The organism is Pseudomonas sp. GW823-FHT02C02 (assembly GCF_058797635.1).
The window spans coordinates 56,717-99,443 of record NZ_JBXAJV010000025.1; the positions used below are offsets into that span (position 1 = coordinate 56,717).

General features: G+C 55.6%; 45 protein-coding genes (1 of these 45 only partly in view). 22 read left to right on the forward strand and 23 right to left on the reverse strand.

Annotated elements, in window-relative coordinates; all coding sequences use genetic code 11:
- A protein-coding gene (gene alaC / locus AC1ROI_RS31250; protein ID WP_102594217.1) for an alanine transaminase crosses the window boundary here: on the reverse strand, positions 1-575 show its 5' end (the start). The gene continues 643 nt to the left of window position 1, outside the view; 575 of the gene's 1,218 nt are visible here — the first part of the coding sequence; it begins with the start codon at positions 573-575; its stop codon lies beyond the left edge, outside the window.
- Positions 576-713: 138 nt separating this feature from the next.
- On the opposite strand from alaC, the gene AC1ROI_RS31255 reads away from it, so the two are divergent.
- From AC1ROI_RS31255 to AC1ROI_RS31265, 3 genes are all read left to right on the forward strand, one after another.
- Positions 714-1,376, forward strand: coding sequence for a LysE family translocator (locus AC1ROI_RS31255; protein WP_077748680.1), 663 nt, complete (start codon positions 714-716; stop codon positions 1,374-1,376).
- Positions 1,377-1,445: 69 nt separating this feature from the next.
- Complete coding sequence (locus AC1ROI_RS31260; protein ID WP_010457321.1) at positions 1,446-1,934, forward strand: GyrI-like domain-containing protein; 489 nt, start codon at positions 1,446-1,448, stop codon at positions 1,932-1,934.
- A 313-nt stretch (positions 1,935-2,247) separates the two neighbouring features.
- A complete protein-coding gene (locus AC1ROI_RS31265; RefSeq protein WP_010457320.1) occupies positions 2,248-2,736 on the forward strand; it encodes a GNAT family N-acetyltransferase in 489 nt (162 codons plus the stop codon).
- Positions 2,737-2,869: 133 nt separating this feature from the next.
- Here the strand turns inward: AC1ROI_RS31265 and AC1ROI_RS31270 are convergent, their stop codons facing one another.
- On the reverse strand, positions 2,870-3,475 hold the full coding sequence (locus tag AC1ROI_RS31270) for a pyridoxamine 5'-phosphate oxidase family protein (RefSeq protein ID WP_102594216.1): 606 nt from the start codon (positions 3,473-3,475) through the stop codon (positions 2,870-2,872).
- Positions 3,476-3,482: 7 nt separating this feature from the next.
- Entirely contained in the window at positions 3,483-3,968 is a 486-nt protein-coding gene (locus AC1ROI_RS31275; RefSeq protein WP_102594215.1) for a GNAT family N-acetyltransferase, read from the reverse strand.
- Between the two features lie 140 nt (positions 3,969-4,108).
- On the opposite strand from AC1ROI_RS31275, the gene AC1ROI_RS31280 reads away from it, so the two are divergent.
- The 4 genes from AC1ROI_RS31280 to AC1ROI_RS31295 all read left to right on the forward strand — a co-directional run bounded on the left by AC1ROI_RS31280 (position 4,109) and on the right by AC1ROI_RS31295 (position 6,714).
- Entirely contained in the window at positions 4,109-4,534 is a 426-nt protein-coding gene (locus AC1ROI_RS31280) for a YybH family protein (protein WP_083375907.1), read from the forward strand.
- A gap of 81 nt (positions 4,535-4,615) precedes the next feature.
- The gene (locus tag AC1ROI_RS31285; protein ID WP_102594214.1) at positions 4,616-4,960 is read left to right on the forward strand and encodes a YciI family protein; all 345 of its coding nucleotides are present in this window, start codon (positions 4,616-4,618) and stop codon (positions 4,958-4,960) included.
- Positions 4,961-4,987: 27 nt separating this feature from the next.
- Positions 4,988-5,479, forward strand: a complete 492-nt coding sequence (locus tag AC1ROI_RS31290; protein WP_010457306.1) for an SRPBCC family protein — start codon at positions 4,988-4,990, stop codon at positions 5,477-5,479.
- A complete protein-coding gene (locus tag AC1ROI_RS31295; protein WP_102594213.1) occupies positions 5,479-6,714 on the forward strand; it encodes an RNA polymerase sigma factor in 1,236 nt (411 codons plus the stop codon). The genes AC1ROI_RS31290 and AC1ROI_RS31295 overlap by 1 nt, the downstream gene beginning before the upstream one ends.
- Positions 6,715-6,833: 119 nt before the next feature.
- Here AC1ROI_RS31295 and AC1ROI_RS31300 read toward each other — a convergent pair whose 3' ends face one another.
- Entirely contained in the window at positions 6,834-7,688 is an 855-nt protein-coding gene (locus AC1ROI_RS31300) for a LysR family transcriptional regulator (RefSeq protein ID WP_102594212.1), read from the reverse strand.
- Positions 7,689-7,778: 90 nt separating this feature from the next.
- Here AC1ROI_RS31300 and AC1ROI_RS31305 point away from each other — a divergent pair, with 90 nt between their 5' ends.
- Positions 7,779-8,213: a multidrug/biocide efflux PACE transporter gene (locus tag AC1ROI_RS31305; protein ID WP_102594228.1), complete on the forward strand. Its 435-nt coding sequence runs from the start codon at positions 7,779-7,781 to the stop codon at positions 8,211-8,213.
- 156 nt (positions 8,214-8,369) lie between these two features.
- On the opposite strand, the gene AC1ROI_RS31310 is transcribed toward AC1ROI_RS31305, so the two are convergent.
- Complete coding sequence (locus AC1ROI_RS31310) at positions 8,370-9,128, reverse strand: SDR family NAD(P)-dependent oxidoreductase (protein ID WP_102594211.1); 759 nt, start codon at positions 9,126-9,128, stop codon at positions 8,370-8,372.
- 121 nt (positions 9,129-9,249) lie between these two features.
- Between AC1ROI_RS31310 and AC1ROI_RS31315 the strand changes: the two genes are divergently transcribed.
- Positions 9,250-10,146 carry a LysR family transcriptional regulator gene (locus AC1ROI_RS31315; protein ID WP_102594210.1) on the forward strand — a complete coding sequence of 299 codons (897 nt, stop codon included), beginning with the start codon at positions 9,250-9,252 and terminating at the stop codon, positions 10,144-10,146.
- A 129-nt stretch (positions 10,147-10,275) separates the two neighbouring features.
- On the opposite strand, the gene AC1ROI_RS31320 is transcribed toward AC1ROI_RS31315, so the two are convergent.
- Complete coding sequence (locus tag AC1ROI_RS31320) at positions 10,276-11,892, reverse strand: inorganic phosphate transporter (protein ID WP_102594209.1); 1,617 nt, start codon at positions 11,890-11,892, stop codon at positions 10,276-10,278.
- A 213-nt stretch (positions 11,893-12,105) separates the two neighbouring features.
- Complete coding sequence (locus AC1ROI_RS31325; protein WP_010457297.1) at positions 12,106-13,128, reverse strand: transporter; 1,023 nt, start codon at positions 13,126-13,128, stop codon at positions 12,106-12,108.
- Positions 13,129-13,403: 275 nt separating this feature from the next.
- Here AC1ROI_RS31325 and AC1ROI_RS31330 point away from each other — a divergent pair, with 275 nt between their 5' ends.
- From AC1ROI_RS31330 to AC1ROI_RS31340, 3 genes are all read left to right on the forward strand, one after another.
- Entirely contained in the window at positions 13,404-14,240 is an 837-nt protein-coding gene (locus AC1ROI_RS31330; RefSeq protein WP_371857864.1) for a Tim44 domain-containing protein, read from the forward strand.
- 176 nt (positions 14,241-14,416) lie between these two features.
- Complete coding sequence (locus AC1ROI_RS31335) at positions 14,417-15,025, forward strand: methyl-accepting chemotaxis protein (RefSeq protein WP_371857865.1); 609 nt, start codon at positions 14,417-14,419, stop codon at positions 15,023-15,025.
- A 208-nt stretch (positions 15,026-15,233) separates the two neighbouring features.
- On the forward strand, positions 15,234-15,563 hold the full coding sequence (locus AC1ROI_RS31340; protein ID WP_083375911.1) for a hypothetical protein: 330 nt from the start codon (positions 15,234-15,236) through the stop codon (positions 15,561-15,563).
- On the opposite strand, the gene AC1ROI_RS31345 is transcribed toward AC1ROI_RS31340, so the two are convergent.
- The 3 genes from AC1ROI_RS31345 to AC1ROI_RS31355 all read right to left on the reverse strand — a co-directional run bounded on the left by AC1ROI_RS31345 (position 15,560) and on the right by AC1ROI_RS31355 (position 18,479).
- The gene (locus AC1ROI_RS31345) at positions 15,560-16,753 is read right to left on the reverse strand and encodes a GAF domain-containing sensor histidine kinase (RefSeq protein WP_102594208.1); all 1,194 of its coding nucleotides are present in this window, start codon (positions 16,751-16,753) and stop codon (positions 15,560-15,562) included. The two genes, AC1ROI_RS31340 and AC1ROI_RS31345, sit on opposite strands and share 4 nt — an antisense overlap.
- A 137-nt stretch (positions 16,754-16,890) precedes the next feature.
- Positions 16,891-17,196, reverse strand: coding sequence for a PepSY domain-containing protein (locus tag AC1ROI_RS31350; RefSeq protein ID WP_010457288.1), 306 nt, complete (start codon positions 17,194-17,196; stop codon positions 16,891-16,893).
- Between the two features lie 155 nt (positions 17,197-17,351).
- Positions 17,352-18,479 (reverse strand): glycerophosphodiester phosphodiesterase, encoded by a 1,128-nt coding sequence (locus AC1ROI_RS31355; protein WP_010457286.1) that lies wholly within the window; start codon positions 18,477-18,479, stop codon positions 17,352-17,354.
- A 235-nt stretch (positions 18,480-18,714) separates the two neighbouring features.
- On the opposite strand from AC1ROI_RS31355, the gene AC1ROI_RS31360 reads away from it, so the two are divergent.
- Positions 18,715-19,041, forward strand: a complete 327-nt coding sequence (locus AC1ROI_RS31360) for a DUF2025 family protein (RefSeq protein WP_010457284.1) — start codon at positions 18,715-18,717, stop codon at positions 19,039-19,041.
- A 113-nt stretch (positions 19,042-19,154) separates the two neighbouring features.
- On the opposite strand, the gene AC1ROI_RS31365 is transcribed toward AC1ROI_RS31360, so the two are convergent.
- Positions 19,155-19,484: an antibiotic biosynthesis monooxygenase family protein gene (locus AC1ROI_RS31365; RefSeq protein ID WP_102594207.1), complete on the reverse strand. Its 330-nt coding sequence runs from the start codon at positions 19,482-19,484 to the stop codon at positions 19,155-19,157.
- Complete coding sequence (locus AC1ROI_RS31370; protein WP_102594206.1) at positions 19,481-20,188, reverse strand: CTP synthase C-terminal region-related (seleno)protein; 708 nt, start codon at positions 20,186-20,188, stop codon at positions 19,481-19,483. Before AC1ROI_RS31370 ends, AC1ROI_RS31365 begins: the two co-directional genes overlap by 4 nt.
- Before the next feature lie 15 nt (positions 20,189-20,203).
- Between AC1ROI_RS31370 and AC1ROI_RS31375 the strand changes: the two genes are divergently transcribed.
- Entirely contained in the window at positions 20,204-21,145 is a 942-nt protein-coding gene (locus tag AC1ROI_RS31375) for a LysR family transcriptional regulator (RefSeq protein WP_081853992.1), read from the forward strand.
- A gap of 7 nt (positions 21,146-21,152) precedes the next feature.
- On the opposite strand, the gene AC1ROI_RS31380 is transcribed toward AC1ROI_RS31375, so the two are convergent.
- On the reverse strand, positions 21,153-21,689 hold the full coding sequence (locus AC1ROI_RS31380) for a DUF1003 domain-containing protein (protein ID WP_102594205.1): 537 nt from the start codon (positions 21,687-21,689) through the stop codon (positions 21,153-21,155).
- A gap of 139 nt (positions 21,690-21,828) precedes the next feature.
- Positions 21,829-22,437, reverse strand: coding sequence for a TetR/AcrR family transcriptional regulator (locus AC1ROI_RS31385; protein WP_010457275.1), 609 nt, complete (start codon positions 22,435-22,437; stop codon positions 21,829-21,831).
- Positions 22,438-22,650: 213 nt separating this feature from the next.
- On the opposite strand from AC1ROI_RS31385, the gene AC1ROI_RS31390 reads away from it, so the two are divergent.
- Together AC1ROI_RS31390 and AC1ROI_RS31395 are read left to right on the forward strand one after the other, a co-directional pair.
- Positions 22,651-23,727 (forward strand): MBL fold metallo-hydrolase, encoded by a 1,077-nt coding sequence (locus AC1ROI_RS31390; protein WP_083375918.1) that lies wholly within the window; start codon positions 22,651-22,653, stop codon positions 23,725-23,727.
- A 113-nt stretch (positions 23,728-23,840) separates the two neighbouring features.
- Positions 23,841-25,370 carry an amidase family protein gene (locus AC1ROI_RS31395; protein WP_102594204.1) on the forward strand — a complete coding sequence of 510 codons (1,530 nt, stop codon included), beginning with the start codon at positions 23,841-23,843 and terminating at the stop codon, positions 25,368-25,370.
- Between the two features lie 101 nt (positions 25,371-25,471).
- Here the strand turns inward: AC1ROI_RS31395 and AC1ROI_RS31400 are convergent, their stop codons facing one another.
- From AC1ROI_RS31400 to AC1ROI_RS31410, 3 genes are all read right to left on the reverse strand, one after another.
- A complete protein-coding gene (locus tag AC1ROI_RS31400; protein WP_010457272.1) occupies positions 25,472-25,744 on the reverse strand; it encodes a helix-turn-helix domain-containing protein in 273 nt (90 codons plus the stop codon).
- 11 nt (positions 25,745-25,755) lie between these two features.
- Positions 25,756-26,073 carry a helix-turn-helix domain-containing protein gene (locus AC1ROI_RS31405; RefSeq protein WP_010457271.1) on the reverse strand — a complete coding sequence of 106 codons (318 nt, stop codon included), beginning with the start codon at positions 26,071-26,073 and terminating at the stop codon, positions 25,756-25,758.
- A gap of 93 nt (positions 26,074-26,166) precedes the next feature.
- Entirely contained in the window at positions 26,167-26,934 is a 768-nt protein-coding gene (locus AC1ROI_RS31410) for an AraC family transcriptional regulator (RefSeq protein WP_102594203.1), read from the reverse strand.
- 112 nt (positions 26,935-27,046) lie between these two features.
- On the opposite strand from AC1ROI_RS31410, the gene AC1ROI_RS31415 reads away from it, so the two are divergent.
- Positions 27,047-27,862 carry a sulfite exporter TauE/SafE family protein gene (locus tag AC1ROI_RS31415; RefSeq protein ID WP_102594202.1) on the forward strand — a complete coding sequence of 272 codons (816 nt, stop codon included), beginning with the start codon at positions 27,047-27,049 and terminating at the stop codon, positions 27,860-27,862.
- A 6-nt stretch (positions 27,863-27,868) separates the two neighbouring features.
- On the opposite strand, the gene AC1ROI_RS31420 is transcribed toward AC1ROI_RS31415, so the two are convergent.
- From AC1ROI_RS31420 to AC1ROI_RS31430, 3 genes are all read right to left on the reverse strand, one after another.
- Positions 27,869-28,858, reverse strand: a complete 990-nt coding sequence (locus tag AC1ROI_RS31420; protein WP_102594201.1) for a hypothetical protein — start codon at positions 28,856-28,858, stop codon at positions 27,869-27,871.
- Between the two features lie 293 nt (positions 28,859-29,151).
- On the reverse strand, positions 29,152-29,661 hold the full coding sequence (locus tag AC1ROI_RS31425; RefSeq protein ID WP_102594200.1) for a BRO-N domain-containing protein: 510 nt from the start codon (positions 29,659-29,661) through the stop codon (positions 29,152-29,154).
- Between the two features lie 362 nt (positions 29,662-30,023).
- Complete coding sequence (locus AC1ROI_RS31430) at positions 30,024-30,437, reverse strand: very short patch repair endonuclease (protein WP_102594199.1); 414 nt, start codon at positions 30,435-30,437, stop codon at positions 30,024-30,026.
- 27 nt (positions 30,438-30,464) lie between these two features.
- Between AC1ROI_RS31430 and AC1ROI_RS31435 the strand changes: the two genes are divergently transcribed.
- The 5 genes from AC1ROI_RS31435 (at position 30,465) to AC1ROI_RS31455 (ending at position 39,582) form a co-directional block, all read left to right on the forward strand.
- Positions 30,465-32,045 carry a DNA cytosine methyltransferase gene (locus tag AC1ROI_RS31435; protein ID WP_102594198.1) on the forward strand — a complete coding sequence of 527 codons (1,581 nt, stop codon included), beginning with the start codon at positions 30,465-30,467 and terminating at the stop codon, positions 32,043-32,045.
- Between the two features lie 315 nt (positions 32,046-32,360).
- Complete coding sequence (locus AC1ROI_RS31440) at positions 32,361-33,827, forward strand: ATP-binding protein (RefSeq protein WP_102594197.1); 1,467 nt, start codon at positions 32,361-32,363, stop codon at positions 33,825-33,827.
- Entirely contained in the window at positions 33,824-36,553 is a 2,730-nt protein-coding gene (locus tag AC1ROI_RS31445) for a Z1 domain-containing protein (protein ID WP_102594196.1), read from the forward strand. Before AC1ROI_RS31440 ends, AC1ROI_RS31445 begins: the two co-directional genes overlap by 4 nt.
- Positions 36,543-37,478: a PD-(D/E)XK motif protein gene (locus AC1ROI_RS31450; protein ID WP_158243826.1), complete on the forward strand. Its 936-nt coding sequence runs from the start codon at positions 36,543-36,545 to the stop codon at positions 37,476-37,478. Before AC1ROI_RS31445 ends, AC1ROI_RS31450 begins: the two co-directional genes overlap by 11 nt.
- 19 nt (positions 37,479-37,497) lie before the next feature.
- Complete coding sequence (locus tag AC1ROI_RS31455; RefSeq protein ID WP_102594194.1) at positions 37,498-39,582, forward strand: AIPR family protein; 2,085 nt, start codon at positions 37,498-37,500, stop codon at positions 39,580-39,582.
- A gap of 131 nt (positions 39,583-39,713) precedes the next feature.
- On the opposite strand, the gene AC1ROI_RS31460 is transcribed toward AC1ROI_RS31455, so the two are convergent.
- The 3 genes from AC1ROI_RS31460 to AC1ROI_RS31470 form a co-directional block, all read right to left on the reverse strand.
- Complete coding sequence (locus AC1ROI_RS31460; RefSeq protein ID WP_017340233.1) at positions 39,714-40,964, reverse strand: ribonucleotide-diphosphate reductase subunit beta; 1,251 nt, start codon at positions 40,962-40,964, stop codon at positions 39,714-39,716.
- A 517-nt stretch (positions 40,965-41,481) separates the two neighbouring features.
- Positions 41,482-41,766, reverse strand: coding sequence for a hypothetical protein (locus AC1ROI_RS31465; protein ID WP_077748655.1), 285 nt, complete (start codon positions 41,764-41,766; stop codon positions 41,482-41,484).
- Between the two features lie 188 nt (positions 41,767-41,954).
- Positions 41,955-42,218 carry a DUF2790 domain-containing protein gene (locus AC1ROI_RS31470; RefSeq protein ID WP_010457261.1) on the reverse strand — a complete coding sequence of 88 codons (264 nt, stop codon included), beginning with the start codon at positions 42,216-42,218 and terminating at the stop codon, positions 41,955-41,957.
- Positions 42,219-42,727 lie beyond the last annotated feature (509 nt).

Here is a 42,727-nt window from a genome sequence, read left to right on the forward strand (position 1 = left end):
AAATCCAGTTCCACGCATTGGGCGGTGGGGTTCGACGGGAAGCCGAGAATCATCATTTTCGGTTTCGGGATCGAGCCGCGAATCGCGCTTTCCAGTTCAGCGAAGAAGTCCACGCCCGGGATCAGCGGCACCGAACGCACCTGGGCGCCGGCAATCACGGCACCGTAGATGTGAATCGGATAGCTGGGGTTCGGCACCAGCACGGTGTCGCCCTGGTCGAGGGTGGCCAGCATCAGATGCGCCAGGCCTTCCTTGGAGCCGATGGTGACAATGGCTTCGGTTTCCGGGTCGATATCGACCTCGTAGCGATCCTTGTACCAATTGGAAATGGCCCGGCGCAGACGCGGGATACCCTTGGACGTCGAGTAGCCGTGGGTGTCTTCGCGCTGGGCGACGGTGACCAGTTTTTCGACGATGTGTGGCGGAGTAGGGCCATCAGGGTTGCCCATGCTGAAGTCGATGATGTCTTCGCCACGACGACGGGCGGCCATCTTCAGCTCGGCAGTGATGTTGAATACGTAAGGGGGGAGTCGATCTATGCGCGCAAAGCGGCGCGGCGAACCTGGGTTAGCCATTGTTGCCTCGGTAACGTGAGCGCCCGGAACCGTCCGAGCGACGCTGGCCACTGCGGTGGCCTGTGGCGGAATGTAAGGGCTGTTGTGGCACACTGTCCAGCGACTCTGTAAACAAATTTGTCCGAAGGAACCCGGTTGATGGAATTTACCAGCGGCTTTCTGCTGAGCCTTTCGCTGTGCCTGGATATCGGCGTGGCCAACATCGCGATGATCACCCTGGCCATGCAGCGCGGCTATTTTCAAGGCTTTGCCCTGGGCTTGGGCACTTGCGTCGGTGACCTGATTTACGCGGTGCTGGCGTTGGCGGGCATGACCGTTTTGCTGCAATACGAAACCGTGCGTTGGGTGCTGTGGATCGGCGGTTCAGCATTGCTGGTGTATTTCGCGGCGAAGATGATCTATTCGGCGATTCACCATGAAGCGGTGTTGGCGCAGTCCGCCGAGGTGGGGCAGAACTCTCACCGCAAGGAGTTTTTCCGCGGGATTTTCCTGGCCATGTCGTCACCCAGCGCCATTCTCTGGTTTGCGGCCGTGGGCGGTACGCTCATCGCGCGCTCCGGTGGCGGTGATGCCGTCAGTTCGGCGCTGTTTCTCGGCGGTTTTCTGTGCGCCGGAGTGTTCTGGTGCGTCGCGTTGTGCTTCGCCGCGAGCCACGGCGGCAAGTTGCTGGGCGACAAACTGCTGCGTTACTCCTACATGGCATCAGCGGCGATCTTCTGCTATTTCGCGGTGTACGTGATTCTATCGGGCTATAACGAGTTTGTTGGTGCGGGCGCCGTCGAGCAGTTGCACGCCCTGTAATTAGGCGAATCGGGTTTGGCTTCTATACTCCCAGCCGAACCCATTTTTTTTGCAGCAAGGAGTTGAGTCATGGATGAGCAAACAGGCGTGAAACCGGCCGAGCCACGCTTCGAACATGGGCATTTTCTGCTCATTGCAGGGCTGGGTGGTCGATTTACCCAGCAGACCACACAAGGCATTCCCGAACTCTGGGAAAAATTCATTCCCGAGATGGGCAAGATACCCGGCCAAAAAGGTGAAGTGACCTACGGTATTTGCTGCAATCCCGATGGCAAAGGCGGGTTTGAGTACATCGCCGGCGTCGAAATCGCCAAACTCGACGACCTGCCCGAGAAGTACCGCTGGGTCGAGGTTCTACCCCAGCATTACGCGGTGTTCGAGCACAAAGGCACACTGGACCAGTTGCCCGCGACCTTTCAGTACATCTGGAAAACCTGGCTGCCGCAGTCCGGCCATCAGGCGGCGGACGCGCCAGAGTTCGAACGCTACAGCGAAGACTTCAACCCGAAGCTCAACACCGGCGTGCTGGAAATCTGGCTGCCGCTAAAAGACAAATGACCGCATCAAGAGGCGGACCCACCTCCGCCTCTTGATCGTTACTTGCTCCGCTTCATCCGTCGCGACCGCATCACGTCAATCGACAACGTCACAAAGCCAAACGTGCTGATGCCCAACAGCAAGAGAAGTCCGATCTGAACGCTGCTCATGGTGTGTTCCCCCTATCGATGATCAGAGACAGGCAACACCAATAATCCGATCCGATCGGCAATGAAAGCGCCTATACGAAGGCTTTACGACATCAGCAGTGATCGATATGAACACCTTATTAATTTATGATCCCCAGCCTTTCCCACGCTGAATCCGAGCTGCCATGAACACCGTCATCCGCCACGTCACTCCCGCCGACCTGGACCGCTGCTTCGCCATCGAAACCGTTGCCTACGAAGGCGACGAAGCCGCTACCCGGGAAAAAATCGCCACGCGCATTGCCACCTGGCCCGACGGTTTCATCGTCGCCGAAGTGGACGGCGTTGTAGCCGGTTTCATCAATTCCGGTGCGGCGTTTCAGGTGGAAATGTCAGACGAAGCGTTCAAGGAGCTGATTGGCCACGACCCGGCCGGGCCGCACGTCGTGATCATGTCGGTGGTGGTGCACCCGGATTTTCAGGGGCAGGGGCTGGCGAAGCGTTTGATGGGCGAATTCATCGAGCGCATGCGGGCGATGGGCAAGACCCACATCCATCTGATGTGCAAGGAACGGCATATTCCGCTGTACGCCGGATTCGGCTTTGCCTACATCAAGCCGTCGGCCTCCGACCACGGCGGAATGGCGTGGCATGAGATGGTTCTGGCGCTGTAACCAAGGTATATCAAGCACCGAAGATCCCCTGTGGGAGTGAGCCTGCTCGCGATGACGGCATAACATTCAACAGAAGTGTCGACTGTCAGACCGCCATCGCGAGCAGGCTCGCCCACATTGGTTAGGGGGCGTGTCAGTAAAGACTGTCCCGCACCCGCGCCGGTGCTTCCCGGTCATACGTTTCGGCATCGAACTGCCCGTCATTCAAGCGCTTGTGAAAAGCCCCCGCCGTTGGCAGTGCCGAGCGCTCCAGATGCTTCTCGGGGTTCCACAAATCCGAACGCACAATCGCTTTCGAGCAATGGAAGTACGCCGCGTCCACGGTCACCAGCATCACTGTGCGCGCTGGTTTGCCGTTCACCGCAAAGCTCTCCAGCAACGTCGGTTCCGCGCTGATCTGCGCCGTGCCGTTGACCCGTAACGTCTCGCCGATGCCGGGGATGATGAACAGCAGCGACACCCGCGAATCGAGCACCACATTGCGCAGCGTGTCGATGCGGTTGTTGCCCGGACGGTCCGGGATCGCCAGGGTCTTCGGGTCGATGATCCGCACGAATCCCGGCGTGTCGCCACGAGGCGAACCGTCCAGGCCATCAGGCCCGGCCGAGCTGATGATGACCAGCGGCGAGGCACGGACCATGGCCTGATAGTCCTCGTTCAGAAAGGCAATCTGTTTGCGCACGGCGCGGTCGCGGGGTTGGCCGTAGATTGCTTCCAGTGCTTCGATGCTGTCGAGCATAACCACCTCAGAAAATCAGGCTCATGCGCCGTTCATAACCGATCCGGCCCTTGTACGCCTCGCCGCTGTCGACCCAGCCAAATTTTGCATAGAGCGCAATGGCGGCCTCATTGTCCGCGTCCACCGACAATTCCAGCGCTTTGATTTCCGGAAACGCCAGCCGGGCGACGTCGGGCAAAGCTTGCAGGCAAGCCTTCCCATAACCTTTGCCTTGAGCGCGTTGATCGACTTGCAACGCATGCAAGGTCGCGCTGTGTTCATCGGCCCAGGCCGGCAACACGGGCGGGCGTTTGAGCAGCAGGAAGGCCACGGGAACCTCCTCGGCCAGTAGCGCAAATCCCTTGACGCCGGGGCCGGGTTTGGACAGCAAGGTGTGCAATGCACCGTGGATGTCGCCGGAGAATTTAATCTGCTCTTTATGCACTTCGATGGCCTCGATCTGCTGGCGCTGGCGCGCGTTCAGGCTTTCGTAAGGCACGAGTCGGATTGTCACTGGAGTGTCCTTTTTCCAACAAAATAGGCGTTGGATTCTAACGAGTTTGCATTCATGGATTATTTTTATTTCGACTGTCGATTTGGCGGTGCGCCAGACGACTAAGGGTGTCTTCACAACAAAAACCACGGAGAACCACCATGAACGCAACCCAAGAAATCCAGGCCCTGATCGACACCTATCGTGAGGCGGTCATCGCCAAGGACGTCAAAAAACTCATGACGCTGTATGCCGACGACATCGTCTCCTACGACGCGGTCAAGGCCTTGCAGTTTCGCGGCAAGGCGGCTTACCGCGCGCATTGGGAAGAGTGCATGGAAATGTGCCAGGGCGCGCACACGTTCGACTTCGCCCACTTGAACATCGTCGCGGACGAGCACATCGCCTTCGCTCACTGGCTGGCCCATTGCGGCGGCACCAACGAACAAGGTGAAACCCAGGCCTGCTGGATGCGTGTGACCGCCTGCTATCGGCGCGATGCCGGGCAATGGCGCATCGTCCATGAACACTGGTCGGCCCCGTTCGACATGACCAGCGGCACGGCGCTGTTCAACCTTGAACCCTGATCACCGGGCTGTTTATCGGGAAGCAGCGCCAAAACGCCAATCAGCAGCCATAGTTGATCAGTTCGATCCGGGAGAGCCCACATGAAGTACCTATGCCTGGTCTACAGCAACGAACAGGAGTTGCACTCGCTGCCCGACAGTCCCCATGACGCCGAGTGCATGGCCTACGCCGAGGCGATCCAGGGCAGCGGCCGGATGATCGCGGCCGAGGCGCTGGAATCGGTGCAGACCGCGACCACCGTGCGCATGCGCAACGGCAAGATGTCGATCACCGATGGCCCGTTCGCCGAAACCAAGGAGCAGTTGGCCGGCTTCTACCTGATCGATGCCAAAGACCTCAATGAAGCGATCCAGGTCGCCGGCGACATCCCGGCGGCCCGGGTCGGCAGCGTCGAGGTGCGGCCCGTTCGCCAATTGAATCCCTGAATAACAAGCACAAGACAGGAGATCCCCATGAGTCCGCAACCCTATAAACATCAGCCTGCCGAATTCGAGCTGTCCATCAGTCGTCTGATCGACGCGCCGCGCCGCAAGCTCTTCCGCGCCTGGACCGAGCCGGCCTTGCTCACTCAATGGTGGGGACCGCATGGCATGACCACGCCGGAGTGCGAAATGGATCTGTGGGTCGGCGGCCAGTTTCGCACCCTGATGCGCGCACCGGACGGGACTGAGTATCCGACCATGGGAGTCTTCCTGGAAATCGTCGCGCCTGAACGCCTGGTGTTCACCGACGCGTTCACTCCCGGGTGGATTCCTTCGGGCAAACCCTTCATGTCGGCCGAAGTGACCCTCGAAGACAAGGACGGCAAAACCCTCTACACCGCCCGGGCCATGCACTGGTCCGAAGAAGATCGTCAGGCCCACGAGGCCATGGGGTTTTACGATGGCTGGGGACAAAGCCTCGATCGCTTGGTGATGCTGGTGACTGAAGGCATGCCGGACTGATGATTGACGCTTCGGTCACGGCGCGGGTCGAGCAGGTCTACCGCGAAGACTCGCGGCGGATTCTGGCGACGCTGATCCGCTTGCTTGGCGATTTCGACCTCGCCGAAGAGGCCCTGCACGAGGCATTTTTCGTCGCGGTCGAGCGTTGGCAGCGTGACGGCGTGCCGGATAACCCGCGCACGTGGCTGGTGTCCACCGGGCGCTTCAAGGCCATTGATGTGTTGCGTCGGCGGGCACGTTTTGCCGCGTCCCGGCCGATGTTGATTGCTCAACTGGAGGAGCTGGAACAGGCCGACTGGAGTGATGAGGACGTGGAAGACGATCGTTTGCGGTTGATCTTCACCTGTTGTCACCCGGCCCTCGCGTCGGATGCCCAGGTGCCGTTGACCCTGCGCGAAGTGTGCGACCTGACCACGGAGGAAATTGCCCGCGCCTTTCTCTCGGCACCGGCGACCATCGCCCAGCGCATCGTGCGCGCCAAAGCGAAAATCCGTGACGCGAAAATCCCTTATCAAGTGCCGACACTGGCGGAACTGCCCGAGCGTCTCGACAGTGTGCTGAGGGTGATTTACCTGGTGTTCAACGAAGGCTACTCGGCGTCTGTCGGCGCCGAACTGACCCGCGAAGACCTGACCCGCGAAGCGATCCGGCTCGGGCGGCTGTTGATGGAGTTGCTGCCGGAATCGGAAGTGATAGGGCTGCTGGCGTTGATGCTGTTGCATGAATCACGACGCCCGGCCCGCACGTCGGCGAGCGGTGAACTGATCGTGCTGGATGAACAGGACCGCTCGTTGTGGGATGCCGGGATGATTGCCGAAGGTTGCGCGCTGGTGGAGGCGGCGCTGACCACCGGACGGTTCGGGCCTTATTGCCTGCAAGCGGCGATTGCGGCGGTGCACGCCGAAGCGCCCACGGCGGGGGAGACGGACTGGCAGCAGATTGTGGGTTTGTATGACGTGCTGCTGGCGGCGGTGCCTTCACCGGTGATTGAGTTGAACCGTGCAGCGGCGATCTCCAGGCGAGACGGACCGTTGGCGGGGCTGGTGTTGGTGGACGGGATTCTGGGTCGGGGTGATCTGCTGGATTACCACTTGGCGCATTCGGCGCGGGCGGAGTTTTGTCGGCAGTTGGGGAGGCGTGAAGAGGCGCGGGCGGCGTATGAACGGGCGCTGGAATTGACGCAGCAGGTGCCGGAGCGGCGGTTTATCGAGGCGCGGATCAAGGCGCTGAGGTGATGTGAACTGACGGGCCCCATCGCGAGCAGGCTCGCTCCTACGGGGGGCGTACACAGATTTTGTGATCACCGCGATCCACTGTGGGAGCGAGCCTGCTCGCGATAAGGTCCGCAGGACCTTCATTCCAGCAGCTTGCCGAGCAACCAGCTCCCTGCCGGCCCCGGCGGATGCAGTCGCGACCACAAGGCATCGACAAACACCGGTTTCGGCCAGCCCCGCACGTCCAGCTCCTGCAATGTCCCCGGGCCAAACCGCTCCACCAACCATCGCGGCAACGGTGCCCAGCCAAACCCGCCCTGGGCCATTTCCAGCAGCATCAGGTAACTCGGCGCCGACCAGACACGTCCCTTCGCACGGCTTTCATACGGATTGACGATCGTCGCCAGACGCAACTCCCGATGCTTTTGCAACACGTCTTGATCGACGAGGCCCAGCGCTGCCAATGGATGCTCGCGGGACACGAACAGGGCAATTTCCGTGCGTTCATCCACGGTCGAGCTGACCAGGTCCGGCGGGTAACTGTCCTGCTTTTCGGCAAAGGCCACATGCGCCCGGCCGCTTTGCACCAAGGCCACCAGGTCATCGCATTCCGCGATCAGGCATTCGAGTTCAAGGTCCGGATAACGCTGATCGAACGCGCTCAACGCCGCTTCGAAACGGTCGGACTGATAAGTGTCGGAAATCGCCACCGTCAACTTCGGCTCGACCCCTTGGGACAGCAGACTGGCGGTCATTGCCAGGCGGCTGGTGGCGGCCAGGATCTCCTCGGCCCGCTGCAGCATCACGTGCCCGGCCGGGGTCAGGCTCGGCTTGCGGCTGCTGCGGTCGAACAGGAGCAGGTTCAGATCGATTTCAAGGCTGGCAACCGCTGCACTGATGGTCGACTGGCTGCGGCCGAGTTTGCGTGCTGCCGCAGAAAACGAACCTTGCGTCGCCGCCTGGACAAACGCTTGCAACACTTCCTGAGAAGCCATGAACTATCGCCTTTGTCGATGGTTATTGGTTAGGAAGTATCGACGTAGGGCTGGATGATGGCAACCACAGTCACTCAGAGATTCCTGATCATGAGCGTCAACAAATCCATCACTGAACGTATTTTCCAGGCCATCGCTTTCGAAGTGCTGGCCATCCTGATCTGTACGCCGCTCCTGGCGTGGATCATGGACAAACCGATGCTCGAGATGGGCATCGTCACGTTGGTCATCGCCGCCCTGGCGCTGGCCTGGAACGTGGTCTTCAACGGGCTGTTCGACCGTTTGCTCAAACGCTACGGCATCGTGCACAACGCCTGGGTAAGGGTTGTCCATGCGCTGTTGTTCGAAGGCGGGCTGGTGGCGATGGGGGTGCCGCTGATTGCGTGGTGGCTGAACGTCAGCCTGTGGCAGGCGTTCCTGCTGGATATCGGCGTGTTGCTGTTTTTCCTGCCATACACCTATGTGTATCACTGGGCGTATGACGTGGTGCGTGAGCGCATGTTGGTGGTGTCTACTGCTCGCTAATCCAGAGTGAACCGTTTTTGTGGCGAGGGAGCTTGTCGGATCGCAGCACCGTCCCGCTTGAGTGCGAAGCGCTCGCAAAATCTTCGACAGTTACCGAGATTTTGGGGCTGCTTCGCAACCCAGCGGGAGCGAGCTCCCTCGCCACAGGTTCAGGGGTTACAGGAACATCCCACCGGACGCTTCAACGCGCTGGCCGTTGATCCACTGGCTGCCCGGCGCCAGCAGTAAAGCAATCGCAGCGCCGATGTCATCCGGCTGACCCACCCGACCCAACGCGGTATTGCCGGCAATGTAGCTGTTCACGTCGCTGTTATCGCGCACGGTGCCACCGCCGAAATCGGTTTCGATGGCGCCCGGTGCCAGGGTGTTCACGGAAATGCCGCGGGCACCGAGTTCCTTGGCCTGATAGCGGGTCAGCACTTCCATCGCGCCTTTCATCGCTGCGTAAGCACCGTAACCCGGCAAACTGAAACGGGTCAGACCGCTGGATACGTTGAGGATGCGCCCACCGTCCGCCATCAGCGGCAGCAGGTTCTGGGTGAGGAAGAACGGCCCTTTCAGGTGGATGTTCATCAGCAGATCGAACTGGGCGACGGTGGTGTCGACGAAGTTCGCGGTCAGGCCAATGCCGGCGTTGTTGAGCAAGAAGTCGAAGTGCTGGCGATCAAAACGGCTGTGCAACACATCGGCGACCTGGGTGGCGAAGGCTTCGAAGCGTTCGCTTTGGCTCACATCGAGTTGCAGCATCACCGCCTGAGCGCCGAGGCTTTCGATGTCGGCGACCAGTTCTTGCGCCTCATCGGCCTTGCTGTTGTAGGTGCCGATTATGTCGACGCCTTGGGCGGCCAGATGCAGGGCTGCGTTTTTGCCGAGGCCGCGGCTGGCGCCAGTGATCAGTGCGATTTTACGGTTCATGGGACTTCCTCAAAGGTGGTGAGTGACGGTGTGGAGGAAGTTTATTTATCCGCCCTGAAGTGATAAACAGGATGAAATCGGAATCACTGGTCGGTTAATCCGAACAATACAGGGGCGGCTCATGAACAAGCTGGAACTGCTGCGCACCTTCGTTCGCGTCAGCGAAATGTCGAGTTTTACTCTGGCGGGGGAGAGCCTGGGTCTGCCTCGGTCCACGGTGTCCGATCACGTTCAAGCGCTGGAAACGCTGCTGGGGACACGCTTGCTTCAACGCACTACGCGCCGGGTCCAGGCGACTCAGGACGGGCTGGTGCTGTACGAACGCAGCAAGGATTTGTTGTCGCACATGGACGACATCGAGGGCCTGTTTCGCCAGGACCCGGCCTCGTTGGTCGGGCGGATTCGCATCGACATGCCGAACTTTCTGGCTCGCCAGGTGGTGATGCCGCAACTGCCGGAATTCATGGCGCGCCACCCCCACCTGGAACTGGAAATCAGCACCACTGACCGGCGAGTCGATCTGCTTCGGGAGGGTTTTGATTGCGTGTTGCGCGTGGGGTCGCAGCCGGACCAGTCGGTGGTCGCTCGTCGCGTGTGTGATTTCGCCATGGTCAACTGCGCGAGCCCGGCGTACTTGGCGCGCTACGGGATTCCCGAAACACTCGAAGACCTGGCGCAGCACCGGATGGTGCATTACGTCGGCGTATTGGGTTCGCGGTCGGACGGGTTTCTGTACGAGGTGGAAGGCAAGCCCCGGCAACTGCCGATGGCGGGCAGCGTGACGGTCAACAGCACCGATGCTTATGAGCTGGCGTGCGTGGGGGGATTCGGACTGATTCAGGCGCCGGTCAAGGGCATGCAATCGCACTTGAACAGTGGTGATCTGGTGGCGGTGCTGCCGCAGTTCAGCGCACCCTCGATGGAGGTCTCGCTGCTCTACGCCCGGCAACGGCATTTGCCGCTGCGGGTGAGGGCGTTCATGGACTGGCTGGCCAATGTCATCCAGTCCACAACCTAACCGCCCTTGTAGGAGCGAGGCTTGCCCGCGAAGAACGATAACGCGGTCTGACCGAATGACCGGGTTATCGCTCTTCGTGGGCAAGTCGGATTGCCGCACCACTCGCGCCTGCAGGGTTATGTGTTGGGGCTAGAAGAGTTGGGTGAACAGCCAATACAGGCTGCCTGACAGCACAATCGCCGCCGGCAAGGTCAGCACCCACGCCATCAGCAGATTGCGGATGGTCTTCATCTGCAAGCCACCGCCGTTGGCGACCATGCTCCCGGCCACGCCCGAGGACAACACGTGAGTGGTCGACACCGGCAAGCCGAACATGTCCGCTGCGCCGATGGTCAGCATGGCCACGGTTTCCGCCGAGGCGCCTTGCGCGTAGGTCAGGTGGGTCTTGCCGATCTTTTCGCCGACCGTCACCACGATGCGCTTCCAGCCGACCATGGTGCCCAGCCCGAGCGCAATCGCCACCGCGATCTTCACCCACAGCGGAATAAAGCGCGTCGAGTTGTCGATCTGTTGCTTGAACAGTTGCAGCTTGCCGGTGGTGTCGGCGTCGAAGTGGCCGACTTTGTTCTTGTCCATCAGGCGAATGGTTTCGCTGGTCAGGTACATGTCGTTACGCACGTTGCCCACGGCTTCGGCCGGTACTTTGGACAGCGAGCCATAACCCTTGACCTCTGCGCCGATACTGCCCGTAAGGGCGGCGAGGGCCGGGATCAGTTGCGGTGTGGCTTCCTTGCTGCGCACGTATTCAGAGAGGATCGGGCGCGGATCGGCGGGGGCCGGCATCGGCACGCTTTTGACCAGCGCTTGCTGGGTGACTTCGGCGACGGCGGCGAACTGCAGCGCCTGATCGGCCGGCATGGTGCGGTTCAGCGCATAGGCCATCGGCAGCGTGCCGACCAGAATCAGCATGATCAGGCCCATACCTTTTTGGCCGTCGTTGGAACCGTGGGCGAACGAGACCCCGGTGCAGGTCACAATCAACATGCCGCGAATCCACCACGGCGGTGGCGTGTTGCCGACGGGCGCCTTGTACAGCGCGCGATTCTTCACGAACGCACGCAAGGCCAGCAACAACAGCGCGGCAAAACCGAAGCCGACCAGCGGCGACAACAGTAACGCATAGCCGATCTTGGTCGCTTGAGCCCAGTCCACGCCGCTGGTGCCGTCGTGGCCGTGCATCAGGGCATTGGCCACACCGACGCCGATGATCGAACCGATCAAGGTGTGCGACGACGAGGCCGGCAAGCCCAGCCACCACGTGCCGAGGTTCCACAGGATCGCCGCGATCAACAGGGCGAAGATCATCGCGAAACCGGCGGAGGACCCGACTTGCAGAATCAGTTCCACGGGCAACAGGGCGATGATGCCGAACGCCACCGCGCCACTCGACAGCAGCACCCCGAGGAAGTTGAAGAACCCGGACCAGGCCACCGCGAAATTCGGCGGCATCGAGTTGGTGTAAATCACCGTGGCCACGGCGTTGGCGGTGTCGTGGAAACCGTTGACGAACTCAAAGCCCAGGGCGATCAGCAGCGCTACGCCCAACAGCAGAAACGGCGTCCAGGTGGTGACCTCCGTGCCGAGTTCGCTCATGTCGTGCATCAGGCTGTAGGCGGTGAACAACAACCCGCTGGCCAGCACTCCGAAAAACACCACGAGGGTGAGCAGGCTGGGTTTTTTATCGAGTTGAGGCCTGGCACTGCGGGCGGGAGCCTGGGTCTGGGCGGTGTAGGAGGGCGTAGCCATGACAGACAATCCTGAGGAAGGAAGGAGTGTCTGTCATGATCGTTGCCAAATGTTACAGAGAAACTGCCCTAGATCAGGGTTTGGTTTTTTTGCTGATCCGTTAATCAGAATTCACCCGGTCCCTGTAGGCGCGAGGCTTGCTCGCGAAAGCGGTGTATCAGGTAAAACGCCTTCGCGGGCAAGCCTCGCTCCTACAGGGGATGGGGCAAAGGCTCAATAATCCTGGCGCTTGCGAAACGCCCAACGCCCCGCAATCACGGTAAACGTCGCCACCAGTGCCACCAGAATCCAGAACCCCTCCGGATCCCCCGACAACGGCACCCCACCCACATTCATGCCAAAAAAACCGGCAATGATGTTGATCGGCAGCGCCAGCACCGTCACCACGGTCAGGGTGAACAGCGTGCGGTTGCTCTGCTCGTTCAGGTTGGCCGCGATCTCTTCCTGCAACAGCTTGATCCGCTCACCCAGCGCCGTGAGGTCGTTGATGATCAGCGCAAATTCCTCGGTGGACTTGCGCAACTCCTTCACGTCTTCCTTCTGCAACCAGTGCGGCGGCCGGTTGAGCAATCGCAACAACGAACCGGGCTCCAGCGCCAGCAGCCGTTGCAGGCGCACCAGCACCCGGCGATTGGCACCCAGTTCCGCACGGTTGGTCGACAGCCGCGAGGACAGCAATTCATCTTCGATCTGATCGACACTGAGGCTGGTCTTGCGCACGATCTGGGTCAGTACCTCGCCCTGATCGCGGAGCAGATGCACCAGCAATTCCAGCGGTGAACGAAAGCACTCGCCGGCCTTCACCGACGAGCGCAACTTGTCCACCGAGTGCAGCGGTTGCAGGCGGGCGCTGATGATCAGCCGGCTGCGGGCGCACACCCACAGCGTCGACACATCCGACGACACCATGCTGCTGAGGTTGAACACCACATCGTTGACCACCGCCAGCAACGCCGAATCCACATGCTCGATGCGCGTGGATCGAGACCCTTCGTGCAAGGCTTCGAAAAACTCGTCCGGCAATGCCAGATGGCTTTTCATCCAGCGCTCACACGCGGCATGCGCCAGGTTCAGGTGCAGCCACAGGAATTCATCGCTCTCGTCCGGCTGTTGCAGGTATTGCAGCGCTTTCGCCGAATCAATCTCCCGACCCCGCTCACCGGGGCGAAAACTGAAACCGTAGAGCAGACCGAACAGGTCCGGGTCGCGATGGCTTTGGTCGATGCTGTGGTTCATTGGGGCTCGCAAGGGGAGGCGCCTGTCGCAGGTTTTACAGGTTCACTTGAGCCGCATCATCGCAACTGTGGATGACGTTTTTGTGACGAAAAAATAACCGCAAACGATTGCATTGCCGGTGGTCGGAATGGATTCAAGAACCGCTCTGGCCCGCCGATCTTGCTTAAGTTACCTTGCGCGGCTTCGGCCATGAGCCAAGTTTCAGACAGGGATGTCCGGACACCTTTCACGCTGTGTTTGCCGCGTGTCTCACCCCCTGTCATGAGTATCACTCGATGCTGCAAAAATCCCTGAGAGCACAAATTCTCGCCCTGTTGAGCGGCAGCCTGTTGGCGGTACTGTTGATCGCCCTGGCTTGCTTTCACTTTCTGTCCAGCGGCGTTCAGAGCTACGCCAACCTGATCGAAGGCCCGCTGCACACCTCGCAGTTGATCGATGAAGCCAACCTGCAATTCAAGGTGCAGGTTCAGGAATGGAAAAACGTCCTGCTGCGTGGCAAGCAACCGGCCGACCTGGACAAGTATTGGAAACAGTTCGAAGACCGTCAGCGCGATGTGCAGAGCATTCTCGGTGAGCTGGCTGTGCAAAAAGGTATCGATCCGCAACTGAAAACCCGCATCGAACGCCTGCGTGACGAACACCGTTTGCTGGGCGCTGCCTATCAGAAGGGCCGTGACGCCTACGTGGCGGCGGGCGCCGACCCGACGGCAGGCGACGCGGCGGTCAAAGGTGTCGACCGTGCGACCAGCGAACAGATGACCGAGTTGGTCAGCGAATTGCGCAAGCAGGGTGTCGAGCAGTCGAAGCAAATCAGCGCCGAAGCCGATCGCACCGTGTTGCTGGGGCTCATTGTGATGCTCGTCTCGGGGCTGTTGATCGGGCTCTTGAGCCTGTGGCTGGTCAACCGCAACCTGATTGAACCGATTCGCAAACTGATCGAGTACGTCGCGCAACTCAGCCAGGGCAAGTTTGCCGACCGCGTGGCCAGACCCGTCAGGATGAGCTGGGTAAATTGGCGGTTGCGGCCAACACTTTGCGTGATTTCCTCGCCGAAACGTTCAGCCGTTTGCAGCGCAGCGCCAAGGACCTGGACAGCGCCAGCAGTGAGCTGAACTCGATCGCCAGCCTCATGACCAGCGGCACCAATGAGCAGTTCAACCGCACCGATCAGGTGGCCACGGCGATGAACGAAATGTCGGCCACCGCACAGGAAGTCGCCCGTCACGCCGCCGATGCCGCACGCGCCGCCGACGATGCCGACCAGTCCGCCCAGCACGGCGAAAAAGTCATGCAGGGCACCATTCACACCATCACCCGGATGCGCGGCGAAATCGCCAACACCGCCACGGTCATCCGCCAACTGGAAACGGACAGCGGACGCATCGGCAAGGTGCTCGAAGTGATTCGCGGTATCGCCGAACAAACCAACCTGCTGGCGCTCAACGCGGCCATCGAAGCGGCCCGTGCCGGTGAAGCCGGACGCGGTTTTGCGGTGGTGGCCGATGAAGTGCGCAGCCTGGCCCAGCGCACGGCGGCATCGATCATCGAGATCAACCAGATCATTCAAACCGTGCAAACCGGTGCGGTGGACGCGGCTCAGGCGATTGAAAGCGGCCAGTCGCGCAGTGAGGAAAGCGTCGAGCAAGTGACCCAGGCCGGCGCCATGCTGGAGCGGATCACCCATGCCGTGGAAGCCATCCGCGACATGAACCGCCAGATCGCCACCGCCGCCGAAGAACAGACCTCGGTGGCCGAGGACATTTCACGCAACCTCACTGAAATCACCAGCATCGCCAGCACCAACCTGGACAACGTGCAGCGCACCGAAGCGGCCGGCCGTCATTTGCATGGGTTGTCGGGGCAGTTGAATGAAGTGACGGCGCGTCTGAGCGCGTAACGGAAACGGCGGCGTATCAGGTCGGTTACCGAGTCGGTACGCCCGTCGCTCTCGGATCCATAAGGGTTATGCCGCTGGTCGGGCGCCTGGCATTTTGGTTCGGTTTTACGGAGCACCTGTTAGTTCTGACAGTAGACGATTGCCGTGCACGAGCGTTTGATAGCGCTATCAGCGCAGTGGCGCTGCTGTATTCACAAGGAGCGTTTTTATGTCTATGGATCTGCAATTAAGTCGTTTGAAAGTAGAAGGGGTTGACGATGGCGAACTCACCGAACCGGTAGGCGAAAATGGTTTGCGGGCGCTAGTCGAAGGCAACCAGAACTACAAAAAAGGGGACAAGCTTGAAGTGATCTGGAATGACGTGTCGGTGTTCACGCATACAATCACGGTGGTTGAAGAGGTGGCAGGTGTGCACTTTTACATTGAAAAACAGTTCATTAAGCTTGGTCCCGTGAAGGCGAATTACACGCTAGCCGACGACTCTGGAAATGTCGCTGTATCGCCCGTTTCTAACTTCAACGTCATTGCTGCGACTTAAGCTTTTCCCGGAACTGTCTGCACCGGAAAGCTGAAAACAAACTGCGTGCCTTCCTTCGTTGTCGAGCGCACTTCCAGCTTTCCACCATGGGACTGCGCAATCTGACTGGCGATGTACAACCCCAACCCGAGACCGGTCTGCGGTGTTCCGCGGGCCGGTCGCGCGTAGGGGCGAAACAGATGGGGCAACGCGTCCTCGGCGATGAGCCCCTGATTCGTCACGCTCAGCACGAACTGCCCGTCGTGGATCTGCGCGCTCACGTCTACCGAGCCCTCGGGGTCGCCGTGGGCAACGGCGTTCGCCACCAGATTGGAAAGCAATTGCGCGACCCGCTCGCGATCGCACTGAATACCGTGCAGCTCGCCAATGGACATGTGAAGGGTGCGTTGGGGATAGATGTTCTGGACTTCTGAAATCACGTGCCGCAAGGCGTCGCCCAGGTCCGGGCACGGTGCGATGTTCACCGGAATGCCACTGCCCAACGAACCACGAGCGAAATCCAGCACATCATCGACCAGTCGGGTCGCGCGCCGGGCACTGGTCAGAATGTGCCGGGCCCGTTGCTGATTCGCCGGGTCGGGAAGCTTGCGCAAGAGCATTTCGGCGCCGGCGCTGATCGCGAACAACGGGTTGCGCAGGTCATGGCCGAGCACGGCGATGAACTGTTCGCGCAACGCGGTGTTTTTGCGTTCCGCCATCAATGCCGCTTCGGTTTTTTGCAGGTTCTCTTCCGCCTCGATCTGCAACGCCAGCATTCGCGCAAAGGATTCCATGGTGCTCTGGATCGTGCTGGATTTGAGCGATGCAGGATTGGGATCAAGGGCGCAGATGGTGCCGAAAAAGCGTCCGTCGGGGCGAAAGATCGGCACCGAAATATAGCTTTCGAATTGATAAAGGCGAGGCGTGTGGTGATCGCGGTAAAGCGGGTCTTCACTGGCCTTGTCGATCACCACCGACTGATGCGCCTGGCGAATTTCGTGGCACAAGGTGGTGACCACCTCCAGCTCGCCGCCGACCTGCAAGCCGAAGTCCAGCTGATCGAGTACGGCGCAAGCGGTCCATGAGTCTTCAGTGACACGCGCCACCGCAGCGAAGCGCAGCCCCGTCAATTCACGGATCACCTGGAGAATCGCCGGCACCGCGCTGATCCGGCCGATCGTGGCGATGTCTGCTGCCGCTGTTTGCCCCATCTCAATCCATCTCTAAATAATCACCGTTGAGGGATTCTAGCGGGCTACCGCCGAGTTGGCGCGTGTTGATTATGCGAATCCGGCATGCAAAAAAGCCGCACGATCCGAAGATCGTGCGGCTTTGTTTTATACGGGTATCAGGTGTCTTGTTTGTCGCTCAGGACTTTGCCGGTGGTGGCATCGAAGTCCACGTCGAATTCTTTGCCGTCAGCGGTTTTCAGTTCCACTTCGTACTCGTAGTTGTTGAAGTGGTTGTCCAGATCCGTGTCGGTGATGGTCGCGCCTGGGTGCAGTTTCAGTGCCGCCTGGTTCATTTCTTCCAGTGGCTTGATCTTGCCGCTCTTGACCAGCTCAGGGATCTGGTCGACACGAACGTCAGCCTGAGCCAGGCCAGCGGTGAGGGTCAGGGCAGCAGCGGTGAACAGGGCAGTCAGGGTTTTCATGGGTTCATTCCTTGGGGTGATCTGTTTAAGTGAGTCCAGATTAACTGTGGCAACTTAATTCACCCTTAATTCCAATCACCATGTCGTTTGGAAGATTTCGCGAGCAAGTCGGCTTGCCCGCGAAGAAGACGACGCGGTGTCGTGTCAGCTAGCGATCAGTACCCGTTGTTCTGCAGCAACTGCGCCACCGTCCCGGCCGCCGGGCGCTTGTAGAACTTCAGCAATTCACTGGCGCGGTTGGTGAAGATGCCATCGACGCCGGCGTCCATGACTTTCTGGTAATCAACCGCTTCGTCGATGGTGTAGACGTGCACCAGCAGGCCTTGATCGTGGGTGTACTGGTTCATCCACGGTTTCACCAGGTCCGAATAGCTCTGATCGCCACCCTTGGTCAACGCGGCCGAAGGACCGGTGCCGATCGCACCCTGGGCCTTGGCGTACTCGACCCATTGCTGGAATTCGGCTTTGTCTTTCGGTTCCTGTTTGGCGTAGTAGGTGGCCTTGTCCTTGTCGCCGGACTCGGCAAACGTCACTTTGGACTTAGGCTCGATACTGCCTTCGCCGACCCACAGCAGCAGGATCTTCGGCACTTGCGGCATTTCCTTCTCAAGCAGTTCGAGGCTGCTCTTCTCGAAGGTTTGCAGCACGACCTTGCCCTTGCCCTGGCCGACCGCCAGATTGCTTTTCGCCAGTTTGGAACCGGCCGGGCTCAGCCAGCCGCGATCCTGCAATTTGTCCTTGAGGTCGCGTTCGAGGCCGGGGAATTGCTTTGGTTCTTTGGTTTCGATGTACAGGCCGGGCTTGTGCAGCGGATTGCCCTGGGCGATGTCGATGATTTCGTCGAGGGTCAGGATCTTCAGGCCGACGAAGGACGGACGTGCGCGATCCGGGTACGCGGCGTTGAACCAGCTGCCGGCATCCAGGGTTTTCAGTTCGGCGAGGGTGAACGCGTTGGCCGGGCTGTCCTTGCGATCGGGGAATTTGGTGGCAACGTCGGTGGTGCGTTGCAGGTTGTTGTCGTGCAGGGCGAACAGCACGCCGTCCTTGCTGCGTTGGAGGTCCAGTTCCAGGTAATCGGCGCCCAGATCACGGGCCAGTCTGTAAGACGCCGCCGTGGATTCCGGTGCATCGTAGGATGCGCCGCGGTGGGCGATCACCGCCGGGTGCGGGATGCCCAAACGGGTGGCCAGTGCAGTCGGGCTGGGCTCGTTGGCGGCCTGTGCCTGGCCGAAGCCCAGCAGCATGCTCAGCAGCAGGGCGCTTTTGGTGAAGGTAACAGGCATGGTCGAGGTCCTTTCGCGTTGAATTTTCAAAGACGTCTCTTTTAACAACTGAGCGCCGCCAGCGCTATCGCCAGACCGACATAAACGTGTTTAAAGCAGATTTTTTCAGCGCTTTTGTGCGCTTCTTTGCAGTACTCTTGGCCCCGGCGTTTCCCCGGCAGAGGGAAATCCGAATGCCTGTCCTTGCGTGTAAACCATCGTTCACCGGTCGTTAACGACCTTTTGTGAGGTTTATATGCGCATCACTTCCGAGCTTATCTGCCAGGCCGCCGACCAACTCAAAGGCTTCGTTGGCCTCAATCGCAAAACTGGCCACTACATTGTGCGTTTCAGCGAAGACTCGTTTGGTATGGACGTGGCGGATGACGGGATCATTCCCACCAGTGAATTTGTCTGGGCGCCGGGGCCGGGGCAGGCCATGACGCTCAAGCGTGAGTTGATTCAATTGTTGCTGGATCAGAATATTGATGACCGGATCAATGTGACCGAGCCGTTGCGGGTGTACATGAATCGGCGGGAAGTGCCGGAGATTTCGGCGGTACGGAGTCTGGTTCGGGGCTGAAGTTTTACTGTGTCTGGACTGGCCTCTTCGCGGGCAAGCCTCGCTCCTACAGAGGGCACCGACAACCTGTAGGCGCGAGGCTTGCCCGCGAAGGCGGCCAGAAGAACACCGCATCATTTTACGGCCTTGAACCCATACGCCCGCTCAACCTTGCACACCCGCGTATGACACGCCGAATACCACGTCGACCGCCCCCGCTCACGGATCGCACTGTGCTCAGGATGATGTTTCCACGCCAGAATCGCCGCCTCGCTGGCCCAGTACGACACCGTAATCCCCAACCCATCCTCACCCCGAGCCGACTCAACAACGAGAAACCCCGGCTGCTCACGGGCCAGTTCCAGCATGCGTTCGGCGGCCTCGGCGTAGCCTTGATCACCGTCGGTGCGCAGCGAGGTAAAAATCACCGCGTAGTACGGCGCTGATGGCGTATCGGCCATCATGGCTGTTGCCTTTTGCAGGCTTCGACCAACGCCCGGGCCAGCGGCGGTAGCGTGCCGTTGAGCGCGGCGCGTTCGGGCTGGAACAGGGTGGCGACGAAAAACGGATGACCCTGGAGCTCCACCGCCCGCAGGTCGCCGGTCGAGTCATGGCCAACGGCGCACAACTGTTGGCTCAATAACTCACGCTCGAACGCCGGGTTCACGCCATAGCGGCAGCGATATCCCTCAACGATCTCGGCGCTTTCGTACACGTTGGCGATCAACGAGCCTTCAACCAGGCGAATGCTGTCCGTTGCTTCCACCAATGAGCAGGTCAGCGGCGTGAGTAATGCGCGTGCTGCACCGGGATGGGTTTCGCCGTGCTCGGCGTCTTCCCAACCCAATACGTTCCGAGCGAACTCAAGCACCGCGTGTTGAAAACCGCCGCAGGTGCCGAGGAACGGTCGCTGCTGCTCACGGGCAAAACGGATCGCCCGCAACGCGCCGTCCATGTCGCGGTAAGGGCTGGCGGGCACGCACCAGAAGCCGTCGAAGTGGTGTAACGGGGTGGCGGCGTTTAGGTGATCGGTGGCCAGCCACTGAAATTGCACATCCACGTTCAGGTGTTCGGCAGCCATGCCGAGCGCCCCGGGAATGGCTTGGTGGGCGGTGACCTGTGGGTCGTAGTCACCGATCAGGGCGATGCGCAGGGCGGTGTTTTCCATGAGTGATCTCGACGCTTGTTGATTCCTGGCACCCACTATAGATTGGCGCTCACGCATTCAATATTGGCGTTATCCCAAGTGATCAATGCAGCGACGCACTATCGACTCGACTATCCAGACCTGGCGCTGATCCTCGCCTTGGTGCGCGGCGGCTCTCTGGCCCGGGCATCGGCGTTATTGAAGGTCGACGTGTCGACGGTGTTTCGCGCGGTTCGCCGACTGGAAGCCGCGCTGGGCCAGCAACTGTTCGAAAAAAGCCGCGCCGGTTACCTGCCGACCACACTCGCCCAGACCCTGGCCGAGCAAGCCGAGCGCGCGGAACAAGCGCTGGACGCGGCGCGCATTGGCGTGGAGCAGGGCGGTGAAGTCATCAGCGGCACGGTGCGGCTGACCTGCACCGATTCTGTCCTGCAAGGTTTGCTGCTGCCGGCGCTGGCGCAGTTCATGCCGTCCTACCCGGCGCTGACCCTCGAACTGAGCACCTCCAACGACTTCGCCAACCTCAGCCGTCGGGATGCCGATATCGCCTTGCGCCTGACTCGCGCACCGCCCGAGCATCTGGTTGGTCGACGTCTGGCGGATATTTCCTATCGGGTCTGTGCCAGTACGGCGTACCTGAAATCAGTCGATCCTGAAGACCTGGCCTCGCTGACCTGGATCGCGCCGGATGACTTCCTTCCCGACCACCCCACCGTGGCATGGCGGCGCCAGCAACTGCCCGGCGTCACGCCTGGTTATCGCTGCAACAGCATGCTGTCGGTGACCGAGTTGGTGCGTGCCGGGCTGGGCGTTGCGGCGTTACCGGACTTTTTGATCGGTGATGAACTGCAACCACTGACTGGTCCGCTGCACGGTTACGACACCGCGCTCTGGTTGCTGACCCGTCCGGACTGCCGCGCGTTGCGCTCGGTGGTGACGTTGTTCGATGAGCTGGGGCGGGCGCTTCGACTGCCGTGACCGGGTGCTAATTCTTCGGATGATCATTCACTAAATGCTGATGCATTTCCGAGGTCAGGCTTTCAATGCGTTCGGTCAGGTTCTTGGTCATTTCCGTAAGCCGGGTGTTCAGTTCAAGCAGTTCGAGCAGTTGCGCGGTGTTCTGCGCCGCTTGTGCCTGGCGTTCGCTGTTGGCCACGGCGATGGATTCGCGGTGCAGGGCATCGGCATCGGTCTGGGCTTTGTCCCGCGCAGCCTGACGGGTCTGGGCCAACAGGATCAGGGGAGCGGCATACGCCGCCTGCAGGCTGAACGCCAGGTTGAGCAGGATGAACGGATAAACGTCGAACTGGGTCACGCCAGAGACGTTAAGGCATATCCAGATCGCCACGATCAGCGTCTGGGCGCCCAGGAAAGTCGGCGTGCCGAAGAACCGTGCAAAGGCCTCGGCGCGCAGGGCGAACTTGTCGTTGCCGAACGTTGGCTCCAAGTGAGCATGGGGGCGGTGAAAGCGCAGATGGTCGACGGCAGCGGCGGGTTTGGTTTCGTGGGTCGGCGTGGTCATGATGATCTCTGCGTGGCGCTGGGACTGACGTTCACTATAGCCCCAGCGCCATTTTCATTTTGAAACACATTGCCGCGTTTTATTCCGCGCGCCCTGTGATCGGTGTTTCGGCAGAGATTGTCATTTATGGCAGCTCGATTCAGCGCTGATAACAGGCCAGGAACATGTCCAGTGCTGACTCCACTACGGTGCGTTGCATCTCATCTGACAGCGGGGGCAGCCCCATGGAAATCTGCGGCCAGAACGCAAAGGATTTAAGCATCCCCTGGATCTGCTGCGCGGCAAATTCGGGGGCGACCGGCTTCAACCGACCGTCCGCCTGGGCGGCGCGGATCCACACAGTCAGGCCTTCTTCACGCTCGCCCATCCGGGCCACCATGTTCTGCGCGCGCTCGGGAGAATGGATGGTGGCGGCGATCGCCACCCGCGCCAGGTCGAGAAAGTTTTCATCGCCCAGCATCTGCAATTTCGCCTGCAACATCAGGCGCATTTGCTCGCGCAGGGGCAGGTCAGGGCGGTAGGACGTTTCCTGTTCGGCGGTCACCCGCGCCCACAGTTGATTGAGGATTTCGGCGAACAATTCTTCCTTGCTGGGGAAGTGGTTGTACACCGTGCGCTTCGACACCCCAGCGGTGGCGGCGATCTTGTCCATGCTGGTGATGTCGAAACCGTTGGCACGGAATTCGGCAATCGCCGCCTGGATGATGGCTTCGCGTTTTCGGTCGGTGAGGCGCTGTGGAGCTGTCATAAGTACGCTTCGGCAGTCGGCAGAGAAGAATTACACTCGGCAGTTTACTTGTGATCCGCTTTGATGCAACCTAGAAACTACACTGTGCAGTGTAATGTTTCGTTAATCCTGTGCAGTGAATACTAGAATCTCCGGCTGATGCGTGCGTGCTTTGGCCAATTATCGTCCCACCGTGAAATCCGCGCTTTGCGGTTTTTCTGGAGTTACTCAGACATGGCCGACTCAATTTCCCCTGCGGACAATGCCTCCACACCCGAAGCTTCCCGTCAGGCACAAGGGCTGTTCCAGAATCATGTGCCTGTGCAACGTGAAGGCGTGCGAAAAATGCTGCGCATCATGTGGAACATGATTTTCAACAAACCGCGCGACACTCGCCCAACTGCACCCGTCCCGGTGCAAGCCCTGAGCCACGCAGCATTGATCGCCGCGCCCAACCACAGCGTCTATCGCCTCGGCCACTCCACCGTACTGCTGAAACTGCGGGACAAATTCTGGATCACCGACCCGGTCTTCGCCGAGCGCGCTTCACCCGTGCAATGGGCCGGCCCCAAGCGTTTCCACCAGCCACCGATCAGCCTCGATGACTTGCCGCCGATAGAGGCGGTGATCCTGTCGCACGACCACTACGACCACCTCGATTATCAAACGGTGCTCACACTGGCGGACAAGGCCAACTACTTCCTGACGCCACTGGGCGTCGGCGACACCCTGGTCAAGTGGGGCGTCGATGCCAGCAAAGTGCGCCAACTCGATTGGTGGCAGGGCACGGAAGTCGATGGCATCCAGTTCATCGCCACACCGTCGCAGCACTTTTCCGGGCGCGGCCTGTTCGATGGCAACAGCACGCTCTGGGCCTCGTGGGTGATGATCGATGGCGACACGCGGATCTTCTTCAGCGGCGACAGCGGTTATTTCGATGGCTTCAAACGCATCGGTGAACAGCACGGCCCGTTTGACCTGACCCTCATGGAAACCGGCGCCTACAACGTCGAGTGGCCGCACATTCACATGCAGCCGGAAGAAACCCTGCAAGCGCACATCGACCTCAAGGGCCGCTGGTTACTGCCCATCCACAACGGCACTTTCGATTTGTCGATGCACGCCTGGTTCGAGCCCTTCGACCGGATCCTCGCCTTGGCCTGGGAACGCAATGTGTCGATCACCACGCCGCAAATGGGCGAAGCGTTCAACGTCATGTACCCACAGCGAGGGGCCGCATGGTGGTCGGAAATGGAAAGTACAGTGAAGGAAGAAGGGCGTTTGGCTTGTAGCGGCTACAAGTCTGGATGATGTTTCCTACATTGACAGCTCCTTGTGACTGACAGCCGTTTCCTACGGTTTCGGTAGGCTGTGCGGCGGGTGAAATGACTCACCCGCGATTAGCCATATCAAGGATGCTGTAAATGAAGGACGTTTTAAAAAGCCGCATGACGGCACTGGCGCAGATCATTCTGCTATCGGTCACCGGACCTGCATTCGCAGACAGCAACGCCTCCGTCACTGCCCAGTCGCTCGAATATGCGAGCGTCAGCGAGCTTACCGAGCGGATGGCGCGCAACGAACTCACCTCAGTCACACTGGTGGAGTATTTGCAGGCGCGCATCCACACGCTGGACAAGCAAGGGCCGACGATCAACGCGATTATCGAGCTCAACCCACAGGCCATCGACATTGCCACCGCTTTGGACCAGGAGCGTCAGGACGGAAAAGTGCGTGGTCCGCTGCACGGCATTCCTGTTCTGCTCAAGGACAACATCGACACGGCGGATCAGATGCAAACGAGCGCGGGTTCGTTGGCCATGGTCGGTCAGCCTGCTGCGAACGACGCGTTTGTGGTCCAACAGCTGCGTGACGCAGGTGCCGTCATTCTCGGCAAAACCAACATGAGCGAATGGGCTTACGTCCGGGAAATGGGCTTGCCCCACGGTTGGAGTGGCCGAGGTGGCCAGGGTAAAAACCCCCACGTGTTAAATGGCGAAATCTGTGGTTCCAGCTCGGGTTCAGCCGCCGGTGTTGCCGCCGGTTTCGCACCGTTGGCCATGGGGACCGAAACCAACGGTTCCATCGCGTGCCCTGCTTCGGCCAATGGCGTGGTGGGCGTCAAGCCTACGCTGGGTCTGTTCAGCCGATCGGGCATCATTCCCATTACCCGTCTGCAAGATACGCCGGGTACCCTGACGCGCACCGTTCGTGACGCCGCGCTGATGTTCAACGCCCTGCAAGGCGTTGACGCCCGTGACCCTGTCACCAGCGATGCACCAGTGGGCGTTGACTACACCGCGCTGCTCAACACGGATGCACTGCAAGGCAAAAGAATCGGTTATCCGACCGAATACGTCGGCACCAACGGCACTGTGCTTCGACCCGGTTTTGAATTCCTGATGGCATTGGCCACACTGGAAGAGCAAGGCGCTACCCTGGTGCCGTTGAGCGTCCGACTGCCGGATATCGATGGCTACTTCAACACCCTCATGGCAGGCATGAAACATGAACTGCCCGAGTACCTGGCCAGCCGCTCAGGGTTGCCGATTCAGACGCTTCAACAGTTGATCGATTTCAACGAGCTGAATCCGGGTGCCGAAGGTTACGGGCAGCAAATGCTGAACGACATCAACCAACTGGACATGACCCACGCGCAGGCAACCGAGATGTTCGGCGTGCTCAGTGCCAGCTTCAAGGCTGCCATTGATGAGCAAATGGCTGAACATGATCTGGATGCGATGTTCGCCGATGCCGATGGCTACTCGCAATTCAGTGCCGCAGTCGCTGGCTACCCAGCCATTACCGTCCCGTCGGGCATGAACAGCGATGAACTGCCAACGTCTGTGTTCTTTTTCGGCCAGCGCTGGAGTGAACCCCAACTGCTGGCGCTGGCTTACAGCTATGAACAAGCGTCGTTAGAGCGTCAGAATCCGGCGTTTCGGGAGCAGTAAGGTCCAAGACCAAGGCAGGTGATGGTGGGCGTTAAAGGCCGTGACTGCTCCACCTGCGAGGAAAGCCATGAGCCTTCCTGAAAGGGCGATCCAGTCACGCCTCAGAACGCCTGATCTTCTGCCGTCGGGCCGCTCGCCATGGAGCGGCCCGCGATCTTCGCCACCGTCAGGTCGCAAACATTCCCGTCGAGAATTTCATCCATTTCCCCCGCTGACAGTCCAAGCCTCTGCGCCGCTTCCAGCTTGCCCAACTGACCGGTGTCGAGCAGCATGCCGATCTTCATCAGGTATTCGGCCTTGGCCCTCATTTCCCCCGCATCGGCAGCACCCGAAGACGGATGACCAAGCCTGTCGCATTCATCGATTCCATTCATCTGCTGACTCCTCACTCAACCATCGCGTAGTCCGCCCGACCCACCGGATCAGGCGTCGACCCTCTCACATTCATCCCCCGACCCGGCGCAAATCCGGGGAAGAACACCAGGCCTTCCGATTCAAACCGATACGCCAACGCCAACCGGGTGACATCCAGCACATCGCGTTCGGCCTCGAATCGCACAATGGCGTCCACGGAGACACCGGATTCCTCCGAGAGCTCTTCCACGCTCCAACCCAGCATCGCTCGGGCCTGGGCACAGTGGGCCGGGGTGAATTGGAAAAGGGCGATACGTTCCAGGGTGATTTTCATCGCAAGAGAGGCCATGGTGTTCTCCGGGCTCGAGAGTGCTAATCCAAAAAGTACTGTTGTTTTGTACAGTTGTTTTGCGCCCGGATCAAACTCATTTTTTGATTTTTTCTATGTCGCCCCCTCCATCCAGACGGACGGTGCCTGCCCCAATACGCGGCGAAACATGGTCGAGAATGCCGCCGGGCTGTCATAACCGAAATCCAGCGCAATCCGCGTCACCGGCGTCCCCGCCGCCAACCGCGCCAGGGCCAGCACCACGCAGGCCCGCTGGCGCCATTGGCTGAAACTCAGCCCAGTCTGCTGACGGAACAGCCGATTGAACGTGCGCAAGCTGATGTGCAAATGATCGGCCCACTGCTGCGGCGATTGATGCGCGTCGGGCCGCTGCAAAAAGCCTTGGCACAACCCCAGCAACCGCGCATCGACCGGTAACGGAATGTGCAACGGCAAGTGAGCACTGCGCGCCAGTTCATGCAACAGCAAGCCGATCAGCGCGCCATCGCGCCCGGCCTCGTCGTACACCAGCGGGATCTCCACCGCCTCCATCAACAAGTGCCGCATCAACGGCGACACACTGATCACCTGGCAACGTTCCCCCAAATCAACCGCATCAGGTTCGATGTACAAACTGCGCGTGCTCACCCCCAGCATCAGCACCTCATGCGCCACCCCCGCCGGAATCCACACCGCCCGCTGCGGCGGCACCACCCAATTGCCATCGTGCGTACTGACCTGCATCACCCCCGTCGCGCCGTACAGCAGTTGTGCCCGCCGATGCGTATGACGGGGCAACACATGACCGTGGGAATAATCCGTACCGACCGCCACCACCGAGCGCGGTGTGTCATCCAGCAGATTAATCGAAACATTGCGCATTGAGCGTCTTCCAACAGTTGGCGTAAACGCGAACATTATTGGCTGACTTGCTGAAGCAGGCCAAGGCTCATCGCTCTATCGTCGACCGCTCTCAACCAACGGACGACGCGCAATGTTTTATCTCCTGCTGGCCTTTTTCGGGTGCATGACTGGCGTCACTGCAGTGTTGTTTGGTTTCGGCGGCGGCTTCGTTGTGGTGCCATTGCTTTATCGCATGCTCATGGCTAGCCATGGTGCCGATGACCCCGTCAGCCAATCGGCAATGCACATTGCCGTGGCGACTTCGACCTGCGTGATGATCGTCAACGCACTGATCGCCACCGGCAAACACCGTCGCGCCGGTAATCTCATTCGTCATTATCTGTGGCCGCTGGGCGGGTTCATCGGCCTGGGCGCAGTCCTCGGAGCGCTCGCCGCGATGTGGGTGAGTGGTGAGGTGATTCGTTATGCCTTCATCGCGTACCTGGGCGTGACCATTGTGGATTGCCTGTTCCGACGTGGTTTTCTGACAGCGTCCGACACCACAATCCCACGACGATTGGGGAGGGCGGAAGTGTCTGGCGGTGGCGTAGGAATCGGCGCGATCGCGACGTTTCTCGGCGTAGGCGGCAGCGTCATGACCGTGCCGTTGTTGCGACGTTGTGGGCTGAGCATGAGTCAGGCGACGTCCATGGCTAATCCGTTAAGCCTGCCGGTGGCGTTGGCCGGGACGCTGACTTACATGGCGATGGCGGGGTTCACCGAGTTTGATCTGGGGCCGTGGTTTATCGGCTATGTGGATCTGCTGGCGTTTGGAGTGTTGACGATGGGATCGTTGGTCGGGATTCGGTTGGCCACGCCTTGGATCGGGCGGATTCCGGATCGGGTGCATGCGCGGGTCTATGTGGGGTTGCTGGTGTTGGTGATGGTCAGTATGTGCCTGAGTTGAGCGCTATTACTTCGCTTCCAGCCCCGGCGCTTCACGAACAATGAAGTGATCCAGGTTCTCGATATTCGCACTGAACACCCCGAACGTCTGCTCGGGGTTTTTCTTGCTCGGCACCTGCTTCAACTCCGGCGTCACGCCATAAAAGAAGCAATACAACTCCGCTTCACTGTCGATGGCATGCTTGATCTCTTCGAGAAACGCTTTGCGCTTGCGGTAGTTCTCGATCAACTTCTTGCTCAGGTAAACGTTGACTGAATACGGCTTCTTCTTCGCCTCGTCCGCCTGCTTGAACCAGACCTTCTGCTCGAAATCGATGCGAAAGCTCTGCGTGTAATCCTTGATCTCCTTGATCTTGCCCCAGTAAATCAGCCCCTTGTTATCCGTCAGGTATTCGATCTTCTTGAAGAACGACCCATAAGGCGCAGTGTGCTCGCCAATCTTCAGCGGCATGCGCTTGAGCAGGTCCTTGTCCTCGAAGTTCGACACAAAACACTCCACCGGATGGGCGAAGACACTGGTCTTGTCCGGTGCCGATTCACGGCTTGGGTGTTCTGTGTTGCTAGCCTCAGTGGTTGGCGTCGGATCGTCCCGCACCACATCCGCCGCCACCGCCGGGTTCGATGGCTTACGCACATACTCACGCCGAGTCAGCAACAACTCCGACGGGAAATGCTCCTCGCGACTGTCATCCGTTTCCGCGCCGTCCGCGTCCACACCTGACGCCGACGCCTTGAGACTGACATAAGGACAATCCGCCACATGCCGGGTGCTGGGCGTGTTCTTGAAGTGCGGGGTGCGAACGTAATTCACGTTTTTGGCGTTGAACGTCGTCAGTACATTCACCGCATCGAAGGCCAAACGACAGGCGTCATTGGGGCATTGGAAGTGTTCTTTGGCGGAATCGAAATCCATGGTTTCGTCGAAATTCAAATCGCGCACGTCATAGATCGACAACTTGTCGTCGAGGCTGAGGCAGTAGGCGAGGTCGAATTTCATGGCGGGCTCGGGTCCTTGAGTGGGGAAGGGTATTAATAGCGGGAGGCGGGGCGGGTTGCACTGACTGTTTTCAACACAGCGCAAAATTTGCGGCTACACACCAAATCTTGTAGGAGTGAGCCTGCTCGCGATTCTCAACATCACTACAGCAACCAAGCCAGGCACCAATTTGTGGTGGGGGGATTTATCCCCGTTGGGTCGCGGAGCGGCCCCAAAAAATTGAACATGAGACATCAACCGCATCCGCTGCCCAAAACTCAAGCAGCGGATATTCACTTCACTGCGATAGGCGATCAGAACCCGCGCAAAACGCGTGACACCTTCCGCCACCAGGACCCGCGATGATTGAACGGATCATCTGCCAACACACAAGGCATGTCCCGCAACCGAATCCACGGTTCATCCTGCCAGTGCAGCATGCAGAGCGACATCTTCGGCCAGTCCAGCACGCTCAACGTTGGCCGTTCAACTGCTCGTGATGGACGAGCATCACGTAGCGCCGGAATCACCTGATGCGTCAGCCATTCCCTCAACAGCCGATACTCCGGGCAATAGTGATAAACCAGCAGTGCGTAGACGCCTGACTCGCTGATCATCAGCCGCTCTTCAGCAGTGCCGTGAGCATTCACGAGCATCATCTGTCGCTGGTCTGCATCAAGCTTGCGAGACATGCGTTCATCAAGGTACTTGCCCATCAATCGTCCGAGGTCATGAGCGCAGAACCATGCCTGGTTTTCCACGAGAAGGGCGTGAAGGTGGATGTTATGACGGGTGAAAAGGGTTGAAACGAGCGGTTCAGACATGGCGAACCTCCTGAAGCGGAAGCACGCGATTGGACGTATGGGTACGGCGATTTACCTTCATCATGAAGGTCAGGCTGTCAGGCATTTCCTTTACCTCTGGCTGCTTTCTTAGGGCATTCGTTATGGGTGTCGGGAGCTAAGAAACCCACCAGAGACGGGCCGGACATATTCCCCTTTCGGGTCTTGTATTCGCCCACTCCCGACATAACGGGGATTTTCTCGCAGGCGTAGCAAAACCGCAGGCGAAAAAAAGCCGCTGACTCTCGGGTGCGGATGACCGCTCTGGTTGAGGCGTTTCTTAGGCGCCGAATTGAGAGCCTAGGGGGTCAATGCCGGGCGGTCAACCCTCGTGACGTTTATGCCTAAGAGCTTGCAGCGAGGGCCTCGTTGATTTTCTGGCGCAATAATTCGATTTTTTTTGTTTCACACTCCCAGATGATCACCACGTTCCATCCGAGTTCATGGAGGGCATTCTGAGCTGCCAGATCTCTTTCAACGGTTTTAGCGAATTTTGGCAACCAAAAATCGAGCCTGCTTTTCGGTGCATAAGCGTATCTGCAGTCTGGATGACGGTGCCAAAAGCATCCATGGACAAATATACAGGTACGAAGCTTCGGCATTACAATGTCCGGTTTTCCAGGTAGGTCTTTTCGATGTATACGAAATCGATAGCCGAGGGCATGCAGGTATCTCCGGACCACAATTTCGGGGCCAGTGTTTTTTCCACGAATGGCAGCCATCATCCTCGATCTGGTTGCGCTATCTACGATATCCACTCAGTTTACCTTTGGCAGAATTAGCATATGAATTTTGATCAACCTTTACAGGTCGTTGATCTCTTCGCTGGGCCAGGAGGGCTTGGTGAAGGTTTTTCCTCCCTGAATGAGGGGAAAAGCTTTGAAGTATTGGTCTCCGCAGAAATGGATCCGTTCGCTCGATCCACTTTACGACTTCGAGCTTTCTATCGCGCTCTGAAAAAAAACAATCGTGCTGCGTTGGACGACTATTACCATTTTTGCGAAACCGCCGGAGTCAAGCACCCGTGGACGTCACGCAGTTTGAAAGAGTGGGAAATTGCTGACAAAGAGGCGAGGCAGATCAAGTTAGGGAGCCCCGAGGGGAATGCTGAACTAGATCGTATACTTGAAGAAAGACTGGATACAACTAAGCCGTGGGTTCTAATAGGCGGACCTCCTTGCCAAGCTTATTCAATTGTCGGAAGAGCGAGAAACAAAGGGAATCTGGAATACAAAGCCGAAGATGATCACCGACACTTTCTATATAGAGAGTACTTAAGGATAATTCAAAGTAAAAAACCAGCCGTTTTTGTAATGGAAAATGTTAAGGGGATTTTGTCGTCAAAAGTTGGAGGAGAACAAATTTTCCCGCAGATTCTAAAAGACCTCGCTGATCCCGACCTTGCCTTGGGAGGATTAGCCGAATCTGAAAACAAATATAGAATATGCTCGTTGGTGACAGATGATGTATATGAGAGTGGTGATGACCCACTTAAGTTAGATCTCAACAATTTTGTAATTCGTGCTGAAAATTACGGTGTGCCACAAAGTAGGCATCGAGTGATATTAGTTGGAGTATCTGAGCGTTATATTAAAGGTCTGCATGAACACAAGCTGAAGCCGTCCAAGGGCCCTACTGTGGAGCAGATGATCGGTACGCTACCGCCACTTCGGAGCACGTTGTCAAGAGGGCAGGACAGTCCTGATGCGTGGTGCAGCCAAGTTATCGGACACCTTGATGAGCTTCGATCTGATTTGGTCTCTTCAGGAAAGAAGGATCCTAAACTAGAAATGAAATTAAAGATTTTTCGAGATTCATTTTCCGGTGGCAGACTAAACAATGGCGGACTTCGAATAAGAAAAAGCAATAGCTGCTCAGGCAGGGTCGACATACCGGATCTTGATAGTTGGTTATCAGATGAGCGACTCGGTGTATGGCTTAATCACGAGGCGCGCGGCCATATGACTTCCGACCTTCGGCGATATGTATACGCGGCTGTATTCGGTGATGCGCATTTAACTTCCCCGAAGGGGCATCAAGAGTTTGCTTTAGCGGGCTTGGCCCCAGATCATAAGAACTGGGAAACGGGAAAATTTAGCGATAGATTTAGGGTTCAATTAAAGGGCCAAGTTGCTTCAACCATAACTAGTCATATATCCAAGGATGGTCATTATTTTATTCATTATGATCCAAATCAGTGCAGAAGTTTAACTGTGCGTGAAGCTGCACGTATCCAAACATTTCCAGATAATTATTTTTTTCTAGGTAACCGTACGCAACAATATCATCAAGTCGGTAATGCTGTACCACCATTACTTGCGGGAAAAATTGCAAAGATCGTTGAGTCGATCATAAGGAGTGCATAGAACGACCGCAGCTAGTCGTCCCGGTTGGCCTCGCGTTATTCTCAAAACGCGAGGCCTTTTTTTGTTTGATTTCATGAGAATTCCATGTGGTCGGTTGTCTTTACTTGCGTTGGAAACATTTTTGTGAAAAGAATGATGGCGAAGGCATGGCATTGAAGGGCGTCTATCTGCTCCTGAAGATCCGGGTATAGGGCTTTTTAGAAGAGTTTTTTGGACTAAATTTATCTTAAGTCTTTGATCTTAAAGAGCTGGGAGACAAGGAATGTTGGAAGGCGTAGTAGCATTGTCCAAGTCGAAGGCAGCGGTAACAGTGTCATGAGAGAGATTCAGCATCCCCCGCATGCCGCTTCGCTGATGGAGTCGATGCGTTCAATCGGATACACGCTAGAATCTGCTCTAGCAGATTTGATTGATAACAGCATTTCGGCTTCAGCTAAAAAAATTAGAATCGAGTTTAGACCGTACGATGACCCGTACGTCGCAATAATAGATGATGGTTTCGGAATGTCTCCAGATATTCTGATAAATGCTATGCGGCACGGCAGTACAAACCCGCTTATTGAGCGTGCGGTTGATGATATGGGACGTTATGGACTTGGGCTGAAAACCTCATCGCTCTCACAATGTCGACGTATGACTGTCCTATCAAAAAAAGATAACCATGTTAGTGCCTATTGTTGGGATTTGGATATAGTTGTAGAGCGTGGAGCTTGGGTGATGCTCGAGTTAAACACCTGCGACTATGAGCAGGTACCTCACTTTCGGGATTTAGAAGCACAGACCTCTGGTACGATAGTACTGTGGCAGAAACTCGATAAACTAGTTGCCGGAGAGGGCACAGCAGAAGCGGCAATTGGTCGTCAAATGTCGTATGCTCGTGAACATTTAGCTTTAGTGTTTCACAGGTTTTTAGCCAAGGAGGGTAATAAGCCAAAAATTGGTATTTATATAAATGGAGCTTCTCTCCCCATTTCTGACCCTTTTTTAAGTGATCATAAGTCTACGCAACCTTTAGATGAAGAAAGCTTCACTGTGGAAGGGCGAAAAGTCAAAGTAAAGCCTTTTATATTACCGCACTTTAGTAAGCTGTCTAATGCGGAGTTGCAGCAAGCCGGTGGCGGTGAGGGTTTCAGAAACTCTCAAGGTTTTTATATTTATAGGAATCGAAGGTTAATAATTTGGGGGACGTGGTTTAGATTGGCTCGTAAAGATGAGCTGAGCAAGTTGGCTAGGGTTAGGGTAGATATACCTAATTCATTAGATCACCTCTGGACTCTAGATATAAAGAAATCAGCGGCCCATCCTCCTGAAGCTGTAAGATTAAACTTAAAACGCACCATTGAGCGTATTCGTTCCGTCAGTGGGCGGACTATTACATTTCGTGGAAAAAAGGTTGATAACTCTGATTTGTCACTAGGATGGAACGAGATAATCGATCGAGGTGGAGTTAGATTTGAAATAAATCGTGAACACTCCTTAATTAAAGAATATATGAGTAATCTCCCTTCAAGTATGTTGTCGGAATTTAATCTTATTTTGAGCGTTGTTGAAAGCTCATTTCCGGCTGAAGCGCTGTACTCAAGAATGGCATCCGATGTGAAACCTGATTTTAATAGTGAGGCCGTGGCTGAGAAGCTGAGATCATTGGCGAGTTCATTGTTTACGAATATGCCCCAAGAATCGGTCGCACGAAGAAGCCTTCTAAACACACTTCATCTTCTCGAGCCATTTAACCTTCATCCCATTATTACAAAAAAGATAGTTGAGGAGTTTTCCATTTGAATGCTCATTCGAAAAACACTATATCGAACAATGCAAGGCGTCTCGAACTGGGCGTTATTACTACTTTAACTGTTGATGGTATTCCTACCGAGTCGGAAATACTAGATTTGGCAGGGATGTTGCGGAAAATACCTAATTACTCGGTAACCGATGAGGAATTTCAAGAAGTTATAAAGCGTCTCCATTTATCTTTAACTTTAGATATGGGGGTGGGTAATTGTGTATATGATGAACACAATCCTTGGTTGAGAGCGCGAAAAGCGGAAATCGAACCTTTTTATTGGAGCAGGTATCAAACCGACCTTTTGAAACAAGGCTGGGGTCCTAAGGTTGTGAATTCGCTAGACAAAGTGACAGACGAAATATTAGACCTGATGGGAGATCCGCTTGGTCGATCAGGTTGGCCGAGGCGAGGCTTGGTCATGGGAGATGTTCAGTCAGGGAAGACGTCAAATTATACTGGACTCATCTGCAAGGCAGCAGACTCAGGATATAAGTTAGTAATCTTACTTACTGGAACACTAGAAAGTCTGCGTCGACAAACTCAGGAGCGTCTTGATGCAGGATTTGTAGGATTGGATAGCTCAGGAGTTGTCAATAATCGTAAACGACATCGAAAAGAAATCGGTGTCGGCTTGATCGACGCTACCAGGTCTGCTGGAGTTTTCACCTCAACCGTGGGTGATTTTAAAGCTGACACAGTAAATCAGTTAGGGTTCAAACTAAAAGACTATAAAGAGCCAGTTCTACTAGTAGTTAAGAAAAATAAACGAATACTTGAGAATCTCGCTACATGGCTAATAAACTTTAACGCGGGTTCTGCTGATAGTATAGATATACCGCTTCTACTGATAGATGACGAGGCAGACAATGCCTCGATTAATACAAACCCCAAAAAAGCTACTGCGATCAACGCGGGGATTAGGGGGCTTCTTAAAGTTTTTCCTCGATCAAGTTATGTTGGATTCACCGCTACCCCCTTTGCAAACGTGTTCATAAATCCTGACACTACCAGTGACATGGAAGGTGATGATCTGTTTCCACGGGACTTTATCTATGCTCTTGATGCTCCTACAAACTATGTGGGGGCGCGAAGGATTTTCGGTGAAGGTGCATCTTTAAATTGTCTTGAAGAGATAAATGATGCTGAAGAGTTTTTTCCAAAAGGACAGAAGTCCGATAGTTTTATATCGGGATTGCCTAGTTCTATGCTTGATGCTCTTCGATGTTTTATAATTGTCAATGCTATAATGGATCTTCGATCTCGGATGCCGAAGCACCGATCCATGCTTGTCAATGTCAGTCATTTTACATTAATTCAAAATCAAATTAGAGATGCATTGGACCACGAACTGCGAGTGATCCAGGGAGATATTCAAAATTATGCTTCTCTTTCGATCGCGGATGCGATGCGGAATAACTCAATTCGCGAGTTATTTAATACCTTTGAAAAATTCTATTCGAACTTGGGCATTGAATGGTCGGAGTTGCAGTACGCGCTTGCGGCCGCTGCTCTTCCAATACAAATTTCTGCAGTAAACCAAAAAAGTGGACCTGCTGGCTTGGATTATGCGGCTTATAAGGAATACGGGCTTCGCGTCGTTGCTGTTGGGGGAAACAGCCTTGCCCGTGGGTTAACTTTAGAAGGTTTGTGTGTGAGTTACTTCTATCGCGGAACGCAAATGTATGATGCTTTGCTTCAAATGGGGCGTTGGTTTGGTTATCGCGTCGGATATGAAGATCTTTGTAAAATCTGGATGTCGAATGAAACCGCAGATTGGTATTCACATATTTCAGATGCTACTGACGAGCTCCGGGACGAAGTAAGGCGTATGCAAGTCTCTCGGCTTAAGCCAATAGACTTCGGTTTGCGTGTAAGATCGCATCCAGAATCGCTAATGATCACTGCTAGAAATAAAATGCGTGATTCTGATGAAATTGTCGAAACCATTTCGATAACGCAAGAAAGTCTTGAGTCAGCAAGATTGTTGAAAGACGCACATGTACTATTGGATAATTATAAATCATCGCAGGATCTGCTTCGTAACCTATTGGCTACTGATATACCACGCAATAACGCTTATGATTTCCCGGTTTGGAATAAAGTCCCTAAACACTTTATTGTCGGATTTCTCAGGCGATTTGTGAGTCACCCCTTAAGTATAAAACTACAAACCTCTAGTTTGGCAGACTTTATAGAACGCTCATCTGATTCGAAACTCGCCTATTGGGATGTTGGCGTCCCAGGAGGAAAAGGATCGTCTTTGATGATCGCGAGTGGGTTAGAGTTGAAACAACGTCAGCGCACGGTCTTGCTAGACGAAGATACTCGGTCACTATTAGTAAACGGTAGGAAAATGCGCGTTGGTTCGTCATCGGATGAGACGATTGGCTTAACAAAAAATGAAATAAAAAATGCTGAAAGTAAGTTTTGGGCAAATGCCGCAAATGAAAGTAAAAAAACTGTACCTGGCAAAGCATATACAGAAATACGACCGGCCCCCCTCCTTTTAATACACTTCATTGAACCATCGATTTCGGGAGGAAAATATATATTACCTCCGGAGTGTGAGGCATTGGTAGCAATAGGTTTAAGTTTTCCGGCTCTTAGTGGAGCTACGCACCGTATTTCTTATCGTATTAACTTGGTTGAGCTTAGGAACATATTGTCCGGACAGACATCAGGCTCCGACGAAACTGATGAGGACGATGAAGATGTCGATTAAGATTGATTCTCTGTGGGATTCTATAAAGTCAGATAAAACGGGTGTTGGGTTTAGGCGATTCGATACTACACATGTATTGGATTTTTATGTCGGCATTGATAGTGATGGGCGTAGAGCTCTCTTGTTGATTTGCCCGTCGGAGCCAGCAGTACAAAGTGATATGAGAGCTGTGTTAGTAAAGTCTTCTGAGCGGGAAGATGGCCGATGGTCATTATTTTTAGTTCTTGGCGACGTTAGGCTATTAGACATGTTTTCTCTGTTTTGTGAAGACCTCATAGAGTCTTCAAGGTCCAATTTAAATTTACTCGATTCATTTGTGTTTGTAATTAGCCGCTTGGCAAGCTGGAGACAGCTATTTGAGTTAGGGGATTTGGGACTGCTCTCGGAGAACCAAATTCGCGGGTTGTGTGGAGAGTTGTTATATTTACGAACATTGATTGAATCAATTGGGGAGTTAGCTGCGGTAAGCGCGTGGGTCGGACCGTGTCGAGCTGATCAGGACTTCCAGACCGAGAGTCATGCTTGGGAGATTAAGACCATAAGGCCGGGTTTTGACATTATAAAAATATCCTCAGAAACACAGCTGGATACTAAACTTCGTTCGGTCGACTTGGTTGTGATAGAACTTGGAAATTGCGCTGTTGATTCGCAAGGTGCCTTTACCTTGAATTCTATGGTTGGGGAAATTCAGAGTTTATTGAAAGCTAATTATGCAGCAAGATTGCTGTTTGATAATTTGCTTTTTAGGGCCGGTTATATTTTTAGGTCTGAATATGACGCGTTGAATTTGGTCGTTCGTAACGTAGCTGTTTTTGGTGTACGCGTAGGGTTTCCTTGTATTACTCCTCATTGTTTGCCGGTTGGGGTCAGCAGGGTCAAGTATGAACTGAACTTGGCAGAATGTGAGACTTTTAAAATTTCTTGATTACTGGTGAGGGGATATAATGGAACTGATCGATTATCACCGAGATTTGATTGAGACGGTTCGCGCGAGAGCTGAGTCTTCTAGGGACTTTGTCAGGGCCAGCTTTGTTGAAGAATGTGGGGAAATGCTGACAGGCGCGGAAGAATTACTCGGTTTTGAAGTATGTCGCTTTGAAGGCCTAGCTAAAAGAAGGAAGCTTCTTGTAGATGGATATTCCTTCGATGACGCGGATAACTCGCTATCTTTAATGGTTTGCGAGTTTTTCAATGAGGACGAGATCTCAACATTTAATACGTCAGATGTTCAGAAGACATTTGGTATGCTTCGAGCCTTTTTGGAAGAGTCCCTTGACGGCACGTTGACAGATGGTAGTGTGGATGAAAGCCAACCTGGTTATGGCCTTGCCAGCGACTTGATGGATTGGCATTCGAAAATATCTAAGTATCGATTTTATCTAATTAGTGATGGCTTGTTAAAAACCAGAACTAAAGATTGGTTAGAGCAAGATATCAATGGCACCGCCGTAGAGTTACACATCTGGGATGTGGGTCGTTTCCATTCCGCTTATGTCTCTGCGACCGGGCGTGATGAGTTAACTGTTGATTTTTCAGAAGTGGAGGGAAGGGGATTACCTTGCCTCGCAGCAGCGCATTCTGAGGGCGAATACAAAGCTTATCTTTGTATGATACCAGGCGATTCTTTAGCTGATATTTATGAAAAGTATGGTAGCAGGCTTTTAGAGGGCAACGTTCGGACGTTTCTCAGTGCTAAAGGTAAAGTTAACTCCGCCATTCAAAACACTATTCGCACTCAACCAGAAATGTTTTTCGCTTTTAATAATGGTATAGCTGCAACGGCCGAAAACATTGTTTTGTGTTCAGATAGTGGAAGCTTGCGTATACAGAGTGCTACGAATTTACAGATCGTAAACGGCGGTCAAACCACTGCATCTCTAGCACTTGCGAAGCGGGGTGGTAGCGGCAAAAAAGATGTGGCTGATCTATCGAAAGTAATGGTTCAGATGAAGTTGTCTGTTCTGCCGCCGGAAAGAGCGGGCACATTGACTCCCGAGATCGCTCGATTTGCCAACAGCCAAAATAAAGTTAGTGATGCAGACTTCTTTTCAAATCATCCTTTTCACGTTCGACTGGAAGATTTTTCACGTCGGTTATTCACATCCCCCGTCGGTGGTGCACAACACGGTACTCATTGGTTTTACGAGCGTGCTCGAGGACAGTATGTTAATGAGCAGGCTAAACTTTCATCTTCTCAGAAGACTCAGTTTCAATTGCAAAATCCGAGGAGTCAGTTATTTACCAAAACTGATGTCGCTAAATATGAAAATACATGGAAGGAGCAGCCCCACAAAGTGAGCATGGGTGCGCAGAAAAATTTCATGTTCTTTGCTGACGCTATTTCAAAATCTTGGGCCGCAGATGGAAGAAATTACACTGAGGACTATTTTCGTTCTCTTGTAGCTTTGGCTATCATTTTTCGTAGCACTGAGTCAATTGTAACTCAGCAAGAGTGGTATCAAGGGGGGTATCGTGCCAACATCGTAACTTACTCGATAGCGAAACTACACAATCTAATCGCCGAAGAGCAACTTGGTAAACAATTGAATTTGCGTAGCATTTGGGATCGGCAGTGTATTGATGAGCTGCTGTCGGACCAGATAGCGATCATTGCAAAGTATGTTTTCAAAGTGCTGACAGATCCTGATCGGCCTAAAGATAACGTCACTGAGTGGGCGAAAATGCAGGCTTGTTGGGAGCAGGTTCGGGATTGTACAGTAACGTTAAGTACTGGTTTTATCCAAACGTTACAAGATTTAAAAGGTGTTCATGAAGCATCCGAGAGTTCCAAGGTTACTCAGAAACTGGATGATGGTATAGAAATTCAGATGTTGGTAGTTGATGTGCCGGGCATTGAATGGAGTAGAATGCTTAACTGGGGTGTAAAAAAAGATAAGCTGAGCCCTAAGCAAATCAGCTTGTTGCGTGGCGCTACATTAATTCCTAAAAAATTACCTACCGAAAAGCAGTGTATCGAAATTTGGAAGGTTAGGAACAAGTTAATCGAGTTTGGATATTTAGCACTGTAACGCGCATATTTTGGTGCGATTATAGTTTCCTAAAACAAAGCTCTCCGGTTTTAAGTGTCGTAGAGTTGAAGTGAAAGGTATTTTTAAAAATAAAAAGCCCTGTATCCAGGGCTTTTTATTTCGACTCTGAATCAATCCCAGCTAAGCGCACCACCGGTTTGGTACTCAATAACCCGCGTCTCAAAGAAATTCTTCTCTTTCTTCAAGTCCATAATCTCGCTCATCCAAGGGAACGGGTTAGTCGTCCCTGGATACTCTTCTTTAAGACCGATCTGCGACAAACGACGGTTAGCGATGAACTTCAGGTAGTCCTCCATCATCGCCGCGTTCATGCCCAACACGCCGCGAGGCATGGTGTCGCGAGCGTATTCGATCTCCAGCTGAGTGCCCTGCAGAATCATCTGCGAAGCCTCTTCCTTCATCTCGGCATCCCACAAGTGCGGGTTTTCGATTTTGATCTGATTGATCACGTCGATGCCGAAGTTCAGGTGCATGGATTCGTCGCGCAGGATGTACTGGAACTGCTCGGCGACGCCGGTCATTTTGTTGCGGCGGCCCATGGAGAGGATCTGGGTGAAGCCGCAATAGAAGAAGATGCCTTCCAGAACGCAGTAGTAGGCGATCAGGTTGCGCAGCAGTTCTTTGTCGGTTTCGACGGTGCCGGTTTCGAACTTCGGATCGGAGATCGAACGGGTGTACTTGAGGCCCCAGGTGGCTTTTTTCGCGACCGATGGGATCTCGTGGTACATGTTGAAGATCTCGCCTTCATCCATGGCCAACGATTCGATGCAGTACTGGTAGGCGTGGGTGTGGATCGCCTCTTCGAAAGCCTGGCGCAGGATGTACTGGCGGCATTCCGGGTTGGTGATCAGGCGGTACACGGCCAGGACCAGGTTGTTGGCAACCAGGGAGTCGGCGGTGGAGAAGAAGCCGAGGTTGCGCATTACGATGCGGCGCTCGTCGTCGGTCAGGCCTTCCGGGTCTTTCCAGAGGGCGATGTCGGCGGTCATGTTGACTTCTTGCGGCATCCAGTGGTTTGCGCAGCCGTCCAGGTATTTCTGCCAGGCCCAGTCGTACTTGAACGGTACGAGTTGGTTGAGGTCGGCGCGGCAGTTGATCATGCGCTTTTCGTCGACAGCGACGCGGGCGGAGGCGCCTTCGAGTTCGGCGAGGCCTTCGGCGATGTCGAGGTTGTCCAGGGCTGCTTTGGCACGGGCGATGGCGGCAGAGTCGTTCGCGGTAACGGCGCGAGCTTCTTGAGCGGCGACACCACCAGCGGTGTCGAGTCGGTCCATGTTGGCTTCAGTCGCGTGGCCGGCGTTGGCGCCTTTTACCACGGTCTCGCCGCTGTCTTCTTTGTCGAATTCGTCCCAGCTCAGCATGACGTGTCGTCTCCTGCGTGAGGGCCAGATGCCCGTGTGAAAACTGATTGGTTATTTTTCACACGGCCGTACTGGCCGCGTTGGATAGCGTTTTTTGCAGCGGTACACGCAGGCAAATAAACATAAATTTTTACGGGGTTCCGAGAGCCTCTGAGGGGCGCAGAAATCGGTGAGGACGTCGGCGTGGGCTTCAGACTGGCTGTTATCCCTGTAAGGGAATATTGCAGGCCCGTTTAAGCCGGCATTATAGGGAAATTTTTGCGGCCGTGGTGGGGCGAATCCGCGCATGGAGCGGTCGAGAAGGCGGGTTTTTCGGTCGGAGCGAGGGTTTACAGGGCTTTGGCTGGAGATCGCGGGTTAAGATTTTTTTTCATAAATTTTGATGCGCTACTTTTTTGTTCAAAAAATAGGCAAAAAAACCGGTTTTTCACTACATGTTGTGTTTTGAATCGGTTTTCGGTGGTTCAAGACACAACTAAGCCCGACCGAAGCCGGGCTGTAAAGTCACGCTCGATGATCAGCTCAGGCGTGCCGCACCGACGTGATCGGCGCCATCGGCAGCGAGTTTGGCCGCACCGGTGTGATCGAAGCCGTCAGCAGCGACTTTGGCGGCGCCGGTGTGATCAAAGCCATCCGAAGCCAGTTTGGCTGCACCGACGTGATCAGCACCATCGGCGGCAAAGGAAGCCGTACCGGTACGGTCGTAGCCGTCAGAAGCGACAGTGCGGTCGAAACCGTCAGCAGCGAAGGTGTTGGCGGCCAGAACAGAAAGGGTCAGGGCGAGGATCAGTTTGGTTTTCATGGTAGTGCTCCAGGTTCGTTGGCGTTTTGTGCCTTGGGTATGGAGTGAATGCTACGCCAACTAATTAGATTAAAAAGCGCAAATAAACGCTTAAAATAATCGTATTGATCGATATATGCGGTTCGGCGCTGCATCAGCCTTGAAAGGGCGGGGCGGATGGGTCGAACCGTTAAGAGGCGGGCGGGTGATCAGCCGTTAGTGCAGCCGTTGCCCATGATGCTGTAGCGCAGGATGTGGCGTTGACCTTGGGAGTCGTCGTATTCCATTTTCACCGGAACAACTTCGCACACATTAGGAACTTCACTCATGGAGATAACTTTGGCGATGTCCAAGTGAGTCGAGTAAGTGTATTCCTCGATGGCGGGTTTCTGCTGTGCGACATCAGTCGGGACCTCGTCTGCCATGGCGGTTGCGCACAGGCTGCTGAGGGCCAGAACTAATAAAGCTTTCATTTCAGATTTACCTTTTAGAGGTCGAATGGGGTCACGCAACCTTTTTGGGGTTGCGTGTGGAGCTTGATTAAAGAGTCTTGGATTAACGGCCTTCGTGGGGGCTGCAACTTGGTTAATCACGTTGCCTTGTTGGCGGGCTGATTTTAGGCGTGGGGGGTGCATTCATATAGGTGGGGTTTTGATAAACACCTTTGACAGATTTCGTAACAATCACCGATTAAGGTGGTAGAAACCGAACAATTGGCGATCTCGGTGATGTGGTTTTCAGGTGGGCCGCGTTATCGTTCTTCGCGGGCAAGCCTCGCTCCCACAGGGGTTTGGTGTGCTTTTAGCGGCGCATTCCAGGCTTATCACGGTAATTTGTAGGGGCTTGTTACTACCATCGTCGAATGGTTCTATAGGCCCGGCCCGGCTACAACTGGGGCCATACAAAAACAACTATTCCACCGAGGTAAGAAAGATGAGTGCGGCTTCTCTGTATCCCGTTCGTCCCGAGGTTCTGGCCAATA

Excerpts from the sequence above, each read along its gene's own strand:
- AC1ROI_RS31255 (WP_077748680.1), top strand. The coding sequence starts at position 714 with ATGGAATTTACCAGCGGCTTTCTGCTGAGCCTTTCGCTGTGCCTGGAT.
- AC1ROI_RS31260 (WP_010457321.1), top strand. The coding sequence starts at position 1,446 with ATGGATGAGCAAACAGGCGTGAAACCGGCCGAGCCACGCTTCGAACAT.
- AC1ROI_RS31265 (WP_010457320.1), top strand. The coding sequence starts at position 2,248 with ATGAACACCGTCATCCGCCACGTCACTCCCGCCGACCTGGACCGCTGC.
- AC1ROI_RS31270 (WP_102594216.1), bottom strand. The coding sequence starts at position 3,475 with ATGCTCGACAGCATCGAAGCACTGGAAGCAATCTACGGCCAACCCCGC.
- AC1ROI_RS31280 (WP_083375907.1), top strand. The coding sequence starts at position 4,109 with ATGAACGCAACCCAAGAAATCCAGGCCCTGATCGACACCTATCGTGAG.
- AC1ROI_RS31285 (WP_102594214.1), top strand. The coding sequence starts at position 4,616 with ATGAAGTACCTATGCCTGGTCTACAGCAACGAACAGGAGTTGCACTCG.
- AC1ROI_RS31290 (WP_010457306.1), top strand. The coding sequence starts at position 4,988 with ATGAGTCCGCAACCCTATAAACATCAGCCTGCCGAATTCGAGCTGTCC.
- AC1ROI_RS31295 (WP_102594213.1), top strand. The coding sequence starts at position 5,479 with ATGATTGACGCTTCGGTCACGGCGCGGGTCGAGCAGGTCTACCGCGAA.
- AC1ROI_RS31300 (WP_102594212.1), bottom strand. The coding sequence starts at position 7,688 with ATGGCTTCTCAGGAAGTGTTGCAAGCGTTTGTCCAGGCGGCGACGCAA.
- AC1ROI_RS31305 (WP_102594228.1), top strand. The coding sequence starts at position 7,779 with ATGAGCGTCAACAAATCCATCACTGAACGTATTTTCCAGGCCATCGCT.
- AC1ROI_RS31310 (WP_102594211.1), bottom strand. The coding sequence starts at position 9,128 with ATGAACCGTAAAATCGCACTGATCACTGGCGCCAGCCGCGGCCTCGGC.
- AC1ROI_RS31315 (WP_102594210.1), top strand. The coding sequence starts at position 9,250 with ATGAACAAGCTGGAACTGCTGCGCACCTTCGTTCGCGTCAGCGAAATG.
- AC1ROI_RS31320 (WP_102594209.1), bottom strand. The coding sequence starts at position 11,892 with ATGGCTACGCCCTCCTACACCGCCCAGACCCAGGCTCCCGCCCGCAGT.
- AC1ROI_RS31325 (WP_010457297.1), bottom strand. The coding sequence starts at position 13,128 with ATGAACCACAGCATCGACCAAAGCCATCGCGACCCGGACCTGTTCGGT.
- AC1ROI_RS31330 (WP_371857864.1), top strand. The coding sequence starts at position 13,404 with ATGCTGCAAAAATCCCTGAGAGCACAAATTCTCGCCCTGTTGAGCGGC.
- AC1ROI_RS31335 (WP_371857865.1), top strand. The coding sequence starts at position 14,417 with ATGCAGGGCACCATTCACACCATCACCCGGATGCGCGGCGAAATCGCC.
- AC1ROI_RS31340 (WP_083375911.1), top strand. The coding sequence starts at position 15,234 with ATGTCTATGGATCTGCAATTAAGTCGTTTGAAAGTAGAAGGGGTTGAC.
- AC1ROI_RS31345 (WP_102594208.1), bottom strand. The coding sequence starts at position 16,753 with ATGGGGCAAACAGCGGCAGCAGACATCGCCACGATCGGCCGGATCAGC.
- AC1ROI_RS31350 (WP_010457288.1), bottom strand. The coding sequence starts at position 17,196 with ATGAAAACCCTGACTGCCCTGTTCACCGCTGCTGCCCTGACCCTCACC.
- AC1ROI_RS31355 (WP_010457286.1), bottom strand. The coding sequence starts at position 18,479 with ATGCCTGTTACCTTCACCAAAAGCGCCCTGCTGCTGAGCATGCTGCTG.
- AC1ROI_RS31360 (WP_010457284.1), top strand. The coding sequence starts at position 18,715 with ATGCGCATCACTTCCGAGCTTATCTGCCAGGCCGCCGACCAACTCAAA.
- AC1ROI_RS31365 (WP_102594207.1), bottom strand. The coding sequence starts at position 19,484 with ATGATGGCCGATACGCCATCAGCGCCGTACTACGCGGTGATTTTTACC.
- AC1ROI_RS31370 (WP_102594206.1), bottom strand. The coding sequence starts at position 20,188 with ATGGAAAACACCGCCCTGCGCATCGCCCTGATCGGTGACTACGACCCA.
- AC1ROI_RS31380 (WP_102594205.1), bottom strand. The coding sequence starts at position 21,689 with ATGACCACGCCGACCCACGAAACCAAACCCGCCGCTGCCGTCGACCAT.
- AC1ROI_RS31385 (WP_010457275.1), bottom strand. The coding sequence starts at position 22,437 with ATGACAGCTCCACAGCGCCTCACCGACCGAAAACGCGAAGCCATCATC.
- AC1ROI_RS31390 (WP_083375918.1), top strand. The coding sequence starts at position 22,651 with ATGGCCGACTCAATTTCCCCTGCGGACAATGCCTCCACACCCGAAGCT.
- AC1ROI_RS31395 (WP_102594204.1), top strand. The coding sequence starts at position 23,841 with ATGAAGGACGTTTTAAAAAGCCGCATGACGGCACTGGCGCAGATCATT.
- AC1ROI_RS31400 (WP_010457272.1), bottom strand. The coding sequence starts at position 25,744 with ATGAATGGAATCGATGAATGCGACAGGCTTGGTCATCCGTCTTCGGGT.
- AC1ROI_RS31405 (WP_010457271.1), bottom strand. The coding sequence starts at position 26,073 with ATGGCCTCTCTTGCGATGAAAATCACCCTGGAACGTATCGCCCTTTTC.
- AC1ROI_RS31410 (WP_102594203.1), bottom strand. The coding sequence starts at position 26,934 with ATGCGCAATGTTTCGATTAATCTGCTGGATGACACACCGCGCTCGGTG.
- AC1ROI_RS31415 (WP_102594202.1), top strand. The coding sequence starts at position 27,047 with ATGTTTTATCTCCTGCTGGCCTTTTTCGGGTGCATGACTGGCGTCACT.
- AC1ROI_RS31420 (WP_102594201.1), bottom strand. The coding sequence starts at position 28,858 with ATGAAATTCGACCTCGCCTACTGCCTCAGCCTCGACGACAAGTTGTCG.
- AC1ROI_RS31425 (WP_102594200.1), bottom strand. The coding sequence starts at position 29,661 with ATGTCTGAACCGCTCGTTTCAACCCTTTTCACCCGTCATAACATCCAC.
- AC1ROI_RS31435 (WP_102594198.1), top strand. The coding sequence starts at position 30,465 with ATGAATTTTGATCAACCTTTACAGGTCGTTGATCTCTTCGCTGGGCCA.
- AC1ROI_RS31440 (WP_102594197.1), top strand. The coding sequence starts at position 32,361 with ATGAGAGAGATTCAGCATCCCCCGCATGCCGCTTCGCTGATGGAGTCG.
- AC1ROI_RS31450 (WP_158243826.1), top strand. The coding sequence starts at position 36,543 with ATGTCGATTAAGATTGATTCTCTGTGGGATTCTATAAAGTCAGATAAA.
- AC1ROI_RS31455 (WP_102594194.1), top strand. The coding sequence starts at position 37,498 with ATGGAACTGATCGATTATCACCGAGATTTGATTGAGACGGTTCGCGCG.
- AC1ROI_RS31460 (WP_017340233.1), bottom strand. The coding sequence starts at position 40,964 with ATGCTGAGCTGGGACGAATTCGACAAAGAAGACAGCGGCGAGACCGTG.
- AC1ROI_RS31465 (WP_077748655.1), bottom strand. The coding sequence starts at position 41,766 with ATGAAAACCAAACTGATCCTCGCCCTGACCCTTTCTGTTCTGGCCGCC.
- AC1ROI_RS31470 (WP_010457261.1), bottom strand. The coding sequence starts at position 42,218 with ATGAAAGCTTTATTAGTTCTGGCCCTCAGCAGCCTGTGCGCAACCGCC.